At 62.1% G+C, this 55458-nt stretch carries 59 protein-coding genes (2 of these 59 only partly in view); 19 read left to right on the top strand and 40 right to left on the bottom strand.

Annotated features, from left to right (window positions below; translation table 11 throughout):
• Both C4K38_RS23560 and C4K38_RS23555 read right to left on the bottom strand, forming a co-directional pair.
• On the bottom strand, window positions 1-455 hold the 5' portion of the coding sequence (locus C4K38_RS23560) for a catalase family protein (RefSeq protein WP_053280416.1). It extends 682 nt beyond the left edge of the window; only the first 455 of its 1137 coding nucleotides appear in the window; the start codon lies at window positions 453-455; the stop codon falls past the left edge of the window.
• A 28-nt stretch (window positions 456-483) separates the two neighbouring features.
• A complete protein-coding gene (locus C4K38_RS23555; protein ID WP_053280556.1) occupies window positions 484-2292 on the bottom strand; it encodes a di-heme-cytochrome C peroxidase in 1809 nt (602 codons plus the stop codon).
• A gap of 269 nt (window positions 2293-2561) precedes the next feature.
• Between C4K38_RS23555 and bamJ the strand changes: the two genes are divergently transcribed.
• The 5 genes from bamJ (at window position 2562) to C4K38_RS23530 (ending at window position 5269) form a co-directional block, all read left to right on the top strand.
• Window positions 2562-3275, top strand: coding sequence for a BamJ family beta-barrel-assembly machinery protein (gene bamJ / locus C4K38_RS23550; protein ID WP_053280415.1), 714 nt, complete (start codon window positions 2562-2564; stop codon window positions 3273-3275).
• 289 nt (window positions 3276-3564) lie between these two features.
• Window positions 3565-4020, top strand: coding sequence for a YkvA family protein (locus C4K38_RS23545; protein WP_053280414.1), 456 nt, complete (start codon window positions 3565-3567; stop codon window positions 4018-4020).
• Between the two features lie 107 nt (window positions 4021-4127).
• The gene (locus tag C4K38_RS23540; RefSeq protein ID WP_053280555.1) at window positions 4128-4469 is read left to right on the top strand and encodes a helix-turn-helix domain-containing protein; all 342 of its coding nucleotides are present in this window, start codon (window positions 4128-4130) and stop codon (window positions 4467-4469) included.
• Window positions 4466-4837, top strand: a complete 372-nt coding sequence (locus tag C4K38_RS23535) for a hypothetical protein (RefSeq protein WP_003179080.1) — start codon at window positions 4466-4468, stop codon at window positions 4835-4837. The genes C4K38_RS23540 and C4K38_RS23535 overlap by 4 nt, the downstream gene beginning before the upstream one ends.
• Window positions 4838-5269, top strand: a complete 432-nt coding sequence (locus C4K38_RS23530; RefSeq protein ID WP_053280413.1) for an SEL1-like repeat protein — start codon at window positions 4838-4840, stop codon at window positions 5267-5269.
• Here C4K38_RS23530 and C4K38_RS23525 read toward each other — a convergent pair.
• Both C4K38_RS23525 and C4K38_RS23520 read right to left on the bottom strand, forming a co-directional pair.
• Window positions 5205-7031, bottom strand: coding sequence for a bifunctional diguanylate cyclase/phosphodiesterase (locus C4K38_RS23525; RefSeq protein ID WP_053280412.1), 1827 nt, complete (start codon window positions 7029-7031; stop codon window positions 5205-5207). The genes C4K38_RS23530 and C4K38_RS23525 overlap by 65 nt on opposite strands.
• A gap of 133 nt (window positions 7032-7164) precedes the next feature.
• Window positions 7165-9249, bottom strand: a complete 2085-nt coding sequence (locus tag C4K38_RS23520) for a carboxy terminal-processing peptidase (RefSeq protein ID WP_164485786.1) — start codon at window positions 9247-9249, stop codon at window positions 7165-7167.
• A gap of 138 nt (window positions 9250-9387) precedes the next feature.
• Between C4K38_RS23520 and C4K38_RS23515 the strand changes: the two genes are divergently transcribed.
• The gene (locus tag C4K38_RS23515; RefSeq protein WP_053280411.1) at window positions 9388-10350 is read left to right on the top strand and encodes a zinc-binding dehydrogenase; all 963 of its coding nucleotides are present in this window, start codon (window positions 9388-9390) and stop codon (window positions 10348-10350) included.
• A gap of 111 nt (window positions 10351-10461) precedes the next feature.
• Here the strand turns inward: C4K38_RS23515 and C4K38_RS23510 are convergent, their stop codons facing one another.
• From C4K38_RS23510 to C4K38_RS23485, 6 genes are all read right to left on the bottom strand, one after another.
• Window positions 10462-11115, bottom strand: a complete 654-nt coding sequence (locus tag C4K38_RS23510) for an HAD family hydrolase (protein ID WP_023966499.1) — start codon at window positions 11113-11115, stop codon at window positions 10462-10464.
• Between the two features lie 37 nt (window positions 11116-11152).
• On the bottom strand, window positions 11153-12157 hold the full coding sequence (locus tag C4K38_RS23505) for an ABC transporter ATP-binding protein (protein WP_053280410.1): 1005 nt from the start codon (window positions 12155-12157) through the stop codon (window positions 11153-11155).
• Window positions 12154-12954, bottom strand: a complete 801-nt coding sequence (locus C4K38_RS23500) for an ABC transporter permease (protein WP_053280409.1) — start codon at window positions 12952-12954, stop codon at window positions 12154-12156. Before C4K38_RS23500 ends, C4K38_RS23505 begins: the two co-directional genes overlap by 4 nt.
• Window positions 12941-13804 carry an ABC transporter permease gene (locus tag C4K38_RS23495; protein ID WP_164487023.1) on the bottom strand — a complete coding sequence of 288 codons (864 nt, stop codon included), beginning with the start codon at window positions 13802-13804 and terminating at the stop codon, window positions 12941-12943. Before C4K38_RS23495 ends, C4K38_RS23500 begins: the two co-directional genes overlap by 14 nt.
• Entirely contained in the window at window positions 13783-14589 is an 807-nt protein-coding gene (locus tag C4K38_RS23490; protein ID WP_025805608.1) for an alkaline phosphatase family protein, read from the bottom strand. Before C4K38_RS23490 ends, C4K38_RS23495 begins: the two co-directional genes overlap by 22 nt.
• Window positions 14590-14716: 127 nt before the next feature.
• The gene (locus C4K38_RS23485; RefSeq protein WP_053280407.1) at window positions 14717-15784 is read right to left on the bottom strand and encodes an ABC transporter substrate-binding protein; all 1068 of its coding nucleotides are present in this window, start codon (window positions 15782-15784) and stop codon (window positions 14717-14719) included.
• 352 nt (window positions 15785-16136) lie between these two features.
• On the opposite strand from C4K38_RS23485, the gene phnR reads away from it, so the two are divergent.
• A complete protein-coding gene (gene phnR, locus C4K38_RS23480; RefSeq protein WP_009050226.1) occupies window positions 16137-16850 on the top strand; it encodes a phosphonate utilization transcriptional regulator PhnR in 714 nt (237 codons plus the stop codon).
• A gap of 58 nt (window positions 16851-16908) precedes the next feature.
• On the opposite strand, the gene C4K38_RS23475 is transcribed toward phnR, so the two are convergent.
• The 9 genes from C4K38_RS23475 to minC form a co-directional block, all read right to left on the bottom strand.
• Window positions 16909-18255: an amidohydrolase gene (locus C4K38_RS23475; RefSeq protein ID WP_053280406.1), complete on the bottom strand. Its 1347-nt coding sequence runs from the start codon at window positions 18253-18255 to the stop codon at window positions 16909-16911.
• 106 nt (window positions 18256-18361) lie between these two features.
• Complete coding sequence (locus tag C4K38_RS23470; protein ID WP_053280405.1) at window positions 18362-20518, bottom strand: mechanosensitive ion channel family protein; 2157 nt, start codon at window positions 20516-20518, stop codon at window positions 18362-18364.
• 78 nt (window positions 20519-20596) lie between these two features.
• Complete coding sequence (locus C4K38_RS32400; RefSeq protein ID WP_007927853.1) at window positions 20597-20773, bottom strand: hypothetical protein; 177 nt, start codon at window positions 20771-20773, stop codon at window positions 20597-20599.
• A 202-nt stretch (window positions 20774-20975) separates the two neighbouring features.
• Complete coding sequence (locus C4K38_RS23465; RefSeq protein WP_053280404.1) at window positions 20976-22265, bottom strand: M18 family aminopeptidase; 1290 nt, start codon at window positions 22263-22265, stop codon at window positions 20976-20978.
• 105 nt (window positions 22266-22370) lie between these two features.
• Window positions 22371-23207 (bottom strand): hypothetical protein, encoded by an 837-nt coding sequence (locus C4K38_RS23460; protein ID WP_053280403.1) that lies wholly within the window; start codon window positions 23205-23207, stop codon window positions 22371-22373.
• A gap of 152 nt (window positions 23208-23359) precedes the next feature.
• Complete coding sequence (locus tag C4K38_RS23455; RefSeq protein ID WP_007928667.1) at window positions 23360-23995, bottom strand: RluA family pseudouridine synthase; 636 nt, start codon at window positions 23993-23995, stop codon at window positions 23360-23362.
• Window positions 23996-24112: 117 nt separating this feature from the next.
• A complete protein-coding gene (gene minE, locus C4K38_RS23450; RefSeq protein ID WP_007928666.1) occupies window positions 24113-24367 on the bottom strand; it encodes a cell division topological specificity factor MinE in 255 nt (84 codons plus the stop codon).
• Window positions 24367-25179 (bottom strand): septum site-determining protein MinD, encoded by an 813-nt coding sequence (gene minD / locus C4K38_RS23445; RefSeq protein ID WP_053280402.1) that lies wholly within the window; start codon window positions 25177-25179, stop codon window positions 24367-24369. The genes minE and minD overlap by 1 nt, the downstream gene beginning before the upstream one ends.
• A 167-nt stretch (window positions 25180-25346) precedes the next feature.
• Entirely contained in the window at window positions 25347-26084 is a 738-nt protein-coding gene (gene minC, locus C4K38_RS23440; protein ID WP_053280554.1) for a septum site-determining protein MinC, read from the bottom strand.
• A 121-nt stretch (window positions 26085-26205) separates the two neighbouring features.
• Between minC and C4K38_RS23435 the strand changes: the two genes are divergently transcribed.
• Window positions 26206-27138: a lipid A biosynthesis lauroyl acyltransferase gene (locus C4K38_RS23435; RefSeq protein WP_053280401.1), complete on the top strand. Its 933-nt coding sequence runs from the start codon at window positions 26206-26208 to the stop codon at window positions 27136-27138.
• A 50-nt stretch (window positions 27139-27188) separates the two neighbouring features.
• Entirely contained in the window at window positions 27189-28361 is a 1173-nt protein-coding gene (locus tag C4K38_RS23430; RefSeq protein WP_053280400.1) for a patatin-like phospholipase family protein, read from the top strand.
• Between the two features lie 89 nt (window positions 28362-28450).
• Here C4K38_RS23430 and C4K38_RS23425 read toward each other — a convergent pair whose 3' ends face one another.
• From C4K38_RS23425 to puuE, 10 genes are all read right to left on the bottom strand, one after another.
• Window positions 28451-29305 carry a pirin family protein gene (locus C4K38_RS23425; RefSeq protein ID WP_053280399.1) on the bottom strand — a complete coding sequence of 285 codons (855 nt, stop codon included), beginning with the start codon at window positions 29303-29305 and terminating at the stop codon, window positions 28451-28453.
• A gap of 142 nt (window positions 29306-29447) precedes the next feature.
• A complete protein-coding gene (locus C4K38_RS23420) occupies window positions 29448-30233 on the bottom strand; it encodes an outer membrane protein OmpK (protein WP_053280398.1) in 786 nt (261 codons plus the stop codon).
• Complete coding sequence (locus C4K38_RS23415) at window positions 30230-30616, bottom strand: hypothetical protein (protein ID WP_124345318.1); 387 nt, start codon at window positions 30614-30616, stop codon at window positions 30230-30232. The genes C4K38_RS23420 and C4K38_RS23415 overlap by 4 nt, the downstream gene beginning before the upstream one ends.
• A 1-nt stretch (window position 30617) precedes the next feature.
• Window positions 30618-31403, bottom strand: a complete 786-nt coding sequence (locus C4K38_RS23410; RefSeq protein ID WP_053280397.1) for an outer membrane protein OmpK — start codon at window positions 31401-31403, stop codon at window positions 30618-30620.
• A 145-nt stretch (window positions 31404-31548) separates the two neighbouring features.
• Window positions 31549-32907 carry a nucleobase:cation symporter-2 family protein gene (locus C4K38_RS23405; protein WP_053280396.1) on the bottom strand — a complete coding sequence of 453 codons (1359 nt, stop codon included), beginning with the start codon at window positions 32905-32907 and terminating at the stop codon, window positions 31549-31551.
• A gap of 152 nt (window positions 32908-33059) precedes the next feature.
• Window positions 33060-34379 carry a urate hydroxylase PuuD gene (locus tag C4K38_RS23400; RefSeq protein WP_053280395.1) on the bottom strand — a complete coding sequence of 440 codons (1320 nt, stop codon included), beginning with the start codon at window positions 34377-34379 and terminating at the stop codon, window positions 33060-33062.
• 51 nt (window positions 34380-34430) lie between these two features.
• On the bottom strand, window positions 34431-34934 hold the full coding sequence (locus tag C4K38_RS23395) for an ureidoglycolate lyase (RefSeq protein WP_009050214.1): 504 nt from the start codon (window positions 34932-34934) through the stop codon (window positions 34431-34433).
• A gap of 129 nt (window positions 34935-35063) precedes the next feature.
• A complete protein-coding gene (alc, locus tag C4K38_RS23390; protein WP_053280394.1) occupies window positions 35064-36059 on the bottom strand; it encodes an allantoicase in 996 nt (331 codons plus the stop codon).
• 78 nt (window positions 36060-36137) lie between these two features.
• A complete protein-coding gene (gene uraD, locus C4K38_RS23385; RefSeq protein WP_053280393.1) occupies window positions 36138-36653 on the bottom strand; it encodes a 2-oxo-4-hydroxy-4-carboxy-5-ureidoimidazoline decarboxylase in 516 nt (171 codons plus the stop codon).
• Entirely contained in the window at window positions 36650-37576 is a 927-nt protein-coding gene (puuE, locus tag C4K38_RS23380; RefSeq protein WP_053280392.1) for an allantoinase PuuE, read from the bottom strand. The genes uraD and puuE overlap by 4 nt, the downstream gene beginning before the upstream one ends.
• A gap of 421 nt (window positions 37577-37997) precedes the next feature.
• On the opposite strand from puuE, the gene uraH reads away from it, so the two are divergent.
• Window positions 37998-38351, top strand: a complete 354-nt coding sequence (gene uraH, locus C4K38_RS23375; protein WP_053280391.1) for a hydroxyisourate hydrolase — start codon at window positions 37998-38000, stop codon at window positions 38349-38351.
• A 188-nt stretch (window positions 38352-38539) separates the two neighbouring features.
• On the opposite strand, the gene C4K38_RS23370 is transcribed toward uraH, so the two are convergent.
• From C4K38_RS23370 to C4K38_RS23360, 3 genes are all read right to left on the bottom strand, one after another.
• The gene (locus C4K38_RS23370; protein ID WP_053280390.1) at window positions 38540-39166 is read right to left on the bottom strand and encodes a LysE family translocator; all 627 of its coding nucleotides are present in this window, start codon (window positions 39164-39166) and stop codon (window positions 38540-38542) included.
• A 63-nt stretch (window positions 39167-39229) separates the two neighbouring features.
• Window positions 39230-40579 (bottom strand): NCS2 family permease, encoded by a 1350-nt coding sequence (locus C4K38_RS23365; RefSeq protein ID WP_053280389.1) that lies wholly within the window; start codon window positions 40577-40579, stop codon window positions 39230-39232.
• A gap of 328 nt (window positions 40580-40907) precedes the next feature.
• Window positions 40908-41342 (bottom strand): MarR family transcriptional regulator, encoded by a 435-nt coding sequence (locus tag C4K38_RS23360; RefSeq protein WP_009050207.1) that lies wholly within the window; start codon window positions 41340-41342, stop codon window positions 40908-40910.
• A gap of 82 nt (window positions 41343-41424) precedes the next feature.
• On the opposite strand from C4K38_RS23360, the gene C4K38_RS23355 reads away from it, so the two are divergent.
• A complete protein-coding gene (locus C4K38_RS23355; RefSeq protein WP_053280388.1) occupies window positions 41425-42591 on the top strand; it encodes an aminotransferase-like domain-containing protein in 1167 nt (388 codons plus the stop codon).
• A gap of 12 nt (window positions 42592-42603) precedes the next feature.
• Window positions 42604-43206, top strand: a complete 603-nt coding sequence (locus C4K38_RS23350; protein WP_053280387.1) for a glutathione S-transferase family protein — start codon at window positions 42604-42606, stop codon at window positions 43204-43206.
• 173 nt (window positions 43207-43379) lie between these two features.
• Here C4K38_RS23350 and C4K38_RS23345 read toward each other — a convergent pair whose 3' ends face one another.
• The 5 genes from C4K38_RS23345 to C4K38_RS23325 form a co-directional block, all read right to left on the bottom strand.
• Window positions 43380-43751 carry a glutathione S-transferase N-terminal domain-containing protein gene (locus tag C4K38_RS23345; protein ID WP_053280386.1) on the bottom strand — a complete coding sequence of 124 codons (372 nt, stop codon included), beginning with the start codon at window positions 43749-43751 and terminating at the stop codon, window positions 43380-43382.
• Between the two features lie 101 nt (window positions 43752-43852).
• Window positions 43853-44398 carry a GTP cyclohydrolase I FolE gene (gene folE, locus C4K38_RS23340; protein ID WP_003204506.1) on the bottom strand — a complete coding sequence of 182 codons (546 nt, stop codon included), beginning with the start codon at window positions 44396-44398 and terminating at the stop codon, window positions 43853-43855.
• 77 nt (window positions 44399-44475) lie between these two features.
• Window positions 44476-45033 (bottom strand): Smr/MutS family protein, encoded by a 558-nt coding sequence (locus tag C4K38_RS23335; protein ID WP_053280385.1) that lies wholly within the window; start codon window positions 45031-45033, stop codon window positions 44476-44478.
• 75 nt (window positions 45034-45108) lie between these two features.
• Complete coding sequence (locus C4K38_RS23330) at window positions 45109-45429, bottom strand: hypothetical protein (RefSeq protein WP_007932271.1); 321 nt, start codon at window positions 45427-45429, stop codon at window positions 45109-45111.
• Between the two features lie 130 nt (window positions 45430-45559).
• Window positions 45560-46150 (bottom strand): cysteine hydrolase family protein, encoded by a 591-nt coding sequence (locus tag C4K38_RS23325; RefSeq protein WP_009050202.1) that lies wholly within the window; start codon window positions 46148-46150, stop codon window positions 45560-45562.
• Between the two features lie 237 nt (window positions 46151-46387).
• Between C4K38_RS23325 and prmB the strand changes: the two genes are divergently transcribed.
• Entirely contained in the window at window positions 46388-47296 is a 909-nt protein-coding gene (prmB, locus tag C4K38_RS23320; protein ID WP_009050201.1) for a 50S ribosomal protein L3 N(5)-glutamine methyltransferase, read from the top strand.
• Window positions 47297-47348: 52 nt separating this feature from the next.
• Here prmB and C4K38_RS23315 read toward each other — a convergent pair whose 3' ends face one another.
• Window positions 47349-48137, bottom strand: coding sequence for a hypothetical protein (locus C4K38_RS23315; RefSeq protein WP_053280384.1), 789 nt, complete (start codon window positions 48135-48137; stop codon window positions 47349-47351).
• A gap of 98 nt (window positions 48138-48235) precedes the next feature.
• Entirely contained in the window at window positions 48236-49234 is a 999-nt protein-coding gene (locus C4K38_RS23310) for an alpha/beta hydrolase (protein ID WP_169914954.1), read from the bottom strand.
• Window positions 49235-49330: 96 nt separating this feature from the next.
• On the opposite strand from C4K38_RS23310, the gene aroC reads away from it, so the two are divergent.
• From aroC to mtnC, 5 genes are all read left to right on the top strand, one after another.
• The gene (gene aroC / locus C4K38_RS23305; protein ID WP_053280383.1) at window positions 49331-50422 is read left to right on the top strand and encodes a chorismate synthase; all 1092 of its coding nucleotides are present in this window, start codon (window positions 49331-49333) and stop codon (window positions 50420-50422) included.
• Window positions 50423-50456: 34 nt separating this feature from the next.
• Window positions 50457-51605, top strand: coding sequence for an MFS transporter (locus C4K38_RS23300; protein WP_053280382.1), 1149 nt, complete (start codon window positions 50457-50459; stop codon window positions 51603-51605).
• The gene (locus tag C4K38_RS23295) at window positions 51602-52222 is read left to right on the top strand and encodes a methylthioribulose 1-phosphate dehydratase (protein ID WP_053280381.1); all 621 of its coding nucleotides are present in this window, start codon (window positions 51602-51604) and stop codon (window positions 52220-52222) included. Before C4K38_RS23300 ends, C4K38_RS23295 begins: the two co-directional genes overlap by 4 nt.
• Window positions 52223-52321: 99 nt before the next feature.
• On the top strand, window positions 52322-52867 hold the full coding sequence (locus C4K38_RS23290) for a 1,2-dihydroxy-3-keto-5-methylthiopentene dioxygenase (protein WP_009050195.1): 546 nt from the start codon (window positions 52322-52324) through the stop codon (window positions 52865-52867).
• A gap of 4 nt (window positions 52868-52871) precedes the next feature.
• Window positions 52872-53555: an acireductone synthase gene (mtnC, locus tag C4K38_RS23285; RefSeq protein WP_053280380.1), complete on the top strand. Its 684-nt coding sequence runs from the start codon at window positions 52872-52874 to the stop codon at window positions 53553-53555.
• Window positions 53556-53666: 111 nt separating this feature from the next.
• Here the strand turns inward: mtnC and C4K38_RS23280 are convergent, their stop codons facing one another.
• Window positions 53667-53945: a DUF3509 domain-containing protein gene (locus C4K38_RS23280; protein WP_025805576.1), complete on the bottom strand. Its 279-nt coding sequence runs from the start codon at window positions 53943-53945 to the stop codon at window positions 53667-53669.
• Window positions 53946-54603: 658 nt separating this feature from the next.
• Between C4K38_RS23280 and C4K38_RS23275 the strand changes: the two genes are divergently transcribed.
• Window positions 54604-55458, top strand: the beginning of a protein-coding gene (locus C4K38_RS23275) for a long-chain-acyl-CoA synthetase (RefSeq protein WP_053280379.1). 978 nt of this gene lie beyond the right edge of the window; the window shows 855 of its 1833 coding nt (coding positions 1-855); it begins with the start codon at window positions 54604-54606; its stop codon lies beyond the right edge, outside the window.

Below are 55458 nucleotides of genomic sequence, written 5' to 3'. Positions count from 1 at the left end.
AATAGCTGGGGGCCGGGCACATTCAGCAACTTGATTGCCATCCCACGCGCGTCACGAATGCTGTCGAACTGTGGATAAGCATTGCCGTTGGACAGCCGCACCATGGCTTGCCAGGTCTTGCCGGGTTCGGCGAACACGCCCTGGCGCAATGGCGGCGTCAGTTGCTCGAGGACCTGGACCTCGGCCTTTACGCAGCCGTGGGCCTTGGCGTGGGCGTCGCGCAGGTATCGGGTGTTGTCCCGGTGCTGATCGACGATGCGCACGGCGGTCTGGATGATGTCCTGGGTCATGGCGGCTTCGCCGGGCGGGACCTGCTCTTCGGTCGAGACCGGTCCCTGGTAGCGCCAGATCGACCAGGCGCTGTTCAGTGCCCAGCCGAGCAGAGCGATCAGCACCAGCAGCACAAGTGTCTTGAGCAGCAGCGCACCAAGGCGCAGCCATAAGGTGATCAGCATGAAAGCGTCCTTTCGATGAGGGGCAGGGTCATGGCAGCTGCGCCTCCAGCGGCCCGCCCAGCACTTTCAGGTATTCCAGCAGCGCCCAGCGTTCCTCGGGTTGCAGCAGACGGCCGATCACCCCATTGCCACGCTTGCCCGAGCGGAATTCATGGCCGCTGTTGTGGTTACCGCTGACCCGCGTATCGAACAGGAAGCCGTTCTTGAACGGCTCGGTGCGGTAGCCCAGGTGCTTTGGATCGTATTCGAAGGTGCCTTTATAGAAGGTGCCGGCGCGTTCGGCCTGAGGCGAGAGCAATTGGTACAGGCTGGGCACCGAACCGTTATGCAGGAAGGGTGGGGTGGCCCACACCCCAGCCAGCGGCCGGGCCTTGTAGGCCCGCAGTTCGCGAACGCCGATCGGCAGGCCGTAGCCGTCGAGCCGCGGACGCTCGGCCGGGGTCACCTGGGCGTCCCGGTAGGCGCGCTCCTCGACGAAGGCGGTGACATAGGCCAGGCCGTTGGCCGCGGACAACTGGCGCATGTCCAGCGGTTCGCCGGGCGTTGGGTGCAGCTCGACATTCGATTGTGCCAGCTCGGCGGCATCCCATTGCAGCGCGCTCAGGTCATAGCGTTGGTCGGCAATATTGTTGGCGGTATTGGGGTCGGTGCCGATCACCGCAACCGGCAGCATTTTCAGTCGTTGCACCGGACGCCCGTTGACCTCGCTGACCGGCGGGACATGGCAACCCGCACAGTTTTCCGCGAACAGCGCTTGCCCCTTGGCCGCCAGCGGCTTGTCGATGCTGCCGAACAGTTCTTCGGGCCAGGTCGGCGGTTTCAGCCGTTGCAGGGTTTCTTCGATGCGATTGAGATCGCGTACCCGAACACTCGACGGATACCGGGCATCGCCCTTGAGCGGCTGGCCCTGGGTATCGAAGAAATTCAGGGTGGCGCCGACGCCCAGCGCCTCACCGATATTGCGGGTCATGGGTTGCTGGGCCGAACCGTTCCACTGCACCCAGTCGAAGGTCCAGATGTCCCATAGCTGGGGATAATCCACCGGCGCATTGGCCACCCGATAGTTGTCGGGGGAAATGGCGTCGCCGAAGCTGGCATTGGCGATCCGGCCAAAGGCATCGGTACGTCCGGGGCCTTCTTCGGTGGGGTAGAGGCCACGGTGAGTGTCGTTCCAGGCAACGCGCAGGAAGGTGTCCAGCGCTGCCTTGAAGTCCTTGCGCAGTTGTTCGTGCTCGGCGTCGTAGTTCTGGCCCAGCACGTTGCGGGCGAACCGCTCGAATTTCCACGGGTTGTAATAGGTCGACGCCAGGCTGGCGACCAGCGCCTGGCCGAAGCTGCCGCCGCGCAGGGTGGGTACGCTGGAGGGCAGTACATGCTGCGCCGAACCGCCGTCGATCCGCAGGGCCTGCTGGTTATAGCGCAGCTCGCCGGTGTGGCAGGCGGCGCAGGTGATGTCCAGGTAGTGTTGCGGGCTGCCAGGGTTCTGATGGCGGGTGAAACCCACCGGCAGGTTCGCCGGATTATCGGTGCTGGCCTGTTGTGCCGGATCCACCAGAAAACCAAAGCGGGCCAGGTACTGCGGTGCGGCGAAGCGCTGCGTGGAGAAGGGCAGTTCCAAGGCGGCGAACCATTCATAGCGCAGGCCCTTCACCTGAGTGCCCTGGGGCGTGAAGTAGTAGGTCTGGCGATCGGTGGCGCTCCATTGATCCTGATAGTGCACCTGCAGGGCGGGCACATAGTCGGGCAATTTCGGATTGGCCACGTAATACAGGACTACAGCCAGGGCGACACCGATCAGGGCGAGAATCAGCAGCAAAACACGGGATAAGAGGCGCAAGATGTACATCCTTGTCGAATTGTGGCTCTCTTATGCCTCAGGGCAAACTGCCGGGCAAGTGGCCATTACGTCAGATTTCAGCCAGGTGTCATTACTTTGTGTGTGATGCATTCTTCCCCGCACTCGTTGTAATGGCCGGCAAAATGCTTTTAAACACGTGAACTTATCGGGTTAATCCAGCTCTCATGCCGGTAGCCATTGGTCGTGGCCGCCTGATAAGCTCGCGGCTTTACTCGAATGCCCTTTAGGCGCATGAACAAGGAAATAGCATGAAACAGCATCGGTTAGCGGCGGCGGTAGCCCTGGTTAGCCTGGTACTCGCGGGTTGTGACTCGCAGACCAGCGTGGAGCTGAAAACCCCGGCGCAGAAAGCTTCCTATGGTATCGGCCTGAACATGGGCAAAAGCCTCGCCCAGGAAGGTATGGATGATCTGGATTCCAAAGCTGTAGCCCAGGGCATCGAAGATGCCATCGGCAAGAAAGAACAGAAGCTGAAAGACGACGAACTGGTCGAAGCCTTCGCCGCGCTGCAAAAGCGTGCTGAAGAGCGCATGGCCAAGATGAGCGAAGAGTCGGCAGCAGCCGGCAAGAAATTCCTCGAAGAAAACGGCAAGAAGGCTGGCGTGACCACTACCGCCTCGGGCCTGCAGTACGAAGTGCTGAAGAAAGCCGATGGCGCCCAGCCTAAGCCGACCGACGTGGTGACCGTTCACTACACCGGTACCCTGACCAACGGCACTGTGTTCGACAGCTCGGTCGAGCGCGGCAGCCCGATCGATCTGCCGGTCAGCGGCGTGATTCCGGGTTGGGTCGAAGGCCTGCAACTGATGCACGTCGGCGAGAAGTACAAGCTGTACATCCCGAGCGACCTGGCCTACGGCGCACAGAGCCCGAGCCCGGCCATTCCGGCCAACTCGGTTCTGGTGTTCGAGCTGGAACTGCTGGGTATCAAGGATCCAGCGAAACAAGACGCCGCCAAGTAATCTTCGTCTGGTTCAATGACAACGCCCCGTTCTTACGGGGCGTTGTCGTATCTGGTCGTTGGTCCGGGAAAAAATGCGAACCCATGGCATAAGGCATAGTCTTAACAGGACGCGCTGCGGCTAGCCGCATGAGGCTGCCAAGTCAATGAAATTATGGGTTTTTTTATGTGAGTAAAAAACGCCCGATCTGAGCCGAGCCCTTGTAAAACGGGGCTTTCAGCTGTGAAAAGCGGCTCTGTTCACAAGGTTATCCACAATTTGTGTGGATAACATTTCAGTGGGAGTGACGATGAAAGCACCCTGGAATTTTGCCCGCTTCCTGCCCTTGGCCGGCCGCTTGCTCAGCCGTGGCCGGCTGCCGACCCTGTTGTTCGCCGTGGCCAGTAAAGGCGCCTTGCAAGGCGGCCGTCTCGGCAAGCTCAAGGACGATCTGCGCCTGCTGCAGGCCCTGTGCCTGGCTTACTGGCGTGGCGAGTACCGCGCCATCAGCCCCAAGGCGCTGCTGTCGGTGGTCGCGGGCCTGATGTACTTCCTCAGTCCGCTGGATGCCATCCCGGACTTCCTGCCCATGTTCGGCATGCTTGATGACATCGCCGTGCTGGCCTGGATCATGAAAACCCTGGACGGCGAACTCAGCGCCTTTCGCACCTGGCGCAATCGCCAGCAACCGGAGAAGTTGGCGGTGGTGGAGCGTTTGCCCGACACCCCGGAACAGCTGCAATTGGAAGGTCCGAAGAAAAACTGAGGTGAATTCGGATCCATACAACGATGCCCCCGCGACCTTAGTGACTGTTAGGATTACACTTCATAAGGAAAAGTCCGACTCGTTATGTGTCGTCCTACGGGGTAGTAATGGATATTCAGATAATTGCACGCGATGGCGAGCCCGAGTATGCGGTTCTGCCATGGGCTCAGTATCAGGCTTTGCTAAAGGCCGCAGGTGTCACCGATCAATCTTCGCGAGAGGCCAGGGGGCCTGTCGCGACCGCAGCCGACCAGCCGCTTCCGGGTCTGGATCAACTCCGCAGTTTGCGCGAAACCAAGGGAATCGCCATCGAGGCGCTTGCCCGTACGGTAGGTATCAGTCCGTCATATCTGGCCATGATTGAAAGCGGTGAGCGTCAACCGGACGCCGCTATACGCCGTAGCCTGGCCTGGGAATTGACGGTTCCGGGTTGGAGGGATGAATCGTGAGCGTAAGGATCAGTCGTCAACATTGGGATGGCCTGTTGGGGGAACTCGACCAGGCCCGTCGGCAACGCCATCTTTTGACCTATCGCGCTCTGCTTGAGCGCTTGCAGCTACCCAGCCCAGCCATGCAGACCCTGACGGCGGCCCTTGAGCATCTGGCCGCGCTGGATGCGCGTGCGGAGCAGCCGTTGCGCAGTTCGCTGGTGATCAGCCAGGGGGCGAGCCGTTTGCCACGCACCGGCTTTTTCGAGTGTGTGGAGCGCCTCGGGCGTTTTTCCGGGCCTTCCGACGGGGTGGCGGCCGCCTCGTGGCATGCCTCGGAAGTGGTGCGTGTATTCGAGTACGAATACCCTGAGTCGGCGGAGGCCTGAGTGTACTGGCGCCTCAAGGCGCGGGCCGGCTACTGGCTGGCCCGCCGGTTGTTTCATTGGCCCTGGTTTGTGCGTCAACCCCGGGGCTGGCACTGGCTGGAGGGGCAACTGGCGCGCATGGCGAACCTGGGGGACGTCGGCGCACAGAGCTTTTATGGCCATATCCTGACCTTTCGTGGCCAGGGCCTGGGGGCTCGCGAAGAAGGCATGCGCCTGTTGCGTCTTGCCGGCTTGGCCGGGGACGCCAAGGCGGCCTATCAGATGGGCGTCATCAGCCTGGCCGGTTCACCCAGCAAGGCTGCGGATGCGGCGGAAGCGGCCCGTTGGTGGACGCTGGCGGCGAAGGCCGGGCACCCCTTGGCCGAGGTCAAGTTGGCGCAGCTGAATCAGTCGAGTACGCCGGATCCGCGAGCGGGGCCGCGTCAGCCGTAAAGTCGCCGGCCACCTGGCGGCTGTCGATCACATGAATGCTGTAGCCCGGCACGTTCTTGGCGTGGTGCTTGGCTTGCGAGGCCAGCTCGGCCAACTGGCTGGCATCGAGTTGTCCACAGGCCTGTGGATACAGATGCACCACGCCGATGGACAGTGACAGCAAGGCAAATTCTTGGCGAATACCCTGGCGGTTGGGGGCGATGAAGCAGCCGGCTTCCAGGTGTTCGCTGCGATAGAAGCGCCGGCACTGGCTGTGGAAGTCGTCCAGCAGCTGGTTCAGGCGCTTTTGCCAGTCCTCGGGGCCCAATACCAGGAGAAAGTCGTCGCCGCCGATATGGCCGACGAAATCGCGGCTGGGGTCCACTCGGTCATTCAGGCATTGCGCCAGACACAGCAGCACTTCATCGCCACGGCCGTAGCCATAGATGTCGTTGAAGGGCTTGAAGCTGTCGATGTCCACGTAACAGATCAGCGATTCCCGCCCTTGTTGCAGCAGGTGGGTCAGGCACTGCTGGATCGGCACGTTGCCAGGCAGCAGGGTCAGCGGGTTGGCATAACGCGCCTGCTGGATCTTCAGCTCGGTAATCAGCTTGAGCACATCGATCACCCGCCCCAGCCCCAGGTAGCCGCCGTTGAGGGTGATGATGAAATCCTCCTCGATCCGTTGCCGGGCGCGGCTGGTGATCAAGCGGCTGACCTGTTGCAGCGACTGGCTGAGCTCCACCGCGAGGAAGTCATCGTTCATCAGGCGGCTGATGGGCTTGCGGGCAAACAGATCGGTGGCAAAGGGCTTGAGCAGGGCGTCGGACAACGAATGGCGGTGCACGATGCCGCAAGGCTGGCCCTGTTCGTCGAGCACCGCCAGCGAGTTGAGGTTGGCCTGGCGGCGGAAGGCTTCCAGCACCGTGGCCGTCGGAATGTTGCGCGCCACCGCTGGTTGTTCGTTGAGCAGGGCACTGAGGTCGCTGCCTTCGTCGTTGAGCGTCGCGGGAGTGCTTTCGCGCTTGGGCAGCAAGTTGCGGCCATCGCGGGGCGGATGTTCCTGGGGGCGGCAGAGCAGGTACCCCTGCAGCAGGTCCACGCCCATTTCCGTGAGCACCTCCAGCTCTTCCGCCACTTCGATGCCCTCGGCGATCACCTGGGCGCGGGAGGCCTTGGCAATTTGCAGGATCGAGCCGACGAATTCGCGCTTGAGGGCATCCTGATGAATGCCGTCGATAAAGTGCCGGTCGATCTTCACATAGTCTGGGCGCAGTTCGGACCACAGGCGCAGGCTCGAATAACCGGCGCCGAGGTCGTCCAGGGCGATCGAGAAACCCATGTCCCGATAGTGATGCAGCGCATTGTGCAGCAGCTGGAAGTCATCGATCGGCGTCTGCTCGGTGAGTTCGATCACCACCTGGCTCGGCGGGATACCGAAGTCCTGCAGCAATTGCAGGGTACGGCCGGGCTGGTGGGCGGCTTCCAGCAATGACTCCGGAGAGACGTTGAGGAACAATTTGCTGGGTAACTGCTGCTCGCTGAAACCCTTGCAGGCGCTCTGGCGGCAGGCGATTTCCAGCTCGCTGAGGCGTCCGACCTGGCGGGCCACGGCAAACAGGGCGACAGGGGAGTGCAGGGGGCTGTTGGACGGGCCGCGGGTCAAGGCTTCATAGCCGAGAATGCGCCGTTCGGAGAGACAGATGATCGGCTGGAACAGACTGTGCAAACCGCTTTGAGCCAGGATTGAGCTCAAGGCACTCAGCTGTTCGGTCGTGGTCATGGCGATCTCTGTCGATAAAAAAAGGACCGGGCGCGCCCTTGATTCAAGAGCAGCGCCCGGTCCTTTATTTCACGACAGAATGATGACTGTTTGATGACGCTCCGAGGAGCGTCAGCATTAAATTGCCATCATCTCAGTGCTTGGCTACCGCAGTGTTGAGCTTCAGGTAATCGAGGAGGATTCGCCCGGTTTCGCTCAGATAAGCATCGTCTTCCGGCTTGGTCTTGTCCGGATCGGCGGCCGCGATGGCGTCCTCGTCTTCTTTCTTCAGCTCCTTGAGCGGCTCTTCACCCTTGGCCTTGCGGCGGATGTTTTCCAGCGCCAGTTGCTTGGCCTCGATGTCGGCGTGCTGCGCCCGACGTTCGGCTTCGTTGAGGCTGACGGTTTTTTCCGCCATCAGCTTCTTGGCCAGGGCCAGCTTGTCGCGGATGAAGACGAACTCGGCGTCCTTGGCCGAGCGCGCGTCATGCTCGGATTTCAGTTGCGTGAGGAACGGCTTGAACGGATCCACCGCCGGCTTGATGGCCGGGCGAATGGTGTCCCACGGCATGGCTTCGGGCAGGGCGCTTTCGCCGATTTCCTTGGTGTCGATGATCGACGGGTAATCGATGTCCGGCAGTACGCCCTGATGCTGGGTGCTCTGCCCGGAAACCCGGTAGAACTTAGCCAGGGTCAGTTTCAGCTCGCCGTGGTTGAGCGGCTGGATGGTCTGCACGGTGCCTTTGCCGAAGGTCTGGCCACCGATGATCAGCGCGCGGTGATAGTCCTGCATCGCACCGGCGAAAATCTCCGAGGCCGAAGCCGAGAGACGGTTGACCAGCAGCGCCATCGGCCCTTTGTAGAAGGCGCCAGGGTTTTCATCTTCGAGCACGTCGACCCGGCCGTCGGCGTTACGCACCAGCACGGTAGGGCCCTTGTCGATGAACAGGCTGGTCAGCTCGGTGGCTTCCTGCAGGGAGCCGCCGCCGTTGTTGCGCAGGTCGATGACCACGCCGTCGACCTTGTCTTTCTGCAACTCGGTCAGCAGCTTCTTCACGTCGCGGGTGGTGCTCTTGTAGTCCGGATCGCCTGCACGGAAGGCCTTGAAGTCCAGGTAGAAGGCCGGGATCTCGATCACCCCGAGCTTGTAGTCCTTGCCATCCTGCTTGAGGTTGAGGATCGACTTCTTCGCCGCCTGCTCCTCCAGCTTCACCGCTTCGCGGGTGATGGAGACGATCTTGCTGGTCTGGTCGTTCGGCGCGTTGCTCGCCGGGATGATTTCCAGGCGCACCACCGAGCCTTTCGGACCGCGGATCAGCTTGACCACTTCGTCCAGGCGCCAGCCGACCACGTCGACCATTTCCTTGTCGCCCTGGGCTACGCCGATGATCTTGTCCGCCGGTGCCACCTGCTTGGTCTTGTCCGCCGGGCCGGCCGGCACCAGGCGCACGACCTTGACCTGGTCGTTGTCGCTCTGCAACACGGCGCCGATGCCTTCCAGCGACAGGCTCATGTTGATGTCGAAGTTCTCCGCGTTATCCGGCGACAGATAGTTGGTGTGCGGGTCGTAGGACATGGCGAAGGTGTTGATGTACGCCTGGAAGATATCTTCGGCGCGGGTCTGGTCCAGGCGGGCGAGCTGATTCTTGTAGCGCTTGGTCAGCGTTTCCTGAATCTGCTTGGGTTCCTTGCCAGCGATCTTCATGCGCAGGACTTCGTCCTTGACGCGTTTGCGCCACAGGTCGTCGAGCTCCGCGGTGGTCTTGAGCCAAGGGGCGTCCTTGCGATCGATCAGCAAGGATTCCTTGGTGGTGAAGTCGAATTTGTCGACGCCTTTGCCCAGTTCGGCCAGGGCAAAGTCCAGGCGCGCCTTGACGCGGTCCAGGTAGCGTTTGTAGATGATGAAGCCGGCGTTCAGGTCACCGCTCTTCAGGAAGTCGTCGAACTGGGTTTTCCACTTGTCGAATTCCGCGATGTCGCTGGCCATGAAGTAGCTGCGCGACGGGTCCAGCAGCTTCAGGTAGCTGTCATAGATGATCGCCGAGCGCGCGTCGTCCAGCGGTGGCTTGCTGTAATGATGACGCTTGAGCAGCTCGACGACATTGAGGCTGGCAATTACCTCGTCGCGATCCGGCTGAAGTTTGTCCCAGCTATTGGCTGCGAACGTATTGGTCGACATCGGCAGCAGACCGAGACCAATGAAAAGAGCGAGGGCGGTGCTGGGGAACAAATGCTTCATGCTGATTCGACGCGGGGGCAATTGATAACGCATATTAGGCCGTCTTTGAAGTCGCCGGTTCCACAAGGACCGGTCGCATAATGCAAAAAGCCCGGTGCTACAGCTCCGGGCTCAGTCCAGACTCACTATGGAGGCACTGTGAAAGCATTGCAAGGCGTTGAAGGTCATGTGGAGTGGGTTGAAGAGCCGAGTCCGACGTGCGACGTAGGACAAGTGCGAATCCGCGTGGCAGCTGCGGGACTGAACCGGGCCGACCTGTTGCAACGGGCCGGGCTCTATCCACCGCCACCGGGCGCCAGCAAGGTGCTGGGGCTGGAGTGCTCGGGCGTGATCAGCGAGGTCGGCCCGGGCTCTGCGTGGCAGGTCGGCGATCGGGTCTGCGCGCTGCTGGCCGGTGGTGGCATGGCCGAGGAAGTGGTGGTCGATGCCCGTCATGTCCTGCCGGTGCCGGAAGGGCTGTCCCTGGCGGAAGCGGCGGCGTTGCCTGAGGTGTACAGCACCGCCTGGCTGAACCTGTTCCAGCTGGCGGCCCTCAAACCGGGGGAAAAGGTCCTGCTGCACGCTGGCGCCAGTGGCGTCGGTTCGGCGGCGATCCAGTTGTGCAAGGCGTTTGGCAACCCGTGCTGGGTCAGCGTCGGTTCCGCCGACCGCCTGGCCTACTGTGAAGCGCTGGGCGCCCAGGGCGGCGTGGTGCGCACCGACGGCCTGGAAGGGCTGCGGGATTTCGGGCCGTTCGATGTGATCCTGGATCCGGTCGGCGCCAACTATGCCGCGCACAACGTCAAGCTGCTGGCCCTGGACGGGCGCTGGGTGCTGATCGGGCTGATGGGCGGGCGCGAGGCCCAGTTGGACCTGGCGCAGATCCTCGGCAAGCGCATTCAGTTGCTGGGTTCGACCCTGCGCAGCCGCAACGAGCAGTTCAAGGCCGATCTGTTCAGCGACCTCAGCCAGCATGTCTGGCCGCTGTTCGCCGAAGGGCGCTTGAGCCCGCAGTTGGCCATGACCTTCCCGATCAAGGACGCCGAAGCGGCCTTTGCCGAGCTGGCGACCAACCAGGTGTCGGGCAAGCTGGTGCTGCTGATCGACGAGACGTTGATCTGATCCTGTAGCCGCTGCCGCAGGCTGCGATAAGCCCGAAGGGCTTCGGCGATCTTCAGATCTTGCGCCCACGTTGTGGGCGATCGCAGCCTTCGGCAGCGGCTACAGAGGCGTTTATTTCCAGTGGTGGATCGGCCAGCCGGCCTTTTCCGCGTGTTCGCGCAGCACCGGGTCCGGGTTGACCACGTGCGGGTAGTCGACCTTCAGCAGCAGCGGCAGGTCGTTGCGCGAATCGGAATAGAAGCTCGCGCCTTCGAGGTTTTCTTCTTCGGCATCCAGCCATTCCAGCAGGCGGGTGACCTTGCCTTCGCGGTAGGTCAGGGTGCCCAGGGTATTGCCGCTGTAGACCCCGTGCAGCACCTCCAGCTCGATCCCCAGGACTTCGTCGATGCCCAGGCGTTCGGCAATGGGCTGGACCAGATGGGTGCCCGAGGCCGAGATCACCAGGATCCGGTCGCCGGCCTTGCGGTGCGCGGCGATGGCCTTGCAGGCGTCGCTGAAAATGATCGGCTCGATCACGTCCTCGACCCAGGGGCCGACCAGGTGCCCGACCTCTTCCGGGGTACGGCCGGCCATCGGCTCCAGGCTGAAGGCCATGAACTCCTCCATGGCCAGCTTGCCGTGGCTGTAGGCGTCCATCAGCTCATTGTTGCGGCGCATGAAAGACTCGCTGTCGACCCAGCCCAGGCGCCCCATCTGTTCGCTCCAGAGGGTGGCGCAGTCGCCGTGGATCAGGGTCTCGTCCAGATCAAAAATTGCCAGGGCCATTAGTACCGCTCTCTCTTAATCGTCTGCGTCAAAGTCATCAGGCTACCTCACAGAGGGCCGTGGGATCGATGGATAGTGCCAGGCGTTGACCGTCGGGGTGCAGGTCGTCCGGCGAGCGGTTCAACACATCCACCACCAGTTCCACGCCACGGGCTTCGACCCGGTAGCGGATCACGTTGCCCAGCAGGCTGTGGCTGCGGATCCGCGCGTCGGGTTCGCCGTCCTTGCGCAGTTCGATGGCTTCGGGGCGAATCGCGATACGCCCGTTGATCGGCCGCTGCAGCAGCTTGCTGGCGCTTTCGGCGTCCAGCAGGTTGTAGTTGCCGATGAAGCCAGCGGCGAACACATCCACCGGTGCGGTGTAGAGCGTCTCGGCGTCGCCGCTCTGGACGATCTTGCCCTGGTTCATCAGGAAGATGCGGTCCGACATGGTCAGGGCTTCTTCCTGGTCATGGGTGACGAAAATCGTGGTCAGCCCCAGTTCGCGCTGGATCTGCCGGATCTGCTCGCGCAGGTGCTTGCGGATCCGTGCGTCCAGCGCCGACAGCGGCTCGTCCAGCAGCAACAGGCGCGGACGGGTCACCAGCGAGCGGGCCAGGGCCACGCGCTGGCACTGGCCCCCGGACAGTTGATGGGGATAGCGGCTGGCGAAGTCGTGCAGTTCCACCAGGCGCAGGACTTCGAGCACGCGCTTGCGGCTCTCGTCGGTGTTGACCTTCTGCATGCGCAGGCCGAAGGCCACGTTCTGCTCCACAGTCATGTTGGGGAACAGCGCATAGCTCTGGAACACCATGCCGATCCCGCGTTTCTGCGGGCTCAGGGGCACTATGTCGTGGCCGTCGAGGAGGATCTTGCCGGCGTCCACCGGAGTCAGGCCGGCGATGCAGCGCAGCAGGGTGGACTTGCCGCAGCCGGACGGGCCGAGCAGGGTGACGAATTCGCCCTTGTGGATTTCGCAGTTGATGTCGCTGAACACCGGGGTGCCAACATGCCCTGATGGAGAGTAGCTTTTCTGCAGGTGTTGGACGCTGACGAAGCTCATTGGCTTTTGTCCTTGTTCAAGATGTTGGCGGCCCAGGTCAGAACCAGCACAAAGAAGAAGTAGGAAATCACCAGCGCGCTGGTGAAGTGGCCGCTGCTGTTGCGCATGTTGTTCAGGTAGACCTGCAGGGTTTCGTAGCGGGTGCCCACCAGGATGTTGGCGAACACGAACTCGCCGAACAGGAACGAGAACGACAGCAGCAGGGCCACCATCAGGCCCTTGCGCAGGTTCGGCAGCACCACCAGGAAGGCCGCCTGCCAGGTGCTGGCGCCCAGCAGCTGGGCGGCGTCCATCAGGTCGCGCAGGTTGATCGCCTGCAGGTTGTTGGTGATCGCCCGGTACATGAAGGGCAGGGCCACGGTGAAGTAGCAGCCGACGAGGATCCACGGCGTGCCGACCATGGCGAAGGGTCCTGAACCATAGAGTTGCAGCAGGCCCACCGAGGACACCACCGGCGGCACCGCGAACGGCAACAGGATCAGGATGTTCATCAGCGCGTCGAGCCGCGGGAAGTGGTAGTGCACCACGAACAGCAGCGGCAGGATCAGCACCACCGACAGGATCAGGGCACCGACGCAGACCAGCAGCGACTGGCCGAAGGCACTCAGGAAGCGCGGGTCGCTCCACAGCTGGATGTACCACTTGAAGGTAAAGCCGCTGGGCAGGATGGTCGCCGACCAGCTGCTGGCGATGGAGTAGATCAGGGTCCCGGCCAGCGGCAGCAGGAGGATGGCGAACAGCAGGTACACCACGATTCGGTGATAGAGGGCAGCGGAGCCAGGTTCAGCGCGAGACATGGTAGCTCCTCTTCAACAGCAGCTGATGGACGATGGTCACCAGGGTCATCAGCGCCACCAGGACCACGGCCAGGGCGCTGGCCATGTTCGGGTCCAGGGAGATGTCGCCGGAAACCATGGCGGCGATGCGGATCGGCAGCACGTTGAAGTTGCCGGTGGTCAGCGCATAGACCGTGGCATAGGCGCCCAGGGCATTGGCCAGCAGGATCACGAAGGTCCCCAGCAGCGCCGGGGTCAGCACCGGCAGGCCTATGTAGCGCCAGAACTGCCAGCCACTGGCGCCGAGCAATGCCGCGGATTCGCGCCAGTCTTCACGCAGGGCGTCGAAGGCCGGGTAGAGCAGCAGCACGCCCAGGGGGATCTGGAAGTAGGTGTAGAGGATGATCAGGCCGGTCTTGGAGTACAGGTTGAAGTCCTGAATGATCCCCGCCTGCTTGAGCATGATGGTGATGCTGCCGTTGAAGCCCAGCAGGATGATGAAGGCGAACGCCAGGGGCACGCCGGCGAAGTTGCTGGTCATGTTGGCGAAGGCGTTGACGAAGTTGCGCAGCTTCGAGTCGACCCGGCGCAGCGAGTAGCTGCCGAGTATCGCGATGACGATACCGAACAGGCTCGACCAGAAGCTGATCTCCAGGCTGTACTGGATGGCCTGCAGATAGAACCTGGAACTGAAGATCTTGTTGAAGTTGGCCAGGCCCCAGCCGAACTCTTCCGATTGCAGGCTGTTGACCAGCACCCAGAGCAGCGGGGCGATCTGGAACACGATGAAGAACAGGGCAAAGGGCAAGAGGCACAGGATCGCCAGCCATTTGCCGCGGGTGAATGCATTCACTTCAGCAACTCCCGGCATACAGGTTTGTCGTGGGGCACGCCGAGCAATTCGCAGATGGTGCCGCACAGCTCGGTCTGATCCGGCGTGGCGACAGGGCTGAAGCTGAACGCATCGCCGAGGACGAACAGCGGCACTTCCCGTTCCTCGGGCAGCAGGCCGTTGTGCGAGCGGTCGTTGTTCATGCCATGGTCGGCCGTCACCAGCACCTGGTAGCCGGCGTCGAGCCAGCCTTGCAGATAGTCGGCGAGGATGATGTCGGCCGTGCGTGCGCTGTTGCGGTACTGCGGGGTGTCGAGGCCGTGCTTGTGCCCGGCGTCGTCGATGTTCATCGGGTGCACCAGCAGAAAGTTCGGCGCATGGCGTAGCCGCAGGTGTTCGGCATCGGCGAACAGATGGGAATCGGGGTAGTGGTCGTTCCAGTAGAAGTGCCCGTGCTGGATCGGCAGCTTCTTGTTGTCGGTATGCCGGTCCCGGGCCGGCTCGAACGGCGAGCGGTTGTACAGCTCGCTGATCCAGTGATAGGCCGCGGCGGCGGTACTGAGCCCGGCGGCGCTGGCATAGTGGAAAATGCTGCGCTGGTTGGACAGGCGCGAGACGTTGTTGTGCACGATGCCGCTGTCCAGCGGCGGCACCCCGGTCAGGATGCATTCGTAGAGCGGTCGGGACAGGGCCGGTAGTTCACATTCCAGCTTGTACAGCGCTGCGCGTCCTGCGCCGACATAGGCCTGAAGGTGTCCCATGGCATGGCGGGCGACCTCGTGGTTGAGGCCGTCGAGCACGACAAGGATGACGTTGTGTGACATGGGGCGAGGACTCCGCAAGGCAGAACAGCCCTGTAGGAGCGGAGCTTGCCCGCGATGGCTTCACTGCGGTTTAAGACAGACCGCAGTGCCTGCATCGCGGGCAAGCCTCGCTCCTACAGATGCAGCATTACTGCATGTTGATGATCACTTCTTCCTGCCATTTCTGTGGCAGGGCCTTGGAGGTCTTCTCCCAGGCGTCGGCGTCCTTGATCGGCGTGACTTTCTTGTACTGCTCGTTGGGCAGCAGGTTGGCCTGGACTTCGGCGGGCAGGGTCAGGTGCTCGGCGCGGATCGGACGCGCATTGCCGCGCGCCAGGTTGATCTGCCCGGCATCGCTGAAGATGTATTCACGGGTCAGCTTGGCCGCGTTCGGGTGCTTGGCGTATTTGTTGATGATAGTGGTGTAGCCGGAGATCACCGAGCCGTCCGACGGGATCAGCACGATGTAGTCGTCCTTGTTGACCATCTTGTTGCGGTAGCTCAGGCCGTTGAAGTCCCAGACCACACCGACTTCCACTTCACCCTTTTCCATGGTGGCGATGGTCGGGTTGGCCAGCGACAGGCGGCCTTGCTTGGCGATCTCGGCGAACATCAGCAGCGCGGGCTGGAGGTTCTTTTCGTCGCCGCCCTTGGCGATGGCCGCGGCCAGTACGCCGTTGGCAGCCTGGGCCGCGGTGCTCACGTCGCCGATGGAGACCTTGTATTTGCCTTTCTCCAGGTCGGCCCAGCTTTTCGGCGCCTCGGAGCCGTGCAGCAGCTTCTTGTTGATGATGAAGGCGATGGTGCCGGTGTAGGCCAGCGCCCAGTTGCCGTCCTTGTCCTTGGCCCAGTCCGGGACCTGTGCCCAGGTGCTTGGCTTGTAAGGCTGGACCACGCCCTGCTTGACCGCGATCGGGCCGAAGGCCGCGCCGACGTCGCCGATGTCCGCACTGGCGTTGTCTTTCTCGGCGGCGAACTTGGCGATCTCCTGGGCCGAGCTCATGTCGGTGTCGATGTGCTTGAGGCCGTAGTTCTTGGCCAGGTCTTCCCAGGTCCCTTTCCAGTTGGCCCAGTCGTCGGGCATGCCGACGCTGTTGACGGCGCCTTCGGCTTTCGCCGCGGCTTCCAGGGTCTTCAAGTCGGTATCAGCGGCCATGGCGGCGGTGCACATGGCGATGGTCGAGCCTAACAGTGATGCCAGGAAAAGCTGTTTCATCCGAAGCTCCTTTGGGCGTGTTCAACGCTGCGTTTGTCTAACGTTGTTGGTCTAGGTCAGCAATACCTGAGCCAATTTAAGCCGGCTGGATGACACTTTGATGTCGGCATCAGTCCTGCAAGGCATTCGCGGGCGGCAGGCGCGGGGCTGCGAGATAAGCGTAGACCAAGGCTAAACGGCTGATATGAAAGGACTTGGCCAGCCAATTGCAGGTCGCTGGCTCAGCCGTTCGGCGGCTTTGTCATCTGTCAGTCATATGCAGTGCCTAGGCTCTCGGTGAAGGCTGAGGGCCTTTTTTCCAGGCACGTTTTGCCCTGAAACAGTGCTGGTCTAGTCCAGATAGGTAACGTTGATGCGCGAAGAGGCAGTCAAGGCGGTGACAGCCATTGGGCAGGTCCTGCAGGAACAGATCGATCACGGGTTGTTGGCGCCCGGTAGCAAGCTGCCGGCCGAGCGCAAGCTCAGCGAGTTGTTCGGTACTACCCGGATTACCGTGCGCGAAGCCTTGTTGCAGCTGGAGGCCCAGGGCCAGATCTATCGCGAGGAGCGGCGCGGCTGGTTCGTCTCGCCACCGCGCCTGGCCTACAACCTGATGCAGCGCAGCCACTTTCACGCGATGGTCAGCGCCCAGGGGCGGGTGCCATCGACCGAGATGATTTCGGCGCGCCTGCAACCGGCTTCAGCGGCGGTCTGTGCCTGGCTGCAGCTGCCGGCGTTGTCCAGCGTGATCCAGATCCGTCGGGTACGGCGCATCGACGAGCGCCTGGTGCTGTATGTGGAGCACTACCTCAATCCGCAGTACTTCCCGGGCATCCTCGAGTTCGACCTGAACCAGTCGATCACCGAGCTGTACGCGCGGCACTACGACCTGCATTACGGCCGGGTGCGTTTCGAGATCGTGCCGACCTCCTTGCCGGTGGAAGCCGCGGCGGCGCTGAAGGTGTCGGCCGGCAGTCCCGGGCTGCGGATCGCCCGGGTCAATTACGACCAGCACCAGCGCCTGATCGACTGCGACCTGGAGTTCTGGCGCCACGACGCGATCCATGTCGGCGTCGATGTGGTCTGAGCCCGCTCCCGTTGCATGAGCGGGCTTGCTCGTGATGATGCCAGGGGCGTTTCAATCCTTAGGGTTTGGCCCCGGCGAACAGATAATCGGTGGCCAATGACGCCAGGGTGCGCACGCCCACCAGCAACGCCGACTCATCGACAAAGAACCCCGGGTTGTGGTTCGGTGCGGCCTTGGCCATGTCCTGGTCCCGCGGCGTCACACCGAGAAACACGAACAGCCCCGGCGCCTCCTTGGCATAGAAGGAAAAGTCTTCCGCGCCCCCCACCAACGGGCCCTGCACCACATCGTCCTTGGCCGCCCAGCGCAGGCTCGGCAGCATCTTCTCGGTCAGCGCCGGGTCGTTGATGGTCGGGTCGTACTTCTCGATGATAGTCACCTCGGCCTTGGCACCGCCACTTTCGGCGATCTTTTCCACGGTCTGGCGCACATCGCTGTGCAGCTTCTGGCGAATGCCGTAGTCGTAGGAGCGAATGGTGCCAGTCATGTCCAGTGACTCGGGGATGATGTTGTAGCGCGTGCCGCCGTTGATGGTGCCGATGCTGACCACCGAGGGGAACGACGAGATATCGGTGCGGCGGCTGACCACGGTCTGCAGCCCGACCACGGTCTGGGCGCCGACCGTGATCGGGTCGATGCCGTCCCAGGGGCGGCCGGCGTGGGTCTGTTTGCCGAGGATCCTGATGCGCAGGTCGTCGGAGCTGGCCAGGGTCGGGCCCGGGCGATAGGCGATGCGTCCGGCCGGAATCCCGGCCCAGACATGCAGGCCGAACACCGCGTCCGGCTTGGGCGATTGCATCACGCCTTCCTGCACCATCATCTTCGCGCCCCAGGTGTTCTTGCCGTCGGGGACGAAATCGCTCGGCCCTTCTTCGGCGGGCTGGAAATAGAACACCACGGTGCCGGGCAAGCGCTCGCGCATGTCGCTGAGGATTTTCGCCGTGCTCAGCAGGATGGCGGTGTGGGCGTCGTGGCCGCAGGCGTGCATGACGTCCACCTCCTTGTCCAGGTAGCGCCCCTTGGCCTTGGAGGCGAACGGCAGGTCCGCGACTTCCTTGACCGGCAGCGCGTCCATGTCGGCGCGCAGGGCCACGGTCGGGCCGGGTAGGGCGCCCTTGAGCACCGCCACCACGCCGGTGCGGGCGACGCCGGTCTTGACCTCCAGGCCCAGGGCGCGCAATTGCGTGGCCACCAGCTCGGCGGTGCGGTGTTCGGTGTTACCGAGTTCGGGGTGGGCGTGGATATCGCGACGGGTTTCCAGCAGAGCCGGCTCCAGGGCCTTGGCCTGTTCGGCGATGTGTTTGCGGGCCTGTTCCATGGCGCTGTCGTCGACAGCGTTGGCGGCCTGGCTGGACAAGGCCAGGACGCCGATCAGGCAGGCTTGGGCGATAGCGGATAGCTGCATAGGGGAATCTCTCCATGATTATTGTTGTGGTTCAGTTGCCAAAACCTGTGACCGCCCCAGCCGTGGAGAGTGCGGCCGCGCCCTTGCCGATGCGCAGCCGGATGCCTTACTCCTCTTGCTGGGGCCCGCCGCCAGCGGTGATCACTTGCACGCTCATGCGTGGCGTGGCCAGGTCCATTCCGGCTTCGTCGAGGTGACGCTTGAGGGACAGGTTGAAAGCCCGTGACACCTCCCATTGCTTGATCGGCGCGGTCTTGAAGCGGGCGCGCAGAATCGCGTTGCCGGACTCGAAGCTTTCCACCCCCTGGAACTCCAGCGGCGACCAGATATTGCGCCGTTGCAGCGGATCGGTGCGCATCTTCTGGCCGACATCGCGCATCAGCTTGATGGCCTCGTCTATGTCCATGTTGTACGGAATGGCCACCCGGAAGATCGCGTAGCCGAACTCCCGGGAGTAGTTCTTGATGCTCTTGATTTCGCTGAACGGGATGGTGTGCACAATGCCGTCGATGTCCCGCAGGCGCACGGTGCGGATGGTCAGGCCTTCGACGGTACCCAGGTGGCCGCCGACGTCCACGTAGTCGTCGATGGCCAGGGAGTCCTCGATGATGATGAACAGGCCGGTGATCAGGTCGGCCACCAGCGACTGGGCGCCAAAACCGATGGCCAGACCGATCACCCCGGCACCGGCCAGCAGCGGCGTGACGTTCATGCCCATGTTCGCCAGGGCGACAATCAGGCCGATGATGAAGATCGCCACGAACAACACGTTACGGATCAGCGGCATCATGGTTTGCGCCCGGGCATTGGCCAGGCCTTTGCGCGAGCGAGTCAGGGCATGGTGCACCGCGGTGTCGCTGAGGATCCAGATCAGCCAGGCGAACAGCAGGGTGCCGCCGAGGCTGAACAGCTTGACGCTGATTTCGTGGCCGTCGCCTTCGGTGAAGCGGATCAGCGACATGCCCCAGACCCGCAGGCCGAGTTCGATGAACACCAGCCACACCACCAGGTGGGCGAGGGTATAGAAGAAGCCTTTCAGGCGCTCGGAGTACAGGGCGTGGCGCTTGTGCCCGCGATAGGGCTTGAGGGAATGGCGGCGCACCAGGCCGTTGATCACCATGCACAGCACCAGCAGCACGGTGCAGATCAGCGACTGGCGCAGGGCGGTGCTGGTGTCGCCGGCGGAAATGAAGGTGGCGAACAGGGAAATGGCCACCAGCACCAGCGCGGGCAGGTACCAGAAGGTGCCGATGATCTCGATGGTGTCGCTCAGGGCGCGGCGGGTCAGGCGGCGGGACAGCGGCTGGTTGCGGATCAGGTGAGCGATCGGCCGCCGAAAGCGCAGGATGAACACCCCGGTGGACAGGGCCGCCATGACATTGGCGAAGGTGGCCGCGGTGTGCGCCAGGTGGCTGCCCAGGCTGGCGATCAGCCGCGGGTCGCTCAGGGCCTCGCCAAAGGCGGCGAAACTGCCGATCAGCCACAACGGCCGGAAAGCCTGGCGGCGCAGGATGTACAGCGCGCGGTGGCGGTTCGGACCGTCCAGCACGGAAAAGGCGATCACGCAGATCGCCGAGAAGCAGGTGCCGACCACCAGCGCGTAAGCCAGGACCATGGCCAGGTCCTTGCCCAGGGACGACGGCAGTTTGTAGGTCATGTACACGGTCATGATCAGGGCGATCAGCCAGGGGCCCAGTTTGCGCAGGGCGAAGCGCAGCAGGTCCCAGGTCTTGGGGTGTTGTGGTAACTCTTCGGTGAGGCCGAAGCGCTCCCGCAGGCGATGGCTGAGCCAGATCAGCGCCGCCGCCAGCAGGCTCCAGACCATCAGGATCAGGGCGAAGGCAAAGATGATCGGCAGCCATTCGCTGGCCGGCAGCATCAGGGCCGCCAGTTCATCCTGGGCCTGATCGAATTCGTTCGACCAACGGGTGATCGGGCTGTCGGCGCCGGAGAACTGTTTTTCGAAGCTGGACAGGGTGCCGCCGATCAGGCCGAGCACGCCTTCTTCGGCGGGTGTCTGGGCTTTTTTCGTGACGTCGCGGAGCTTTTTCAGGTCGGTCAGCAACTGGGTGCGTTGCTGGTCGTTTTCCAGGGACTTGATCACTTCATCCAGCGATTGCCCCAGGGGCTGGTCGGCTTGTGGCTGGGTTTTGCCGCTGTTGAGCAGGCCCGGCAAACCCACCGCCTGGGCCGATGACAGCGGCAACAGTGTCAGGAGGCAGAGAAACAGGCAGTAGGGCAGAACGGAAAGACGAGCGAACACTGGGCGATCAACCTCAGAAAAAGCGGATCGACCGAGTGTACGAGGCAGCTAATACCAATGCGAGCCTGGACGGCGCATTTATTCGGCGAGTTTGGCGAGGATCTTGTAGATCACGGTGCCGAGGATCAGCAGCATACCGGCCCACATGCTGAAGATGCCGGCATTCTTGTCGCGGAAGTTGTAGCCGATGGCCAGCAGGATCATCCCGGAGAGAATGGGAATGAGCATGGCGTGGAACGAAGACATCGAGATCATGGCGACAGCCTTGTCGGAGGGGATACTCACCAGTCTAGGTGGCTTTGGTGGAGTTCGGGTTGATGTGCATCAGAAATGCCTCGATGCCTGGATTTTCGCGTCTTGTAGGAGCGAAGCTTGCTCGCGATGGCGGCGACGCGGAGGTACTGGACGACCGCGTCATCGTTCATCGCGAGCAAGCTTCGCTCCTACAGAAGAGGGCTTACGGCAGGTCGCGGCTGGCGTAGAACGCGCTCAAGACCTTAACCAGATGGGCCAGGTCCTGGCTGCCGCACAGTTCGCGGATCGAGTGCATGGCGAAGGTCGGCAGGCCGATATCCACGGTGCGCACGCCCAGGTGGCTGGCGGTGATCGGGCCGATGGTCGAGCCGCAGCCCATGTCGCTGCGCACCACGAAGCTTTGTACCGGCACTTCCTCGGCCATGCACAGATGGCGGAAGAAACCGGCGGTTTCGCTGTTGGTGGCGTAGCGCTGGTTGCTGTTGACCTTGATCACCGGGCCGGCGTTGAGTTTCGGGCCGTGGTTGGCATCGTGCTTGTCAGCGTAGTTGGGGTGCACGCCGTGGGCGTTGTCGGCCGAGACCAGCAGCGACTTCTGGATGGTGCGCACGAACTCGTCGCCTTCGGGCAGCAGGCGGCGCAGGGTCTGCTCGAGCATTGGGCCGTCGGCGCCGCAGGCCGAGCAGGAGCCGACTTCTTCGTGGTCGTTGCAGACCAGCACGCAGGTTTCCTCGGTGTCGGCGTTGAGCAAGGCTTGCAGGCCGGCGTAGCAGGACAGCAGGTTGTCCAGGCGCGCGCCGGCGATGAAGTCGCCGTGCAGGCCGATCACCGCGGCGCTTTGGGTGTCGTAGAAGCTCAGCTCATAGTCGAGCACCACATCGGCGTTCAGGCCGTGTTCGCGGGCCAACTGGTCGGTCAGCACCGCGCGGAAGTCGACCCGCTCGTCGCCGGCGAATTGCGCGAGGATTGGCGGCAGTTCGGTCTGGGCGTTGATGGCCCAGCCCTGGTTGGCTTCGCGATTGAGGTGAATGGCCAGGTTGGGGATGGTCGCGATGGGCGCCTTGAAGTCGATCAGCTGGCTTTCAACCTTGCCGTCGCGACGGAAGGTGACACGGCCGGCCAGCGACAGGTCGCGGTCGAACCAGGGCGCCAGCAAGGCGCCGCCGTAGACTTCCACGCCCAGTTGCCAGAAGCCCTGGCGTTGCAGCTCCGGTTGCGGCTTGACCCGCAGGCACGGGCTGTCGGTGTGCGCGCCGACCATGCGGATCCCGCCTTGCAGGGGCGAATGCCGACCCAGCTTGACGGCCACGATGGAGGAGTCATTGCGGGTGACGTAGTAGCGACCGTTGGCTTCGGTGGTCCATGGCTCGCGCTCGTCGAGACGCTGGTAGCCTGCGGCCTCCAGGCGTTGAACGAGGCTGGCGGTTGCATGGAAAGGGGTAGGGGAGGCCTTGAGGAAGTCGATCAGGCCCTGGTTCAACTCTTCGCGCATAAGTAACTCCAGACAGCAGTGGCGCGAGTTTACCGTATCGGCTCGCGGCATTGCAGGCGCAATGCCGTTGAGGGAGACAACATTCATCGCAGCCGGGAAAACGGCTCAACCGGTGATCAGGTTGCCTTTGAGGAATACTTCGCGGCGCTGCTTGCGGCCCACATATTCATGCTTGCTGGCCTGGTAAACCTCGGTGAATTTCTCTGCGCAAATGCCCGGCAGTTGATCGAGGTATTCCTCCACCAGCGCGTCGTACTGCGCTTCGGTGATCAGTTTGTAGACTTCGCGACGGTAGAAGAACCCCAGCTGAAAACCCAGGGTTTCGCTGGGATGGGGCGTGATGGTCGCGAAGCAGTTCTCGAAGTCGATGGCCTTGAGCGGAGCCTGGGGGCTGATCATGATGTTGCCGGCCCAGAAATCCATGTGGGTGATGTTCTTTTGCGCGAGGGAGTGCAGCAGTCCGAACGCATCGCGGATAAAGGGCTCGATCTTGTTCGGGTTGTTGCGCAACCACTGTACGCCGTCGACGTAATCATCCAGCAGACGGGTAAGGATGAAGTATTCCTGTACCAGTCCCAGGCGGTCCCGGGTATAGCCGAATCCTTCAAGGTCGGACATCTGTACGCCGCGTCGCTGGGCTTCGGCGGTGTTGATCAGCTCTTCCAGCGGCCAGTCGAAGCGGCCATTGCGCTGGGGCTTGCCCAGGGTGACGCGAACTTTCGCCTTGAGCGTATCCAGGGGCTGCACCTTGGCGAACAGCGGTGTCTCGCCGCTCGCCAAGGGGGCGCTGGCGCGGGTCTGTTTGTGTGCGTGACGTTGGCGGATGAGTTGTTCGAGGGCTGCGCAGGCGTCTGCCGAAGGTTTTTCGCGAAGGTGCAGGGTGGTATTGAGAAAGCAGAAGGTGAAAGGGTAATCGCGTTGAAATGGCTGACTGCTGAGCACGGGGCTTCCTGCCTTAATGTCGAATAGCCACTATTTTAATATTTTTTTCACAAATTCATAACAAATTATTCGGATTAATCTTTGTTTGTGGTCGGACTTTTCCGTGGTCGCCCCTCAATCGAGGGGCATCCCGCTACGGTGGCCGCTCTCGATCAGAAGGGTGCCGGGCACTCGAAGCGCAGGCGTTCACCACTCTGCGGATGGGTGAAGCTGAGCATGCTGGCGTGCAGGCACAGGCGTGGCCAGGCGGCCAGCGCTTGCGGATGCGCGTACAGGCCATCGCCCAGCAGCGGATGACCGATGGACAGCATATGCACCCGCAACTGGTGCGAGCGCCCGGTGATCGGGGTCAGCTCGACGCGGCACCAGTCGCCGCAGCGTTCCAGCACGCGCCAGAAGGTCAGGGCGTTCTTGCCAAATTCGTGGTCCACCACGTGCCGCGGCTTGGTCGGCGGGTCGTAGCGCAATGGCAGGTCGATGCTGCCGCTGTCCAGTTCCGGCTGGCCCCAGCACAGCGCGGTGTAGGCTTTTTCGGTTTCCCGATCGTGAAATTGCCGGGACAGTTCGCGGTGGGTATCGGGGTCGCGGGCCAGCAGGATGATGCCGGAGGTTTCCCAGTCCAGCCGATGGACGATACGGGCTTCCGGGTAGCCGTTTTCCTGCAGGCGGGTAATCAGGCAATCCTTGTTGTCATCGGCCCGGCCAGGCACGGAGAGCAGCAGGGTGGGTTTGTCCACCACCAGGACGGCGGCGTCCTGGTGAATGATGCGGATATTCGACAACGGCATTAAAACAGCCTCGTAACAAACGCCAACGGCGGCTCGATCAACCCGGCTTCTACAGGAGCAGGCTTGCTCCTGTAGAAAAACCGAGGGATCGAGCCGCCGTGGCTCCAGCCGAATCGATCAGCGATCAGGCAGGGTGATATTGAGTTCCAGGATCGAGCAGCTGCCCTGGTTTTCCAGAGCGACGTGCACGTCATCGGACCCGATATTGACGTACTTGCGGATTACTTCCACCAGTTCCTTCTGCAAGGCAGGCAAGTAATCGGGGGTAGTGCGTTGGCCGCGTTCATGCGCCACGATGATCTGTAGACGCTCTTTCGCTACCGACGCGGTGCTTACTTTTTTGCTGGCACGAAAGAAGTCAAAAAGGTTCATTACCTACCTCCAAACAGGCGCTCGAAGAATCCCTTCTTCTCGACATTGAGGAACCGGTGTTCCTTTTCCTTGCCCAGCAAGCGATCAACGGTATCGCTGTAGGCCTGACCGGCATCGCTCTGGTCGTCGAGAATCACCGGCACGCCCTGGTTGGAGGCCTTGAGCACTGCTTGGGATTCCGGAATCACGCCGAGAAGGCGCACTGCGAGGATTTCCTTGACGTCTTCGACGCCGAGCATTTCCCCTTTTTCGACACGCTCAGGGTGGTAGCGGGTGATCAGCAGGTGTTCCTGGATCGGCTCTTCGCCTCTTTCTGCGCGACGGGACTTGCTGGCCAGAAGACCGAGCATGCGGTCGGAGTCACGTACCGAGGAAACTTCCGGGTTGGTCACGACAATCGCTTCGTCGGCGAAGTACATGGCCAGGTGGGCGCCTTTCTCGATACCGGCCGGGGAGTCGCAGACCACGAATTCGAAGGTCTCCTTGAGCTCCATCAGCACTTTTTCCACGCCTTCCTGGGTCAGCGCGTCTTTGTCGCGGGTCTGACTGGCGGCCAGTACGTAGAGGTTTTCCAGGCGCTTGTCTTTGATCAGGGCTTGCTGCAGGTTGGCTTCGCCGTTGACCACGTTGACGAAGTCATACACCACGCGACGTTCGCAACCCATGATCAGGTCGAGGTTACGCAAGCCGACGTCGAAGTCGACGATGACAGTTTTGTGACCACGCAGAGCGAGGCCGGTACCGATAGCGGCGCTGGTGGTGGTCTTACCCACACCACCCTTGCCGGATGTAACCACGAGAATCTTGGCCAAGGTGTTTCACCCCTAAGGAAGAAGGACTTTTTAGCCCCTGAAAAACATCTCTTGAAAACTACTGCAGTCGGACAGCCTTGGCTGGAGGTCGGTTAACACCTGCTCCTACTTCGTTTGAGCCGTATTCGCTACGTTTTAGAGATGCTTGGAAAATGCGGCAGTATCCGTTAAAGACGTGTGATGTTCAACACGTCACCCGACAGGCTGACCTGGACTCCGGCACCCCACAGCGGATCGCGCCGCAGGTCCTCGGAAACCTTGTACTGGCCGGCGATGGACACCAGTTCAGCGCTCAACTGCTGACAGAAAATCCGTGCCTTGGTGTCGCCCTTGACCCCGGCCAGCGCCCGACCGCGCATCGGGCCGTATACATGGATGTTGCCATCGGCCAGAAGTTCCGCACCCGGACTGACCGAGGAGGTCACTACCAGATCGCCACCCTGGGCATAGATTTGCTGTCCGCCGCGTACTGGCGAAGTGATGATGCGGGTGGGTTTGATAGTCGGCTCAGGCGGCTTTTCAGGCTTCTTCCGGACTTCGTTTTCCTGCGGTTCCAGCGGCCGTTCCCGGGCGCCGGAGGGCGGCAGGACGGGCAGATCGACGGCGATTGCGGCGGCGATGTCTTCGATGCGGCTGGCGCGGATCGCCAGGGTGCGCAGACCATGGTGACGGCAGACCCGCATCAGGCCGGGCAGATCTACGGCGCCTTCGCTGGCCGGCAGTTTGTCCAGTGCCAGCACCAACGGGGCGTTACTGAAGAAATTCGGGGCTTGCGCGACCTTCGCCGCCAGTTGGCGATCGAGGCCCTCGAGGTCGTTGCGGGCCAGTTCCAGCACGGTGATGGCCAGCATGCTGCCCTTCAACTGGAACACAGGATCCAGGTCTTGCGATTCGGTTTGGCTCATGGTCGGCATAAAGCGGCTTGTCACTAAAAGTGCCGAGACTTATAGCGAGAACGCCCTCGGGCCGCAAGCCGGGTCGAACCGATGTAGAATGCGCGACCTTGTTGTCTGTCCGGAATCTGTAATGGATCGCCCGCGTTTTCGAGCTGCATTTCTTTATCCCCGTTTTTGGCCGCTGTGGCTGGGCCTGGGCCTGCTATGGCTGGTGGTCCAGCTGCCTTATCCGCTGCTGCTGTGGATCGGTCGCGCCCTGGGGGCGCTGATGTACCGGGTGGCCGGTGAGCGCCGACGGATCGCCAAGCGCAACCTGGAACTGTGTTTCCCCGAAAAGTCCCCTGCTGAGCGCAAGCGTCTGCTCAAGGAAAACTTCGCCTCCACCGGCATCGCCTTTTTCGAGATGGCCATGAGCTGGTGGTGGTCCAAGCCGCGCCTGGCGCGCCTGGCCCATGTCGAAGGCCTGGAGTACCTCAAGCAGGCGCAGCTGGAAGGCAAGGGCGTGATCCTCATGGCCCTGCACTTCACGACTTTGGAAATTGGCGCCGCCTTGCTGGGCCAGCAGCACACCATCGACGGCATGTACCGCGAGCACAAGAACCCGCTGTTCGATTTCATCCAGCGTCGTGGCCGCGAACGGCACAATCTGGATTCCCTGGCGGTGGAGCGAGAAGACGTGCGCGGCATGCTCAAGTTGCTGCGCGCCGGCCGTGCCATCTGGTACGCACCGGACCAGGATTACGGCGCCAAGCAGAGCGTGTTTGTGCCACTGTTCGGCATCCAGGCGGCAACGGTCACCGCCACCAGCAAGTTCGCCCGGCTGGGCAAGGCCCTGGTGGTGCCTTTCACTCAGCAGCGGCTGGCCGATGGCAGTGGTTATCGGCTGGTGATTCACCCGCCGTTGCAGGATTTCCCGGGTGAGACCGACGAGGCCGATTGCCTGCGCATCAACCAGTGGATCGAAAGCGTGCTGCGCGAGTGCCCGGAGCAGTATCTGTGGGCGCACCGCCGCTTCAAGAGCCGCCCGCCAGGCGAGCCGAAGCTTTATAAGAAGCGCGGTTGAAATTATCGCGCTAGATTGAAAGCCCTTTATCAGCGCCATGGAGTGTAGCGATGAGCCCAGCGGAACCGGTCACAGGATTGATTCTTTCCGGCGGCGGGGCTCGTGCGGCGTATCAGGTGGGGGTGCTGGCGGCGATTGCCGAGTTGCTGCCGGCGGGGGCGAGCAATCCCTTCCCGGTGATAGTCGGGACCTCGGCCGGGGCGATCAATGCGGTCAGCCTGGCCAGCGGCGCGCTGGATTTCACCGCGGCCATCGAGCGTCTCACGGCGTTCTGGCAGGGCTTTCGCAGTCATCAGGTGATTCGCAGCGACTGGCCCGGGGTGATCCGCCAAGCCACCCGGTTCGTCGGCCACAGCCTGCTCGGCCTGGGCGCCCAAGTGCCGGTGGCGCTGCTCAACAGCTCGCCGCTGCGGCAGTTGTTGAACGATAAGCTGCAGCTGTCCGGTATTCGTCAGGCGATCGCGCAAAAGCACCTGAAGGCAGTGGCGGTCACGGCCTTCGGTTATGAGTCGGGCCAGGCGGTGACCTTCTACCAGGGTGGTGGCACCATCGATGCCTGGCTGCGTCATCGGCGCATCGGCCTGCCCACGGAGCTTACGGTCGAACACTTGCTGGCCAGCTCGGCGATTCCACTGCTGTTTGCCCCGGTGAGAATCGGCCAGGAGTTTTTCGGCGACGGCGCGGTGCGGCAATCGGCGCCCATCAGTCCGGCGTTGCACCTGGGGGCCAGCCGGGTGCTGGTGGTCGGGGTCAGCGGCAACCCTCGTGGCATCGACCCGCAGGCGCCCCAGCAGCGCAGCTACACCGGGCAGCAGCCGACGCTGGCGCAGATCGGCGGCCATATGCTCAACAGTACTTTCATTGACAGCCTGGAAAGCGATATCGAGCTCCTGCAGCGGCTCAACCAGTTCAGTCATCTGCTGCCGTCGGGCACACCCGTCCGTACCCTGGGCGTGGCGCCGGTGGAGGTGCTGGTGATTGCGCCCAGCCAGCCGATCGACGAGATCGCTGCCCGTCATCGGCAAGAGCTGCCGGCGGCATTGCGCCTGTTTCTGCGCGGGCCGGGGGCGACCAAGACCAGCGGTGCCGGGGTCCTGAGTTACCTGCTGTTCGAGGCGGGGTATTGCAGCGAACTGATCGAACTGGGGCGCAGCGATGCCTTGGCCAAGCGCGACGAGCTGCGGCGGTTTCTGGGGTTGGCGGCCGCGGTCGAGACGACCTGAAAAAGCATCGCGAGCAAGCTCGCTCCTACAGGTAATGCCGTCTCTGTAGGGGCGAGCTTGCCCGCGATAGGGGCTTGGTTCCGCGCGGCTCAGGCGGTCAGTTTGTCGTCGCGAAAATCCCGCAGCGCCTGCTCGATCTCTTCCCGGCTGTTCATCACGAACGGGCCGTACTGCACGATCGGCTCGCCCAGGGGCTTGCCGGCGATCAACAGCACACGGGCGCCATCGGCACTGCTCAACTGGATCTCGCCCTGGTCGGACAGGCGCACCAGTTTGCTGGTGGCGACCGGCTGCGGATGCCCGGACAGATCGATCTGGCCTTCATAGACATACAGCAGGGCCCGATGTCCTTCAGGCAGACGCGGGCTGATGTTGGCGCCGGCAGGCAGGCGCAGGTCGAAGTAGTGGGGCTCGGTATCCGGTCGTTCGACGGCACCGGTCTGCTGCACCTGGCCGTCATCGAAGTGGCCGGCGATCACCACCACTTCCACGCCGTTGGCGGTGGTCAGGCGCGGGATGTCCTGGGGTTGAATGTCCCGGTAACCGGCCTTGTCCAGCTTGTGCTTGCCCGGCAGGTTCAGCCAGAGCTGGAAGCCGCGCATCACGCCTTCTTCCTGTTCCGGCATCTCGCTGTGGATGATGCCCTTGGCGGCGGTCATCCACTGCACGCCGCCGCCTTCCAGCAGGCCGACGTTGCCCAGGTGATCCTCATGGCGCATGCGGCCTTCGAGCATGTAGGTGACGGTTTCGAAACCGCGATGGGGGTGGGGCGGAAAGCCGGCGATGTAATCGTCGGGGTTTTCCGAGCCGAACTCGTCGAGCATCAGGAACGGGTCGAAGCGCTCGACACCCTGGCCACCGAAGACCCGGGTCAGTCTGACGCCGGCGCCGTCCGAAGCGGGCTGGCCGGTATGGACGCTGAGTACTTTGCGAAATTGAGTCATCGATGCAACTCCTGATCAGGTTGGAATGAGCACCATGCTATGCCAGCTCAACTGATCGATGGTTGCGAATATCGGGGCGTTGCTATCGATTTATTCGATTAAATCCGTTCCCGCGGCGAGCACGGGAACGGCGCTCACAGCATCAGAAGTGGTACTTGAGCAGCAGACTGGCGGTGTTCTGGTCGGTGTCGAAGTAAGGGGTGTCCTTGACCCCGTACTTGTTCTTCCAGTAGTCGTATTCGATACCCACATACAACTGTTTGTCGCCCAGCTTCAGCGCCTTGCCCAGGTCGTACTTGATCTGCGGGTTGATGTGCAGGTTGGCGTGGTACTCGCCTTTGGAGTTCTTGTCGTTGTCCACCACCCAGTCAATGAAACCGTCGATCAGGATGTCCGAACGGCCCACGGGAATGGTGTAGGACCAGACCGGGGTGATCTGCCAGACATTGTCGCCGGCACGGCTGCCTTCGGTCTGACGGTTGTAGAAGTTCAACTGGAAGTAATCGAACCCGGGGATCGCCAGGTCAAAACCCGGACCGATCAGGTAGGACTCGTTATCGCCTTCGCCGAACTCGTAAGTCATGGCCAGCAATACATCCTTGATCGGGCCGAACTCCAACTTCTGATCAAAGATCTTGCCGAACGAAAGACGCGGGCTGAACTCGCCGTAGTAGGTGTTCGGGCCGACGTTGCCGTCCTTTTTACCGTTGTAGAAGATCTTGTCGATAAACAGGAAGTTGTCGCCGTACTTCCAGGCATCGGCATGTTCGAAGGTAACGGTCTGTTGGATCTCCGGATTGATCGCGAAGTCTTTGCCGTAGAGGTAGGTCAGGCTGTTGTTCTGCCATTGCAGCAGGTCGCCGGCGTTGGCCTGGGCCCCTGCCAGCAAGGATCCGGCAAGCATCAGGCCTTTACAGATGCGGTTCATTCGGTTGCTCCCAAAAAGTAAGTGGTTCTACGTTTTTCTTTAAAAGCCGGTGCTCTGGTGTGGCACCTTTCAGTGGCTGAAAAATCATCCGATCGGTCAGCTTTGTTGCTGATAGCAAGAGCTGAGCCAAGGCGAAAAAAAAGCGCAAAAACTCCCGCGCGGCTGTACGAATACAGTCGGTCGAGAGTGAATTCGGTTTTAAATCGGTACGCCTTGGTACTTTCCAGAGGCCGGGATAAGTTGGCTTTCTGGTCAGGTTTTAAATCCGGGCTTTTTTTTTCACCGGATTCAGGCGGCCGCGGAGAATACTGACTCCCACGGCCTTGCTCAAGTGCTCTGCAATAGCGCACTTGAAACAACTTTGGGGCACGTTTGCCGGCCATTCTAGAAATGCACCTTCACCAGCAGGCTGGCGGTGTTCTGGTTGGTGTCCAGGTTCGCGCTGTTCTGGATGCCGTACTTGTCTTTCCAGTAGCTGTATTCGAGGCCGACATACAGTTGCTTCTCACCCAGGCTCAGGGCCTTGCCCAGGTCGTATTTGATCTGCGGGTTGATATGCAGGTTGGCGTGGTAGGTGCCGCGGTCGTTCTGGTCGTTGTCCACCACCCAGTCCAGGTAGCCGTCTATCAACAGGTTCGAGCGACCCAGTGGGATGCTGTAGGACCAGGAGGGGGTGATCTGCCAGACACCGTCGCCGGGGCGCGGGCCTTCGGTCTGGCGGCGGTAGAAGTTCAGGGTGAAATAGTTGAAGCCCGGAACGGTGAGGTCGAAACCGGGGCCGATCAGGTAGGCCTCGCTGTCGCCTTCGCCATATTCGTAGGTCATGGCCAGCAACACGTCCTTGACCGGGCCGAAGGCGAATGAGCGGTCGAGGATCTTGCCGAACGACAGCCTTGGGCTGAACTCGCCGTAAAAAGCGTGGGGGCCTTTGTTGCGGTCTTCCTGGCCGTTGTAGAAAATCTTGTCGACGAACAGGAAGGTGTCGCCGTACCTCCATCGGTCGGCGTGCTCGAAGGTCACCGTCTGCTGGATCGACGGGTTGATCGCGAAATTCTTGCCGTACAGGTACGTCAGGCTATTGGTCTGCCACAGCAGCAGATCACCGGCCATGGCCTGGGTTGTCGCCAGCAGCCCACCGCTCAGCAGCAGGCGTGCGTGTGCATGTCTCATCGTGTTGCTCCCTGTTTGTTTTTATTGTCAAGGCGCAGGCAGCCGCCGACTGCGACCGGGCGCGGTGCCGGGTCTGCCTGTCGTGCGTGTATTTCGGGTATCGACGGTCAAGCAGGGGCGACCGCCAGGCCGCCCCGTTCAGGCTTCAATGCTGGTGGGCGTGTCGGGCGTTGCTGGCGGCCCGTTCGGTGCCACCCAGGATGTTGAACAGCAGGTTCAGGGTCAGGGCACTGAGGGTCGCCATGGCGATTCCGCTGTGGGTGATCGGGCTCATCCACAGGGGCAGGTGGGCGAAGAACTCCGGGCGGACCACCGGAATCAGGCCCATGCCGATGCTCACCGCCACCAGCAGTTGATTGCGGCGGTCGGTGATGTCGGCTTCCTGGAGGATCTTGATCCCGGTCGCCGCCACCATGCCGAACATGGCGATGGCTGCGCCGCCCAGTACCGCGGGTGGAATCGAGGCCACCAGGAAGGCCGCCTTGGGCAGCAGGCTCAGCACGATCAGCAGGCAGCCGGCGACTATGGTCACTGAGCGGCAACGCACGCCGGTCATCTGCACCAGGCCGATGTTCTGGGCGAACGAAGAGTGGGTGAAGGTGTTGAGAAAACCGGCGAAAAACGAGGCGCCGGCATCACACAGCAGGCCGCGACGCAGCATGCGCGGGGTGACTTCCTGGCCGGTGATCTTCCCCAGGGCGAGGAACATCCCGGTGGACTCGACGAAGATGATCACCACCACCAGGCACATCGAAAGAATCGGCGCCAGATGGAACTGCGGCATGCCGAAGTGCAGCGGGGTGACCACCTGCACCCAGGGCGCCTGGGCCATGCCGCTGAGGTCGACCATGCCGATCAGGCCGCAGAGCACGTAGCCCAGGCCCATGCCGATCAGCACGGAAATGTTCACCCAGAAACCGCGCATGAAACGGTGCACCAGCAGGATGGTGCCCAGTACCAGCGCGGCGATGGTCAGGTAGATCGGGGAACCGAATTCGGCATTGTGGCTGCCGCCGCCTGCCCAGTTCACCGCGACCGGGAACAGCGACAGGCCGATGGAGGTGATGACGGTGCCGGTGACCAGGGGGGGAAAGAAGCGCACCACCTTGGACATGAAGGGCGCGATCAGCATGCCGAAGAAACCGGCGGCGATGGTCGCGCCAAAGATCCCCTGCAGGCCGATGCCCGGCATGCCGGCCATGGCCACCATGCTGCCCACGGCGGCAAAGCTGGCGCCCATCATCACCGGCATGCGGATGCCCATGGGACCGATGCCGAGGGATTGCACGATGGTAGCGATGCCGGCGACCAGCAGGTCGGCATTGATCAGGAAGGCGATTTCTTCACGACTCAGACCCGCGGCCTGTCCGATGATCAACGGCACCGCGATGGCGCCTCCGTACATCAGCAGGACATGCTGCAAACCGACCAGGATCAGTTGCAAAAGGGGCAGTCGCGCAATGGCGGGTGCGTCGGGGATGCGCGGTTCGGTTAACGCGGACATGCAACACCTCGGGTCTTTTTTATTCTTGTGATTAGAAAGCTGTGTGGTTGCGAACAGCTTTTTTGCAGCAGGCCAACCGCGTGGCGGTTGATCGCGGGCAAGCCTCGCTCCCGTAGGAGCGAGGCTTGCCCGCGATGTTTTTCAGCGGTGACTCAGTTGGTGCGTGCCCCTTGGGTGATCCAGGCGCCGATCAGGTCACGTTCCTGCTGGGTCATCTGGGTGATGTTGCCCAGCGGCATGATCTGGCTGGCAACGGCCTGGGCCTGGATCCGTGGGGCCTGGAGCTTGATCTGCTCCGGGGTGTCGAACATCACGCCGGCTGGCGCGGCACTGAACAGCGGGCTGGTGGGCTTGGCCGAGTGGCAGACGGTGCAACGTTCCTGGATCACGTTATGCACCTTGTCGAAGCTCGGGCCCTGGGTTGCGGTGGATGCTTGCGTCGGAGCAACTTCAGGAGCCGCCGGAGTTGCCGGAGCCGCTGCGGTTTCAGGCTTGGCGCCGCCGCCGATGGCGGTTTCCGGCAGTGGCTGGTACTCGATCTTCGCCGGCGCCTTGGCCACTTCCGGAGCCTTGGCCATTTGCGCGGGGCCGGTGACGTAGGCCAGGCAGATCATGCCCAGGGCCGCGACCGGCAGGGTCCAGGCGAACTTGTGGCTGTCGTGGCGGGTGTTGAAGTAGTGACGCACCAGCACTGCCAGCACTGCGATCCCGGCCAGGATCAACCAGTTGTACTGGCTGCCGTAGGTGCTCGGGAAGTGGTTGCTGATCATGATGAACAGCACGGGCAGGGTGAAGTAGTTGTTGTGCCGCGAACGCAGCAGGCCCTTGGCCGGCAGGGTCGGGTCCGGCGTGCGGTTTTCCGCGATGGCGGCCACCAGCGCGCGCTGGGCCGGCATGATGATGCGGAACACGTTGCCGACCATGATGGTGCCGATGATGGCGCCGACATGTAGGTAGGCGCCGCGACCGCTGAACACCTTGCTGAAGCCATAGGCCGCGGCGATCAACAGCACGAACAGGATGAAGCCGAGCAGGGCGGGTTTCTTGCCCAGGGGCGAGTCGCAGAGGAAGTCGTAGACGAACCAGCCGGCGATCAGGGAAGCGATGCCGATGGCCACGCCTTCAGGGCCGGTCAGGCCGCTGCCGGGCGCTACAAGGTAGAGCATCGGGTTGTAGTAGAACACCAGGCACAGCAGGGCGATCCCCGACATCCAGGTGAAGTAGGCTTCCCACTTGAACCAGTGCAGGTTCTCCGGCATGGAGGGTGGGGCCAGTTTGTATTTTTCCAGGTGATAGATGCCGCCACCGTGGATTGCCCAGAGGTCGCCCGACAGGCCGTCCTTGGGGTTGACGCGATTGAGGTTGTTTTCCAGCCAGACGAAGTAGAACGACGCGCCGATCCAGGCCACGCCAGTGATCATGTGAACCCAACGCACGCTCAGGTTGAGCCATTCCAACAGATGTGCTTCCACAGTCTTTACCTCTCGCCTGTCACCCTTGTTTTCGGGTGATCAGACCTTCTCTTATTGGTGGGGGGCGAGGATCAAACACTCATCCTCTTCAAAGAAATGCTCATCGCAGTTATTGCCTGTGCCACTGCGATCAACCACCAGGAAGTCATCCCGCTTTTCGATCGTCAGCACCGGGTGGTGCCAGACGCCGCGATGGTAATTAATGCCCTGCCTGCCATTGCTGACAAAGGCGCGGACCAAGCCCGATACAGGTGCATCGCCAAGTGGCGCGACCACGATCAGAAAGGGGTTGCCGAGCAGCGGAATGAAAGCCTGGCTGCCCAGCGGATGGCGCTCCAGCATGCGTACGGTCAAGGGCATGTCCAGCGCGTCGGCGCGGAAGATGCTGATGATCGCCTTGTCGTCCGGCGTGGCGGTTTCCACGGTAGCCAGACGATGGAAGCGCATGGTCGAACCGTTGTTGATCATGAAGTGATCGCTGCCGTCGGTTTCGATCACGTCACCGAAGGGGGCGAAGGCTTCTTTGGTCAGCGGTTCGATCATCAATGTGCGCATGCTGTTCTTCTTAATCTGTGAATTCGGTTTTTCGGTCAGTCATGTTTTTGTAGGAGCGAAGCTTGCTCGCGATGGCGTCAGGCCGGACAACCGCTATCGCGAGCAAGCTTCGCGCCTACAGGCTCGGCATTACTTCGCGACCTTGCCCAGGATCCGCAGGCGGCTGACGCCACCGTCCGGGAATACGTTCAGGCGGATATGGGTGATCGGGCCCAGGGCCTTGATCTGCTCGGCGAAGGTGTGTTCGGCGTGCATTTCCAGCTTCTGGCTCGGCAGCAGTTCGCGCCAGAACAGCGACTGGGTTTCGATCTGGCTGTCGGTGCCGCCCTTGACGAAGGCGCCCTGGATCGAGCAGCTGTCCGGGTAGTTGCCCTTGAAGTGCAGGGTGTCGACGATGATCTTCTCGATCTCGCCCGGATGGCCCAGGGCGACGATCACCCAGTCATTGCCCGGCGTGCGGCGGCGTGCGGTTTCCCAGCCATCGCCCATGTTGATGCCGCGGCCCGGGTTGAGGATGTTGCTCATGCGGCCGAAGTGTTCGTCGGAGCAGGCGAGGGCACGGCCACCGTTGAGGGCGGCTGCCAGGTCGACCTGTTCGTTGTCGCCGACCGCCGACCAGTCGCGGTACGGGATGCCATGCACGCGCAGACGGGCCACGCCGCCATCCGGGTAGATGTTGAAGCGCAGGTGGCTGAACGCCTGGTCGTTGTTGATCTCGTGGTAGTGGTGGCTGTTGCCTTGCAGCTCGACGGCCGGCAGCACTTCCACCCACTGGGTGTTTTCGTTCGGCTCACCTGCGGTCAGGAAGCAGGCTTCCAGGGAGGCCGATGGCGGGAAGTTGCCGGTGAAGAATGAGGTGTCGATGTCCACGCCCTTGATCTGGCCAGGCACACCCAGGCGGATCACGGCGCTGTCGTAGCCTTCGAAGCGCTTGCGGCGCGACTCCCAGCCGTCCATCCACTTGCCGTTGTCATCGAATACGCCCTCCTTCCATACGGCCGGGGTCGGCTGGAACAGACGGTTGGCGTCAGCGAACCAGTCATCGGTCACCGAGATGATCTTGGTGCCCAGGCGGGCGTCGGCCAGGTTGACGAACTTCTCGAAAGGTACGGCGTAAGCTTTCATTCTTCTTGTCTGCCTTTAATTGAGTGGCTTGGGATGCTTGCAGGGCCCTGGGTACGTTTCGTACTCGGGCCAGGCTTGCTAGAGAGTCAGTAATCGGAACAGGGCGATCTTGTTGATCTCCGCCAGCGCGCACCGGAATTCGGTGTCCACCGAGTTGTGGATGCGTGCTTCGAACGCCGCGAGGATCTGATGCCGGTTGCTGCCTTTTACCGCCATGATGAAGGGAAACTTGAACTTGGCCTTGTAGGCGTCGTTCAGCTCGGTGAAGCGCTGGAACTCTTCGGCCGTGCATTGGTGAATACCGGCGCCAGCCTGTTCATTGGTGCTGGCTTCGGTCAGTTGCCCCTGGACGGCGGCTTTGCCGGCCAGGTCCGGGTGAGCGTTGATCAGGGCGAGCTGGCTCTGGTGATCGGCGCTCAACAGGATGTCGCTCATGCGCTGGTGCAGGGTGTCGATCCGGTCGATCGACGCATCCTGGCCCAGGTCGAAGGCCTTTTCGGCGACCCATGGCGAATGTTCGTAGATATCGGCGAAGGCTTTGACGAAGGCGTCGCGGCTCAGGGTCGAGGGTTTCAGGGTTTGGAAGGTGCTCATTTCGCAGCCCTCTGGAACGGATGGGTTTGCTGCCAGTGGCGGGCGATGTCCACGCGGCGAGTGAACCAGACCTGATCGTGACCCTTGACGTACTCGATAAAGCGCTTCAGGGCGGCCAGGCGCGCCGGGCGGCCGATCAGGCGGCAGTGCAGGCCGATGGACAGCATCTTCGGCGCCTCAGCGCCTTCGGCGTACAGCACGTCGAACGCATCCTTGAGGTACTGGTAGAAGTCGTCGCCCTTATTGAAGCCCTGGACCTGGGTGAAACGCATGTCGTTGGTGTCCAGGGTGTAGGGGATCACCAGGTGCGCCTTGCCGGTCGGGTTGTTGGTTTCCCAGTAGGGCAGGTCGTCGTCGTAGGTGTCGCAGTCGTAGAGGAAACCGCCTTCTTCCATCACCAGGCGCCGGGTGTTCGGGCCGGTGCGACCGGTGTACCAGCCCAGCGGGCGTTCACCGGTGATTTCGGTGAGGATGCGGATCGCTTCGAGCATGTGCTCGCGTTCCTGGGCCTCGTCCATGTACTGGTAGTCGATCCAGCGGTAGCCGTGGCTGCAGATCTCGTGGCCGGCTTCGACCATGGTGCGGATCACGTCCGGATGGCGCTGGGCGGCCATGGCGACGGCGAAGATGGTCAGCGGAATGTCGAATTCCTTGAACAGCTTGAGGATCCGCCAGACGCCGGCACGGCTGCCATACTCGTACAGCGATTCCATGCTCATGTTGCGCTCGCCCTGCAGGGGCTGGGCGGCGACCATTTCCGAAAGGAAGGCTTCCGACTCCTTGTCGCCGTGCAGGATATTGCGCTCGCCGCCTTCTTCGTAATTGAGCACGAACGACAGGGCGATGCGGGCATTGCCCGGCCAGTGAGGGTGAGGAGGGTTGGAGCCGTAACCGATCAGGTCGCGTGGGTAGTCAGCGCTCACTGCAGTCTTCCTTCTTATCGTGATAACGGTGGCGTGGCGGGGCCTGAGGGGGAAAGGCAGGCTGGCGTCACAGCGATGGACTGATTGTATACAACTTTTCAATCGGTTTGTAAGCCCGATTTTTTGCATTTTTCATCGATTGTGCTCATGGCTGGGTGTTGCAAGAAACCTGCCTGGTTGGTCAGCTAATGGATGAAAAGTCTTCTGCTCTCATGGTGTAGCCGCTGATCAAGGGAATACGGAGGCTTGGCAGAAGTACCCGGAAATGGGTGATTTTTATTGTGTACAATTTTTTTGAAAAGTGTCTTAATAAATTCCTCACCGCATCTTTTCGTGCTCCGAAACGGTGCGGTCTCCTTATCAACTGACTTCAGGAGGCGCGAGGTCTGGACGTGTGAGCACGCACAGACACGCAGAATCAATGGGACGTTTGACTACACACGTGTTGGATGCCGCGCATGGCTGCCCAGGCAGCGCCATCAAGGTTGAGTTGTACCGGGTCGAAGGTGCGCAGTTGGAACTGGTCGCCAGTGCCCTGACCAACAGCGATGGCCGTTGCGATGCGCCGTTGCTACAAGGCGATGACTACCGCACCGGGGTTTACCAGCTGCAATTCCATGCCGGCGATTACTACCGTGCTCGCGGCGTACAACTGCCTGAGCCGGCGTTTCTCGATGTGGTGGTGCTGCGTTTTGGCATCTCGGCCGAGCAAGACCACTACCACGTACCGTTGCTGATCTCGCCCTACAGTTATTCGACCTACAGAGGAAGCTAGGACTTTCCCCCACGAAGCCTGCGCAAATAGCTTCTTTGGTCTTTCGCCCGCTCACACTGCGGGCTTTTTTTCGTCCTTGGAAATGTGCTGTTGGTGAGGACTCTATCGCGAGCAAGTTGGATCGCCGCCCGCTCGCTCCTGCTGGATTTGCACTGCTTCTGTAGGAGTGAGGTTTGCCCGCGATGCTTTCAGCGGCTCAACAGCGACGCGGCGCCGGCACCGCTGAACAGCCCGGCGCTGACCCGGTTGAACCAGCTCTGGCCCTTGCCGCTGCGCAGGTAGCGCGCCGCACCATGGGCACCCAGGCCGTAAGCCAGCTTGCACAGCAGGTCGAGCAGGGTCCAGGTGACGATCATGATCAGCAGTTGCGGCAGGAAGGGTTGTTCGGCGCTGAGAAACTGCGGCAGAAACGCGGCGAAGAACAGAATGTCTTTCGGGTTGCTGGCGCCCAGCACAAAAGCGCGCCCGAACAGTGCGCGAAAGCGCGGTTTCGGTGCGGCCTCGGGCACTTCGGCGCCGAGGGAGGGTTGCCGCGATTGCTGCCAGCTTTGCCAGGCGAGATAGAACAGGTACAGCGCACCGACGACTTTCAGGGCGCTGAACAGCTGTTCCGAGGCCAGCAGCAAGGCGCCCAGGCCCAAAGCCGAGGCGCTCAGCAGGCAGATCGAGGCAAACACGCCGCCGAGAAACGCCGGGTAGGACCGGCGCAAACCGTAATTCAGGCTGTTGCTGATCATCAGCAGGGACAGCGGGCCCGGGATCAGGATCACCACCAGTGCCGCGCCGCTGAACAGCAGCCAGGTTTCCACGCTCATTGCCTTTCTCCTTATGTGCAAAAGCCTCACCCGACGGGGTGAGGCCGTTTGAAACCGATGTGCCTACAAGAAAATGAACTTGGCGATAAAGATCGCGCACAGCACCCACAGGCTGATGGAGATTTCCTTGTACTTGCCCGTCCCGGCCTTCAAGGCCACGTAGGTGATGAAACCCAGGGCGATACCGTCGGCAACCGAGAAGGTCAGCGGCATCATGATTGCGGTCACGATCGCCGGGATGCTGTCGGTGGCCTCTTCCCAATCGATGTGGGCCATGCCGCCCATCATCAGCATCGCCACATAAATCAGTGCACCGGCGGTGGCATAAGCGGGGATCATGCCAGCCAGCGGTGCAAAAAACATGGCTGCGATAAATAGCACACCTACGGTCACTGCGGTAAGACCAGTCCGACCACCCGCGGCGACACCCGCGGCACTTTCCACGTAGCTGGTGACGGGCGGAACGCCGACCACCGCACCGAAGACGCTGGAGGCGCTGTCCGCCTTCAGGGCGCGGGAGAGGTTCTCGATCTTGCCGTCGGGGTTGACCAGGCCGGCGCGCTGGGCCACGCCCATCAGGGTGCCGGCGGTATCGAACATGTGCACGAAGAGGAAGGCCAGCACCACGCTGATCATGCTGACGTTGAACACCCCGGCGACGTCCATGGCCATCCAGGTCGGTGCCAGGCTCGGCGGGGCCGACATGATGCCCTCGTAGTGCACCAGGTCCAGGCCCCAGCCGGCCAGGGTCACGGTGATGATGCTGATGAGGATCGCGCCGAACACCCGGTGATAACTGAGCACGGCAATCATCAAGAAACAGATCGCCGCCAGCAGCGGGCCGGGTTCGCGCAGGGAGCCGAGCTTGATCAGGGTGGCCGGGCTATCGACCACGATGCCCGCGGTCTTCAAGCCGATCAGCCCCAGGAACAGGCCCACGCCGGCGCCCATGGCGAAGCGCAGGCTGGCCGGAATGCTGTTGAGCAGCCATTCGCGGATCCGCGAGAAGGTCAGGAACATGAACAGCACGCCGGACACGAACACCGCACCGAGGGCGGTTTCCCAGTTGTAGCCCATGGTTCCGACCACGGTGTAGGTGAAAAAGGCGTTCAGCCCCATGCCGGGCGCCAGGCCTACTGGCCAGTTGGCGTATAGCCCCATCAACAGGCAACCCAGGGCCGCGGCGATGCAGGTGGCGACGAATGCCGCGCCGTGGTCGATGCCGGCGTCGGCCATGATGTTGGGGTTGACGAAGATGATGTAGGCCATGGTGATGAAGGTCGTCAGACCGGCAATCAGCTCGGTCTTCACCGTGGTGCCATGCAACCTGAGTTTGAAGATGCGCTCCAGCCAGCCACTGTTCAGCGGCGGCGAGAGTTCCAGCGTAGGGGCTTCGGATTTGCGGCTTTCCACAGCGAGTACTCCTCAAGAGTTTTATTATTTTTTCCAGAGCCGGACACGTGAGGGTGGGCAGCGGCTCTTTGAGGCATGTAAGGCTTGCGGGCTTTTATTGACCTATGGGTCAGGAACTCGCACGTGGCGAATTATGCTTTTGTATACAAAGAAAGCAAATAATGTTTTTTAGGTTGTGTGCGAAAAGTTCGCCAGAAAGGCTATATGGCCTGTAGCCGCTGGCGCAGCCCGCGATCGAGCGCGCAGCGGCCGCAATGGGGCTGACGCGGTCTTGCAGAAGCATCGGGTATGCGGGTTGACGGCCGCTGCGCGCTCGCAGGCTGTGGTGTCAGCGGTTTTCGCCCAGGGCTTTGTTCACCGCCAGCCAGCCATCCACCGCCGCCTCGCCGGCCTCGGCGAATACCCGTTGCAGCAGCTTTACCTGCTCGCGCCGCAGCGATTGTTCAAAGCGCGCGCCGTCCTCCGTCAGCTCCAGCAGGCGTTTGCGCTTGTCGCTTTCCGGGGCAACGCTGTTGACCAGGTGCATCTCCATCAATTGACGCAGTGGAATGTTCAGCGCTTGCTTGCTCACGCCCAGTGCCGTGAGCAGTTCTTTCACGCTCAGCCCCGGGTAGCGGGCGATGAAAAACACGATGCGCTGGTGCACGCGACTCAGGCCGCGGCGCTCGAGCATTTCGTCGGCCTTGGCGGTGAACGCCTGGTAACCAAAGAAGAAGGCTTCCATGGCGGCTTGTTGCGTGGTCTGGTTTTTAAGGTCAAGCATATTGACGTATCTGCGAAAGTCGGCGTAATTTCGGTCAAGCAGTTTGACGTATTTTCCTCCGCCTTCGCTACTGGTGACCCTCATGGCCTTCTCCGAACGTGTTTCGCGTCTTAAAAGCTCACTGATCCGTGAAATCCTTGCCGCCGCGCAGCGTCCGGAAGTGATGTCGTTCGCTGGAGGCCTACCCGCCGAAGCGATGCTGCCGAAGACAGATTGGCAGGCGATGCCGGTGTCCATGGGCCAATACGGCATGAGCGAGGGCGAGCCACAGCTGCGCGAGGCCCTGGCGGCACAGGCCCGGGCGCTGGGCGTGCCGTGCGAGGCCAGCCAGGTGCTGGTGGTCAGCGGGTCCCAGCAGACCCTCGACCTGGCGGCCAAGCTGTACATCGACAAGGGCACCGAGATCATGCTGGAAGCGCCGACCTACCTGGCGGCGTTGCAGATCTTCCAGCTGTTCGGCGCCGATTGCCTGACCGTGCCGCTTCAGGCCGATGGGCCGGATCTGGCGCAATTGCGCGCCCGCCTGGAGCAGCATCGTCCTGCGTTCATCTACCTGATCCCGACCTTCCAGAACCCTTCGGCGGTGCGCTACAGCGAAGCCAAGCGCGATGCCGTGGCGGCGTTGCTCGACGAGTTCGGGGTGACCCTGATCGAAGACGAGCCTTACCGCGAGCTGACTTTCGACGGCGGCAGCGCCATGCCCATCGTCGGGCGCCTGCGCAAGGCCAGCTGGATCTACACCGGCACCGTGTCGAAGACGCTGCTGCCAGGGCTGCGGGTCGGTTACCTGATCGCCAGCCCGGACCTGTTTCCCCATCTGCTGCGGTTGAAGCAATCGGCGGACCTGCACACCAACCGTGTCGGCCAATGGCAGGCGCTGCAATGGATAGGTACCGAGCAGTATCAGCAGCACCTGGGCGAGTTGCGCGATTTCTACCGGGTTCGCCGCGACGGTTTTCAGGCCGCCCTGCAACGTCATTTCGGCGATCTGGCCGATTGGCAGGTGCCTCAGGGCGGGCTGTTTTTCTGGTTGACCTTGAAACAGCCGCTGGACACCCGCACTTTGCTGAAAGCGGCGCTGGAGCAGGACGTGGCATTCATGCCGGGCGAACCCTTCTTCTCCGAGCCGGACCGCAATCCAGGTCACCTGCGGTTGAATTTCAGTCATATCGATCCGGCGCGTCTGGACGAAGGTCTCAAGCGGCTGGCCACCGTGGTACGTCAAGCACAGGCTGCACAGGCAGCCTAAGAGGAGAGGGCCATGTACAAGGTTTATGGGGATTACCGGTCCGGCAACTGCTACAAGGTCAAGCTGATGCTCAATCTGCTGGGCCAGCCTTACGAGTGGCAGGCGGTGGATATCTTGAACGGGGATACGCAGACCGAGGCGTTTCTGGCGAAGAACCCCAACGGCAAGATCCCGGTGCTGGAGCTGGAAGACGGCACCTGCCTGTGGGAGTCGAACGCGATTCTCAACTTTCTCGCCGACGGCAGCGAATTCCTGCCGAGCGAGCCGCGTTTACGCACGCAAGTGCTGCAATGGCAGTTTTTCGAGCAATACAGTCATGAGCCGTACATTGCCGTGGCACGGTTCATCCAGCTTTATCTGGGGATGCCGCAAGAGCGCCTTCACGAATACGAGAAGCTGCAAAAGCGTGGTTACAAGGCGTTGGACGTGATGGAGCACCAGCTGGCGCGCACGCCGTATCTGGTGGGCGAGCAGTATTCGATTGCCGATATCGCGCTCTATGCCTACACCCATGTCGCCCATGAAGGTGGCTTCGATCTGGCGCGCTACCCGGGGATCCAGGCCTGGATGCAGCGGGTGGAAAGCCATCCACGGCATGTCGGGATGCTCGACTGAGCCTCTGCGGGAAACAAAAAAACCGACCCTTGGGTCGGTTTTTTATGGTCTGGCTCTTGTGGGGGCTGTTCTGGCGCTATCGCGGGCAAGCCTCGCTCCTACAGAAAATCGGTCGCAAACCTGTAGGAGCGAGGCTTGCCCGCGATGACGTCCTTCAGAACGCCACCAACCATTCAGGCTGTCGCAAAGCGTTTGTCCAGATAATCGATGATCACCTTGGACTCGTACATCCAGGTGGTCTGGCCGTTTTCTTCGATACGCAGGCACGGCACCTTGATCTTGCCGCCTTGCTCCAGCAGGGCCTGGCGGTCCTGCTCGTTGTTTTTCGCGTCGCGCAGGGCCACCGGCACGTTCAGGCGGTGCAGGGTGCGACGGGTTTTCACGCAGAAGGGGCAGGCATGGAACTGGTACAGGGTCAGGTCCTTGGCGGCCTGTTCGACCTGGGCTTGAGCCGCGGCGGGGCGCTGCTGCTTGCGTGGGCGGGTGATGAAGTCGATGAAGATGATGAGCTGGCCCAGGCCGACTCGAAGCGCTTTGACGATCACGATATTGCCTCTTGCCCATGAAAGAAGGGGCGGCAGCTTACCTGATTTTTGCCAGGCGAAAAAAAACCGGCGATGAACGCCGGTTCTTTCGGGCAGCCGTGTTACTTGATCAGGCTGAGAAACTCGCTGCGGGTCGCCGCGTTTTCGCGGAATTCGCCCAGCATCACCGAGGTGATCATCGACGAGTTCTGCTTCTCCACACCGCGCATCATCATGCACATGTGCTTGGCCTCGATCACCACCGCGACGCCCAGGGCGCCGGTCACTTGCTGGACCGCGTCGGCGATCTGGCGGCTGAGGTTTTCCTGGATCTGCAGGCGGCGCGCGTACATGTCGACGATGCGCGCGACTTTCGACAGGCCCAGCACCTTGCCGCTCGGAATGTAAGCGACGTGAGCCTTGCCGATGAAAGGCAGCAAGTGGTGCTCGCACAGCGAGTAGAGCTCGATGTCCTTGACCAGCACCATTTCGCTGTTATCGGAGCTGAACAAGGCACCGTTGGTGACTTCTTCCAGCGTTTGTTCATAACCGCGGCAGAGGTACTGCATGGCTTTGGCGGCACGTTTTGGCGTGTCGAGCAGGCCCTCGCGGGAGACGTCTTCGCCCAATTGGCCGAGGATCGCCGTGTAATTCTGTTCCAGGGACATGAAACTACCTGTGGGATTTTACGCAAAGGGCAAGGGTACGGTGGCGGACTCGACGCTGCAAGCGCGACGAAGCGGCTTTACTCGTCGCGGCCTTCCATCATGGTCCGTTTGAGCATCACGTAGACCGCGCCGGCGCCGCCGTGCTTGGCCTGGCACGAGGTGAAGCCGAGCACCTGGGGATGCTGGCGCAGCCAGGTGTTGACGTGGCTCTTGATCATCGGTCGCTTGCCGTCCAGGCGCACGGCCTTGCCGTGGGTGACGCGCACGCAGCGGATCTCGAACTTGGTGGCTTCGGCGAGGAACGCCCAGAGGGTTTCCCGAGCCTTTTCCACGTTCATGCCGTGCAGGTCGAGGCTGCCCTCGAAAGGGATCTGGCCGACCTTGAGCTTGCGCATCTGGCTTTCCTGGACCCCGTCGCGGGCCCACATCAACTCGTCTTCCGGGCCGACGTCGATCACGAACTGATCGGACAGCCCGTCGACGGCAGTGGTTTCGGTGCGCACGCTGGCAGCCTGGCGCAGCTTGGCAATCTGCGCCCGGTCAGCCTTGGGTTTGCCGGTTTCGGCGCGATCGTGCTTGATCGGCTTGACGCCTTGGATCGCGCTTTTGAATAGGGAAAAATCGTCGTCTTGCATGTCAGCCTCCGCGAAGACCGAGCAGTTTACCCAACTCGACGGGAGAGGGGCGGGACAAAACGTGTGGCCGTCGATTCAGTCATGTTTCTTCATCAGGTGTGGAGCCATGTTCAGGGTTTGCGGCTGGCGCATGCGGCGCCGGCAGCGACGCCACAGCCAGACACCGACATACAGCAGTAACAGACCGACCGCTAGAATCACCGCGGAACCTGCCGGACTTGCATTCAATTCGCCCAGCGCCGGAGGGCGCCCCAACAGGCTGGCGGCCCCGGCCATCGCCAGCAGCACACCGAAGGTCGCCAGCAACGCGGAAAATCCCGCGCCCAGGCGCAAACGCCAGTTCCGCGGGCCTTTGGGCCGCAGACGACGTGCGTCAAAACCATCGGATATCTTCATTCCGACCTTCCTCAATGGGTATCGGCCCTTCGACCGAAAGATGACCGGGTGGTTCCTGAGGCTAAGGCAATTACGGCAAATGAGAGGCTTTTACGGATGAGCGGCCCGTGGACCGCTCATTGCGGGTCGATCAGATCAGATCTTTGGTCAGGGCGAGGGTGGCGAAGTTGTCCGCCATGATGGCCATTTCGGTCTGCTGCACGTGCTCGGCGCTGAGGATGCCGCCCTTGTAGGGCAGGTCGCGGGTGGCGCAGGCGTCTTCCACCAGGGTGCAGCGAAAGCCCAGGTTCTTCGCGGCGCGCACAGTGGTGCTGACACTGGAGTGGCTCATGAAACCGCAGACGATCAGGTCCAGGGAACCCAGGTCCTGCAGGCGCTTTTCCAGCTCGGTGCCATGGAAGGCGCTCGGCAGCAGCTTGCCGATGATGGTCTCGTCGCCCTGGGGTTCGAGGCCGGGGATAAATTCACCGCGCTCGCCCTGGGGGTCGAACAGACCGCCGACGGTGCCGAGGTGGCGCACGTGCACAACCGGGCGGCCGGCGGAGCGGGCGGCAGCGACCAGTTGCTTGATGTTGGCGACCGCGGCGTCCATGCCGGACAGGGCCAGCGGACCGCTGAGGTACTCTTTCTGGGCGTCGATGATCACAAGGGTCGCGTGGCTCAAATTAGCCGCTGCATAACCACGACCGCTGAGTTGAAACATCGTCTTTGGAACGGACATTCTGGGGCTCCTGTGAGTGGGGCTTTTGCGACATTGTCCTCTGGCGGAGCGCTTCTGTGAATCGCTACTAACGTAAGGTGCGTGGTTGCTGGCCTACAGCCGTGTCAAGGGGTATGGGGAATCGGGCCGAATGTGGGGAAAAGCGCCTGGACGCCCCGCAGACTCAGATTTTTCATGCGTCGTCCTCAGACGTTTTGGCTGTTAGAATCGCCAGTCGTTTTTTCAGGAGTCTGTCCCGTGATCACTTCCCGCCTGCGCACCCTGCGCGACCACATCCGTTGGGCTGTCAGCCGCTTTCATGGGGAGGATCTGTTTTTCGGCCATGGGACCGACAACGCCTGGGACGAAGCCCGCCAATTGGTACTGGGCGCCTTGCACCTGCCGTGGGAAATCGCCGACAGCTATCTGGACTGTGCGCTGGAAGATGACGAACTGGTCAACCTGCAACGTCTGCTCAAGCGCCGCATCGAAGAGCGCGTGCCGACCGCCTACCTGCTGGGCGAGGCCTGGTTCTGTGGCCTGTCGTTCATTGTCGACGAACGGGTGCTGATCCCGCGTTCGCCGATCGGCGAGCTGATCGAAAAACGTTTCGAACCCTGGCTGGGCGCCGAGCCTGCGCGGATTCTTGACCTGTGCACCGGTTCCGGCTGTATCGGCATTGCCTGCGCCTACGAGTTCCGCCATGCGGAAGTGGTGCTGGCCGACCTGTCGTTCGAAGCCCTCGAGGTGGCGAACCAGAACATCGAGCGCCATGGCGTCGATGAGCGGGTGTTCACGGTGCAGGGCGACGGTTTCGAGGGTTTGCCGGGCCAGCGTTTCGACCTGATCGTGTCGAACCCGCCGTATGTGGATGCCGAGGACTTCGCCGACATGCCCGAGGAATACCAGCATGAACCGGAGCTGGGCCTGGCCTGTGGCGACGATGGCCTGAACCTGGTGCGGCGCATGCTGGCCGAGGCGGCCGATCATCTGACCGAGAAGGGCTTGTTGATCGTCGAGGTCGGCAACAGCCAGGTCCACGTCGAAGCCCTGTACCCGGAAGTCGACTTCGCCTGGCTGGACTTCGAACGCGGTGGCCATGGCGTGTTCATGCTCACCGCCGAGCAGTGTCGGCAACACCAGGCGCTGTTCAGCTCCCGGGTCTGAGCCGCAAGCGAAGAGCCAGAAAAAAGCCCGCCAATCGGCGGGCTTTTTGTTGTCAGCGGTGGGTCGCGATCCAGATCAGCAACCCGGCCTGGAACACCGCAAATGCCACCAGGCAGGTGATGGTAAAGCGCAGTCCGGTGTCTTCGCGCTTGTACTTGGCGACCTTTTCTTCGTGCTTGCGCAGTTTGACTTCCTGTTCTTCGAGATTCTGCTCGGCCTGCTGCAGCATCTGCGCGGCTTCGAGGATCTCGACGAATTGCAGCTTTTCGGTGTTCCAGTTGACCAGCAGTTCGCCGACCTGCACATCCTTGACGCTGCCCTTGAGATGCTGGGCATCGGCGTAAACCACATCGAAACCCTGGACCCGCAGGAAGTGGTCGCGCCGCAGGCGCGTGGCCTCGTTCAGCGCATCCTTGTTCGCCAGTTCGAAACCGTCCACGCGGTAGTGTGGCCATTTCTTCTGGGCCCAGCTTGCCCCCTGCGCCAGCAGAAAGCGGCCGATACCGCGGTTCGCCGGCTCGATCTGCAGGTTGTCCGGTTCGAAGCGCACCCGACGAGTCGCATGGTCGACCCAGACATCCAGATGATTCTGCTCCTTGCGTACCCGTTGGCCCGGCAACTGGAGGGTCATGCGCAACAGGCTGCGCTCCTTGTTGCTGCGCTCGGCGTAACCGAACTCGATAAAGCGCAGGGGCCGTCCGCCCGTGGTGCGATCGGTTTGCAGCGGGGCCAGGCGAAGCATCCGGTGATGCTCGGCATGGACGTCCGCCCACGGCAACGCCACGGCTTCGGGAGCGGGTTTTTCAACCTCGGTTTCGGGAGGGTTCTGGGTATCGGTCATAACGGCGAGATCCTGTCCAAGCGCTGCTTGCCGACGGCAAGTGAACGGCCGGCAAAGGCTTATCGGCCGTTTTTTTCAGGACTGGAGGGGAAAACGCGTCAACGGGCGTGAAGTCCGTCAATAAAACCGATGATGCGGCTGCCGAGTTCCGAGGCCAGGGGCAGTTGCGGGTCCTTGTAGGAGGCCAGTTGCCGCTTGACGTCGTTGGGCACGATGCGCAGCACGTGGTTCATGCCCTCGATCAGCGCCAGTTGGGCGTCCGGCTTGGCGGCCTTGAGCATCTGTGCGTCGCCGACGCCGACCTGGATATCGTTACTGCCCTGGACGATCAGCGCCGGCATTTTCAGGCGGGCGAAGGCGGCGGCCGGGTCTTGCTTGAACAGGGTGATCAGGTACGGCTGCACGCTGGGGCGGAAGATCACCTCCAGCGGCGGCGGCACGTCGGTGTCGACGCGGCCGGCCTTGAGACTGTCGAGCAGTTCGTTGCTGCGCAGCATCAGCGGCGCCGGCAGGCGATAGCTCAGTTGCTGGCGCAGCACCTGGTCCACCGGGCGGGCGGTGCCGGAGATAGAGATCACCGCCGCCGCATCGACCTGGGGCGCCGCCAGGGTGGCGATCAGCGCGCCTTCGCTGTGGCCGAGCATGATCAGCGGACCCAGGCGTGGGTCGCTCTTGAGTTTTTTGCCCCAGGCCACGGCGTCGGCGACGTAGGCGTCGAGGGTCAGGTTGCGTTCGTCCGGGGTGGCGGCAAGGCTGGCGGCCACGCCGCGTTTGTCGTAGCGCACGCTGGCGATGTTGTGTTTGGCCAGCACCCAGGCCAGGCGCTTGAGGCTGTCGTTGCGTCCGCCGTCGGGGTTGTTGCCATCGCGGTCGGTGGGGCCGGAGCCGGAGACGATCAGCACCACCGGCACCGGGGCGTCGGACTTGGGCAACAGCAGCGAGCCGTATAACTCGCCGTTGCCAGTGTCCAGGCTGATGGGACGTTGCAACACGGCCGCCTGGACCAGGCCGGTGAACAGGGTAAGGCTCAAGAGAAGAACTCGCAGCATTATCACGCCATCATGGAGAAGGTGCCGGTTGGACTTCCGGGCACGGATAAGGTTCGAGGATGAACTAGTTGGGTAGCCTGCGTATACTGGCGCGCTCAGTAATCCAGATTGAGTTATTTCGGCTGATTTCATGGAGCGTCCCGCATGTCCGGCAATACCTACGGCAAGCTGTTCACTGTCACCACCGCGGGCGAAAGCCATGGTCCGGCGTTGGTCGCCATTGTCGACGGCTGCCCACCGGGTCTTGAGCTGTCGCTGGACGATCTGCAGCGCGACCTGGACCGGCGCAAGCCCGGCACTAGCCGCCATACCACCCAGCGCCAGGAAGCCGATGAAGTCGAAATCCTCTCCGGCGTGTTCGAAGGCAAGACCACTGGCTGCTCCATCGGCCTGTTGATCCGCAACACCGACCAGAAGTCCAAGGACTACTCGGCGATCAAGGACCTGTTCCGCCCGGCCCACGCCGATTACACCTATCACCACAAATACGGCATCCGCGATTACCGCGGCGGCGGTCGCAGCTCGGCGCGGGAAACCGCCATGCGCGTGGCGGCCGGGGCCATCGCCAAGAAATACCTGGCCAGCCAGGGCATCGTGGTGCGTGGCTACATGAGCCAGCTGGGCCCGATCGAAATCCCGTTCAAGACCTGGGATTCGGTGGAAGACAACGCCTTCTTCAGCCCTGACCCGGAGAAGGTGCCGGAGCTGGAAGCCTATATGGACCAGCTGCGTCGCGATCAGGACTCGGTGGGGGCGAAGATCACCGTGGTCGCCGAGGGTGTGATGCCGGGCCTGGGCGAGCCGATCTTCGACCGCCTGGACGCCGAGCTGGCCCACGCGCTGATGAGCATCAACGCGGTCAAGGGTGTGGAAATCGGCGCCGGTTTCGCCAGCGTCGCCCAGCGTGGCACCGAGCATCGCGACGAACTGACCCCGCAAGGTTTCCTCAGCAACAACGCCGGCGGCATCCTTGGCGGGATTTCCTCCGGCCAGCCGATCGTCGCGCACCTTGCGCTCAAGCCGACCTCCAGCATCACCACCCCGGGCCGCTCGATCGACATCGATGGCAACCCGGTGGACGTCATCACCAAGGGCCGTCACGACCCATGCGTCGGCATCCGCGCCACGCCAATCGCCGAAGCCATGATGGCCATCGTGCTGATGGATCACCTGCTGCGTCATCGTGGCCAGAACGCCGACGTGCGTGTCAGCACGCCGGTGCTGGGCCAGTTGTAATGGCGTCTCTGCCAGTCGCCACGGTCTGACGGCCGTGGCGGCGCTCCCGTACTGGCGGCTCTCCAGTTTCTATCTGTTCTATTTCGCCTTGCTGGGTTCGACCGCGCCGTTTCTGGCGCTGTACTTCGATCACCTGGGGTTTTCCAGCGCGCGCATCGGCGAACTGGTGGCGATTCCCATGCTCATGCGCTGCGTGGCGCCGAACATCTGGGGCTGGCTCGGCGACTACACCGGCCGGCGCCTGGCCATTGTGCGTTTTGGCGCGATCTGCACGCTGCTGAGCTTTTCGCTGATTTTCGTCAGCAAGAGCTACGCCTGGCTGGCGATGGTCATGGCCCTGCATGCGTTCTTCTGGCACGCGGTACTGCCGCAATTCGAAGTGATCACCCTGGCACACCTGCAAGGCCAGACCGCCCGCTACAGCCAGATCCGCCTGTGGGGCTCGATCGGTTTCATCCTTACGGTAGTGGCGCTGGGGCGGTTGTTCGAGTGGTTGAGCCTGGACATCTACCCGGCGGCGCTGGTGCTGATCATGGCCGGCATCGTGCTCAGCAGCGCCTGGGTGCCCAATGCCCAGCCTGCGACCCAGGGCAGTCGCTTGGCCGCCGGGGGCTTTCTTGGCCAGTTGCGCAGCCCCGGCGTCCTGGCCTTCTATGCCTGTGTGGCGCTGATGCAAATGAGCCACGGCCCTTACTACACCTTCCTGACCCTGCACCTGGAACACTTGGGCTACAGCCGCGGCTTGATCGGCCTGTTGTGGGCGCTGGGGGTGGTCGCCGAAGTGCTGATGTTCCTGGCGATGAGCTGGATTCTCTCGCGGTTTTCGGTGCGCCGGGTGCTGCTGGCGAGTTTCCTGCTGGCGGCCCTGCGCTGGCTGCTGCTGGGCGCCTTTGCCGAACATCTGTGGGTGCTGTTGTTTGCCCAGGTGCTGCATGCCGCGACCTTCGGCAGCTTTCATGCCGCGGCCATTCATTTCGTGCAACGCAGCTTCGGCGACCGCCAGCAGGGCCAGGGCCAGGCCCTGTACGCGGCCCTGGCCGGCACCGGCGGTGCGTTGGGCGCGCTGTATTCCGGCTACAGCTGGAACGCCCTGGGCGCGACATTGACCTTTAGTATTGCAAGCCTCGCAGCGCTGGCGGCAGCCGTTATCATTGCCACACGTATGCAAGAGGAAAGGCCATGAGCCTTAGCCGCGAACAGCTGGCGCAGGAAATCATCGAGGTCGGGCGCTTTCTGTATGCCCGCGGCTGGTCCCCGGCCACCAGCAGCAACTACTCCGCGCGCCTGTCGCCGAGCGCGCTATTGCTCACGGTTTCTGGCAAGCACAAAGGCCAGTTGGGCCTGGATGACGTGCTGGCCAGCGACCTGGCGGGCAACAGCCTGGAACCGGGCAAAAAGCCGTCGGCCGAAACCTTGCTGCATACCCAGCTGTACAGCTGGAACCCGCAGGTCGGTGCCGTACTGCATACCCATTCGGTGAACGCCACGGTGCTGTCGCGCCTGACCGCCAAGGACTTCATCGAGTTCGAGGGTTACGAGCTGCAGAAGGCCTTTGCCGGCATTGCCAGTCACGAGTCGCGGGTGCGCGTGCCGATTTTCGACAACGATCAGGACATCGCCCGGCTGGCGGCCAAGGTCCAGCCCTGGCTCGACGCCCATGCCGATTGCGTCGGCTACCTGATTCGCGGTCATGGCCTCTACACCTGGGGCGCGCGCATGAGTGATGCGCAGCGCCAGATCGAGGCCTTCGAGTTCCTGTTCGAGTGCGAGTTGAAGACTCGCGCCCTGTTAAACCGTTAAGGCTTTCTTCGACTGAAGTAGCCACCGCCTGATGACATGCACTGCCTGACCGGCCTGGAAAAAGCCGGAGGGCATTGCCGATAACGAGGAATTGCCAAGATGAGCAGCCTGTCCGTTTACCACGTATCCAGCCCGGACCTGCCGAACAAGGTGCTGACCCATTTCGACGATATCGCCGCGACCCTGGCCGAGCAGGGCGTGCGTTTCGATCGTTGGCAAGCCGCCACCAGGATCCAGCCGGGCGCCAGCCAGGAAGAAGTGATAGGCGCCTATCAGGAACAGATCGACCGCCTGATGACCGAACGCGGCTACATCACCGTCGATGTGATCAGCCTGAACAGTGATCACCCGCAAAAGGCCGAGCTGCGCGCCAAGTTCCTCGATGAACACCGGCATGCCGAGGACGAGGTGCGCTTTTTCGTCGCCGGTCGCGGCCTGTTCAATCTGCACATCGGCGACTACGTGTACGCCGTGCTGTGCGAGAAGAACGACCTGCTTTCGGTGCCGGCCGGTACCGCGCACTGGTTCGACATGGGCGAGAACCCGTACCTGGTGGCGATCCGCATGTTCAATAACCCAGAAGGTTGGGTCGCCAATTTCACCGGTTCCGATATCGCCAGCCAGTTCCCGCTTCTGGAGGATTGAGCGGATGTCGATCAAGGCCATTCTCACCGACATCGAAGGCACCACCAGCGCGGTGAGTTTTGTCTTCGAGGTGCTGTTCCCCTACGCGGTGCAGCAGCTGCCGGGCTTCGTGCGCAAACACGCCACCCGGGACGATGTCGCCGAGCAGTTGCAGGCGGTGCGCGAGGCAAGCGGCGAGCCGGCGGCGGATGTCGAGCGGGTGATCGAGATCCTCCTGGGCTGGATCGCGGAAGATCGCAAGTCCACGCCACTCAAGGCGCTGCAAGGCATGGTCTGGGAACAGGGGTACCTGGCCGGACAGCTCAAGGGCCATGTCTACCCGGATGCGGTGGCGGCGTTGCAGCACTGGCATCAGTCTGGTTATCGGTTGTACGTCTATTCGTCGGGCTCGGTCCAGGCGCAGAAGCTGATTTTCGGTCGTTCCATTGCCGGGGACCTGACGCCGCTGTTCAGCGGTTTTTTCGACACCACCTCGGGGCCGAAACGGGAGGTGCAGTCTTACCGGCGCATTACCCAGGCCATCGGTTGTGCGCCTGAACAGATTCTCTTTCTGTCCGATATCGTCCAGGAGCTGGAGGCGGCCCAGTCCGCCGGCCTGGCCACCTGCGGCCTGGTGCGCGAAGGCGGGGAACTGGCGGGGTATGCGAATGTGGCGAGCTTCGCCGAGATCGATCCGCGGAGTTTCTGAAACCATTCAGGCCGTGTCAGCGCGGCTGGCACGGCCTGAATGGGGCTATCCATATTGGTGGGGCTATCCGTCATATATCCGTTGTCACCGCGAATCCACAGCGGTGCGGATTTAAACCGAGTGATACGTCGGCAGGGCAAAACGGTTCTGGCTTTGCAGCAGGGAAATCTGTGGCAATTCGCTGGCCTGCTCGGCCAGGTCGCGACGCAACGCACTGATCACCCACGACAGCTGATCGCCCGCATGCAACTGTGCATAAGAGATCGAGCGCTTGAGCTGTTTACCTTCACTGTTACGCAGCGTCAGCAGGATGCCGCCATCGGGACGTGGCTGAGTGGTCACTTCGTAGTTGGAGAACAGGGAAGCGAATTTTTCTTGGATCAGGCTCATGTCTATCAGCTCCATGGTTCTTGAATGGCAAACCTGGAGTGATAGGTGCAGTGATTGTGCCAGTACTGAATTTTTAAAAAGTCGTTATAAATCAGGTATTTATATTTTTACGTGATTTGCATGTCCGTGCAATTTGCATGAATGGCCATCGTGCATCCTGCATTTTGCGAGATCGGCGCCGTGGGCAAGTGCAGGGGCGTAACCCTGTGACTGGCGGTTCAGGCAAAAGATCCAGCCGGCAAGCCCGGCCCTCAAGTGCGAGGAAGCCGGCATCACGGGGGGAGATACAAAACTTTGCAAAAACTCCGTGTACAGGCCAAGAAGCGCTGGCGTATTTTTTCGCCAGCAACAGGCTTTGCAGCAACCCTTTTGCAAAGCCCCAGCCTCTATGTTCCGGGCTGTACAGGTCAATCAGACGCTTCACCGACATGGACAGTCATGCGTCGTGATCCTCTGGGTCGCAGGCGCCTGATAATAAGAAAATAGGACGTCATCCATGAACGCCATGCTCTGTATTACTGCCAATAGCGCGCCCCTTGTTCCTCCCCAGTTTGCCGTGGCGGCCCGCCCTCGGCCCCCAGCTGAATAGCCCCATCGACCCTTGTCTGCCTGCCGGCCCGGCCCGTGCAGGATCCTTTTGCGTCGAACAGGAGCCGTCATGAGCACTCATCAGCACGACATGATCACTTGGGGCATGATGCTGCGAAAGTTGCCCTCCATCGCCCGGGCGTTGCCGCGGGTCATCAAGGGCATGCAGATAGCCAACGTCAAGCGTGCCGATCAGCCCTGCGGACTGGGCTGGACTTTCGAGCAGGCCACGCAACGCAACCCCGACGGCCCGGCGCTGCTGTACGGCGACCGGGTGTTGAGTTATGCACAGGCCAACCAGTGGGCCAACCGCATCGCCCATTACCTGGCAAGCCAGGGCATCGGCAAGGGCGACGTGGTGGCGATCTTCGTCGAGAACCGTCCCGAGTTGCTGGTGACTGTGCTGGCGGTGGCCAAGCTCGGCGGCATCTGCGCCATGCTCAACACCGCGCAGACCGGCAGCGTGCTGGTGCACAGCGTGAACCTGGTGACGCCGGTGGCCATGATCGTCGGCGGCGAACTGCTGGACGCTTATTCGGCGATTCGCGGCCAGGTCGCCATCGACGAGGCGCGCACCTGGTTCGTCGCCGATCCGGATGTGGCGCCCGGGCCAACGCCCGCCGGCTGCATCGACCTGATGGCCGCCAGCGCCGCCAGTGACTCGGCCAACCCCCCGAGCACCGCGCGGATCTACCTCGACGATCCGTGCTTCTATATCTACACCTCCGGCACCACCGGGCTGCCCAAGGCCGGCATTTTCAAGCACGGGCGCTGGATGCGCACCTCGGCCAGCTTCGGCATGATCGCCCTCGATATGCAGCCGGCCGACATCCTCTACTGCACCTTGCCGCTGTATCACGCCACCGGGCTGTGCGTGTGCTGGGGCTCGGCCATCAGCGGAGCCTCGGGCTTCGCCATTCGCCGC

Source organism: Pseudomonas chlororaphis subsp. piscium, from assembly GCF_003850345.1.
Lineage (GTDB): Bacteria > Pseudomonadota > Gammaproteobacteria > Pseudomonadales > Pseudomonadaceae > Aquipseudomonas > Aquipseudomonas piscium.
Note: the sequence above shows the minus strand (reverse complement) of the source record. Positions and strands in the feature narration are given on the sequence as shown.

Bases quoted from the DNA above. Each gene is read 5' to 3' on its own strand.
- C4K38_RS23295 (WP_053280381.1), top strand. From the start codon at position 51,602: ATGAGCCTTAGCCGCGAACAGCTGGCGCAGGAAATCATCGAGGTCGGG.
- folE (WP_003204506.1), bottom strand. From the start codon at position 44,398: ATGTCCCTGGAACAGAATTACACGGCGATCCTCGGCCAATTGGGCGAA.
- C4K38_RS23360 (WP_009050207.1), bottom strand. From the start codon at position 41,342: ATGCTTGACCTTAAAAACCAGACCACGCAACAAGCCGCCATGGAAGCC.
- minC (WP_053280554.1), bottom strand. From the start codon at position 26,084: ATGAGCCAAACCGAATCGCAAGACCTGGATCCTGTGTTCCAGTTGAAG.
- C4K38_RS23455 (WP_007928667.1), bottom strand. From the start codon at position 23,995: ATGCCGTTGTCGAATATCCGCATCATTCACCAGGACGCCGCCGTCCTG.
- C4K38_RS23425 (WP_053280399.1), bottom strand. From the start codon at position 29,305: ATGACTCAATTTCGCAAAGTACTCAGCGTCCATACCGGCCAGCCCGCT.
- uraH (WP_053280391.1), top strand. From the start codon at position 37,998: ATGGGACGTTTGACTACACACGTGTTGGATGCCGCGCATGGCTGCCCA.
- C4K38_RS23330 (WP_007932271.1), bottom strand. From the start codon at position 45,429: ATGAAGATATCCGATGGTTTTGACGCACGTCGTCTGCGGCCCAAAGGC.
- alc (WP_053280394.1), bottom strand. From the start codon at position 36,059: ATGAAAGCTTACGCCGTACCTTTCGAGAAGTTCGTCAACCTGGCCGAC.
- C4K38_RS23540 (WP_053280555.1), top strand. From the start codon at position 4,128: ATGGATATTCAGATAATTGCACGCGATGGCGAGCCCGAGTATGCGGTT.
- C4K38_RS23500 (WP_053280409.1), bottom strand. From the start codon at position 12,954: ATGTCTCGCGCTGAACCTGGCTCCGCTGCCCTCTATCACCGAATCGTG.
- C4K38_RS23490 (WP_025805608.1), bottom strand. From the start codon at position 14,589: ATGTCACACAACGTCATCCTTGTCGTGCTCGACGGCCTCAACCACGAG.
- C4K38_RS23495 (WP_164487023.1), bottom strand. From the start codon at position 13,804: ATGCCGGGAGTTGCTGAAGTGAATGCATTCACCCGCGGCAAATGGCTG.
- uraD (WP_053280393.1), bottom strand. From the start codon at position 36,653: ATGAGCACCTTCCAAACCCTGAAACCCTCGACCCTGAGCCGCGACGCC.
- C4K38_RS32400 (WP_007927853.1), bottom strand. From the start codon at position 20,773: ATGATCTCGATGTCTTCGTTCCACGCCATGCTCATTCCCATTCTCTCC.
- C4K38_RS23520 (WP_164485786.1), bottom strand. From the start codon at position 9,249: ATGAAGCATTTGTTCCCCAGCACCGCCCTCGCTCTTTTCATTGGTCTC.
- C4K38_RS23510 (WP_023966499.1), bottom strand. From the start codon at position 11,115: ATGGCCCTGGCAATTTTTGATCTGGACGAGACCCTGATCCACGGCGAC.
- C4K38_RS23355 (WP_053280388.1), top strand. From the start codon at position 41,425: ATGGCCTTCTCCGAACGTGTTTCGCGTCTTAAAAGCTCACTGATCCGT.
- C4K38_RS23430 (WP_053280400.1), top strand. From the start codon at position 27,189: ATGAGCCCAGCGGAACCGGTCACAGGATTGATTCTTTCCGGCGGCGGG.
- C4K38_RS23395 (WP_009050214.1), bottom strand. From the start codon at position 34,934: ATGCGCACATTGATGATCGAACCGCTGACCAAAGAAGCCTTCGCCCCC.
- C4K38_RS23505 (WP_053280410.1), bottom strand. From the start codon at position 12,157: ATGAGCTTCGTCAGCGTCCAACACCTGCAGAAAAGCTACTCTCCATCA.
- C4K38_RS23290 (WP_009050195.1), top strand. From the start codon at position 52,322: ATGAGCAGCCTGTCCGTTTACCACGTATCCAGCCCGGACCTGCCGAAC.
- C4K38_RS23420 (WP_053280398.1), bottom strand. From the start codon at position 30,233: ATGAACCGCATCTGTAAAGGCCTGATGCTTGCCGGATCCTTGCTGGCA.
- C4K38_RS23350 (WP_053280387.1), top strand. From the start codon at position 42,604: ATGTACAAGGTTTATGGGGATTACCGGTCCGGCAACTGCTACAAGGTC.
- C4K38_RS23405 (WP_053280396.1), bottom strand. From the start codon at position 32,907: ATGTCCGCGTTAACCGAACCGCGCATCCCCGACGCACCCGCCATTGCG.
- C4K38_RS23335 (WP_053280385.1), bottom strand. From the start codon at position 45,033: ATGCAAGACGACGATTTTTCCCTATTCAAAAGCGCGATCCAAGGCGTC.
- C4K38_RS23485 (WP_053280407.1), bottom strand. From the start codon at position 15,784: ATGAAACAGCTTTTCCTGGCATCACTGTTAGGCTCGACCATCGCCATG.
- C4K38_RS23415 (WP_124345318.1), bottom strand. From the start codon at position 30,616: ATGGCCGGCAAACGTGCCCCAAAGTTGTTTCAAGTGCGCTATTGCAGA.
- phnR (WP_009050226.1), top strand. From the start codon at position 16,137: ATGCGCGAAGAGGCAGTCAAGGCGGTGACAGCCATTGGGCAGGTCCTG.
- C4K38_RS23545 (WP_053280414.1), top strand. From the start codon at position 3,565: ATGAAAGCACCCTGGAATTTTGCCCGCTTCCTGCCCTTGGCCGGCCGC.
- minE (WP_007928666.1), bottom strand. From the start codon at position 24,367: ATGAACCTTTTTGACTTCTTTCGTGCCAGCAAAAAAGTAAGCACCGCG.
- mtnC (WP_053280380.1), top strand. From the start codon at position 52,872: ATGTCGATCAAGGCCATTCTCACCGACATCGAAGGCACCACCAGCGCG.
- bamJ (WP_053280415.1), top strand. From the start codon at position 2,562: ATGAAACAGCATCGGTTAGCGGCGGCGGTAGCCCTGGTTAGCCTGGTA.
- C4K38_RS23410 (WP_053280397.1), bottom strand. From the start codon at position 31,403: ATGAGACATGCACACGCACGCCTGCTGCTGAGCGGTGGGCTGCTGGCG.
- C4K38_RS23465 (WP_053280404.1), bottom strand. From the start codon at position 22,265: ATGCGCGAAGAGTTGAACCAGGGCCTGATCGACTTCCTCAAGGCCTCC.
- aroC (WP_053280383.1), top strand. From the start codon at position 49,331: ATGTCCGGCAATACCTACGGCAAGCTGTTCACTGTCACCACCGCGGGC.
- C4K38_RS23315 (WP_053280384.1), bottom strand. From the start codon at position 48,137: ATGACCGATACCCAGAACCCTCCCGAAACCGAGGTTGAAAAACCCGCT.
- C4K38_RS23325 (WP_009050202.1), bottom strand. From the start codon at position 46,150: ATGTCCGTTCCAAAGACGATGTTTCAACTCAGCGGTCGTGGTTATGCA.
- C4K38_RS23475 (WP_053280406.1), bottom strand. From the start codon at position 18,255: ATGCAGCTATCCGCTATCGCCCAAGCCTGCCTGATCGGCGTCCTGGCC.
- C4K38_RS23370 (WP_053280390.1), bottom strand. From the start codon at position 39,166: ATGAGCGTGGAAACCTGGCTGCTGTTCAGCGGCGCGGCACTGGTGGTG.
- C4K38_RS23435 (WP_053280401.1), top strand. From the start codon at position 26,206: ATGGATCGCCCGCGTTTTCGAGCTGCATTTCTTTATCCCCGTTTTTGG.
- C4K38_RS23280 (WP_025805576.1), bottom strand. From the start codon at position 53,945: ATGAGCCTGATCCAAGAAAAATTCGCTTCCCTGTTCTCCAACTACGAA.
- C4K38_RS23525 (WP_053280412.1), bottom strand. From the start codon at position 7,031: ATGACCACGACCGAACAGCTGAGTGCCTTGAGCTCAATCCTGGCTCAA.